Genomic DNA, 55,946 nt, shown 5'->3' with positions numbered 1-55,946 from the left:
TTCGGGATTGCTCTCTGCAGCCGCAGTCCGTGTGCGCAGCTCTCCGACCAGCGCATCGAGGCTTTGCGCGAACTGCGCCAGCTCGAAATTCTGCGGGTCGTCGTGCTTGTTGCGGATGCCCTCGTCCAGCACCGAGTGGAAGGCGGGGATCATCCAGAAGCCGGCGCGGCGGCTTGCCACCGTGTAGACGAGCGCAAGCGATTCATATTGTGCCGGGGTGAAGCCGGGCGTGGGCGCAAGAAAATCGTTGCGGCTGCCATAGCCCTTGAGTGCGCGGCGCGGCTGGATCAGCTCGACATGCAGGAACAGCCCCTTCAATGAGGGCCCGAAATTCTTCGCGGCTTCGAACTTGGTCGCGCGCCATGGCACGTTGAAGTCATGCGCGAGATAGATCCTGCCACCGCGATTGATGAACACATGCGCGCGCTCGATGTCGTTGGAACAGGCATAGCGGGCGAGATTGTTGATCTTGGGATTGTCGTCGATCGAGACCGGCCAGGGTTGGGTGCGATAGTTCGGCGTCGAGGTGTCGTGGAAAACGATATAGGTCGCGGAACGCGCCAGCGGATCGTTGTCATGCGCGTGCGACACCGGCTGTGCGAGCGTATCGATCACGGTCTGGCTGGCGCCGCGGTCGCGCAACAGACCCGCCAGCGCATCGCGTGACGGCAGGTCGGTGTCGCCGCCGACGCGCTTCTCCAGCGCCGCAGGCAGGGTCTCCATCGCTGCGCCGAGCCGGCCGACCGGTTCGAGCGGGTTCAGCAGGCAGCGGGCCTGTTCGGCGGGCGTCCCAGCAAACGACTGGGTTTGGTGATCGAATTTGCAGAAGCCCGCGATCTGCCGCTCGGTCAGCACGACCGGCGGGCGTTTGGCGAAACTGCATTTTCCGCCCGACGGAAATTCGATCTCGAATGCCCGGGATGGCGAGGTCAGCGCCATCGCACAGGTCACGAGAGCCAATGAAAGTCTGTTCAAAGCCATGAAGCCGCTGTCGCGTGTCGTTCGCTTCACGCTAACGCAGGCCCGGTCGCGAACACAATCGGGCAAAGGGTATCAGCCTTGCGGCGGTGTGCCGCCCGTGTCCGATCGGTCACGGCGGCTCATGCCTTGCGCTTCGTCTCGATCGCATCCCAGACCATCGCCGCTATGTCCGGTCCGCCGATATTGCGGATCGCGCGGATGCCGGTTGGCGAGGTGACGTTGATCTCGGTCAGGAAGCCGTCGATCACGTCGATGCCGACGAAGATCAGCCCGCGCTCCTTCAGGGCGGGTCCGAGCCGGCGGCAGATCTCGTGCTCGCGCTCGGTGAGTTCGGTATCCTTCGGCGATCCGCCGCGCACCATGTTGGAGCGAAGGTCGTCCGGCGCCGGCACCCGGTTCACGGCGCCGGCATATTTGCCGTCGACCAGGATGATGCGCTTGTCGCCTTTCTTCACCTCGGGAAGAAACCGCTGCACCATCCATTGCTCGCGGAAGGTGGTCGCGAACAGGTCGTAGAGCGAGCCGAAATTGAGATCGTCGCGTGTGAGCCGGAACACGGCGGCGCCGCCGTTGCCGTAAAGCGGCTTCATGACGATGTCGCCATGCTGTTCGCGGAACGCCTTGATCTCGGCCAGGTCGCGGGTGATCAGGGTCGGCGGCATCAGGTCCGCAAACTCCATGACGAAGATTTTTTCCGGCGCGTTGCGCACATGCGCCGGATCGTTGACCACAAGCGTCTTCGGATGCACCCGCTCGAGCATATGCGTGGTGGTGATATAGGCCATGTCAAAGGGCGGGTCCTGCCGCAGCAGGATCACGTCGAAGTCGGTCAGTTCGGTGCGCTTGCCGTCGCCCAGGGTGACGTGGTTGCCGATCTCGTCGCGCACCTCCAGCGGCTGCACCGTCGCGAACACCCGGTCGCCGCTCTGGGCGAGCTTGTCGGGCGTATAATAGGATAGCGTGTGGCCGCGCGCCTTCGCCTCCAGCAGCAGCGCGAAGGTGGAATCCCCGCGGATATTGATCCGCTCGATGGGGTCCATCTGGACGGCGATATTCAGTGGCATGCTCTTGACCCAGCTTTCTTATTTCAGGTGCAAACGCGTGGTTAATAACTCGCTGCGATGATCCGGCGACGAGTTTTTCCGAACCACCCGGATGTTCCCCGTGGCATTCCCGAGATTGACGATCGCGGTCAAGCTTTACGCCATTTTCGCGTTGGTCGCGACCGTGGCCGTCGCGCTCGCGGTTATTGCGCGGCAGATCGGAAGCGGTGCGCCGGTCGCCGACACGCATAGCCTCGCCTGGCCGCTCGGCGCCATGGCCGTGCTGCTCCTGCTGCTCGCGGCGTCCGGTGCGGCGGTGGTGGGGCGCACCTGCGCCCGGCTGTTCGCGATCACGCGCGTGACCGGGCAACTTGCGGACGGGCAAATCGACGTGGCAATCCCGCATCGCGGACGGCGCGACGAAATCGGCGCACTGGCCGCGTCGATCGCGGTGTTCCAGTCCGCCATGCGGACCAACAAGGACCTGAACCAGACCGTGCGTGAGGATGCCGATGCGCGCAGGCAGCGGCAGGATCAGATCGCGGCCGAGATCGCGGCGTTCTCCGCGGATGTCGAGGTGACGCTGCGCGAGCTGATGAAGATGTCCGGGCGCGCCAAGAAGGCTGCGACCGAGCTGGCGCAGGCGGTCGATATCACCGTCGACCGGACCGGCCGCGCCACCCAATCGTCCGAGGAATCCAACACCAATGTGCGCGACATCGCGTCCGCCGCCGACGAGCTTGCGATGTCGGTGCTCGAGATCGAGCGGCAGGTGTCACAATCGAACGATATCGCGATGAAGGCCGTGGCCGAAGCCGGCGCGACCAATGACACGGTCAAGGAACTGAGCGAGGCCGCCGGCCGGATCGGCGACGTGATCCGGCTGATCAACGACATTGCCGAGCAGACCAATCTGCTGGCGCTCAATGCCACCATTGAGGCGGCGCGCGCCGGCGATGCAGGCCGTGGCTTCGCGGTGGTGGCGGGCGAGGTCAAGGCGCTGGCCGGCCAGACCGCGAGGGCCACGGACGAGATCGGAGCGCAGATCGCGGGAATGCAGCAGGCCACCAACCGGTCGATCGCGGCGATCAGCGCGATCAAGACCACGATCCGCGAGATCGGCGATATTTCAAGTGCAATTGCCGCGGCGGTGACCGAGCAGGGCGCGGCGACGCAGGAGATCGCGCGCAGTGTCGAGACGGCGTCGCGCCGGGCGGCCGAAACCACCGATCAGATCGGCAGGGTGACGGAAGCCACCGAAATCAGCCGCGTGCATTCCGAAGCCGCGCACGATGTCTCGGACCGGCTGGACCGGCTGGCCTCGCAGATGCGCAATCAGATCGAGCAATTCGTCGAGCGCATCAAGGCGGCTTGAACTGCCCCAGCGCTGCGGCACCGCCGGGCCGGTCACTCCGTCTCGAACGCGCCCGTGATATGCCGCGGCAGGGATCGCGGCGCGACCAGCACCGCATCGAACCGCATATCGCAAGTCGCATCGTCCGGATGATCGGCCAGCCAGGCGCTGGCGGCCGATGCGATGCGGCGCTTCTGGCGTTCGGTGACCGACCAGGCGGCATCGTCGAGCCGCGCGCGCGCCTTCACTTCGACGAAGATCAGAAGCGGGCCGCGCTTTGCCACGATATCGATCTCGCCTGCGGGAGAGCGAAAGCGCCGCGCGACGATGCGAAATCCTTTTGCGATCAGGAGCGCCGCCGCGCGGTTCTCGGCCGATAGTCCGAGCTTGAACGCAACCTGCCGCTCCGGCGCGGGCGGAGGTTTGTCCGCTTTTGTCTTACGGGGCGGCATCGCTCCGTTCCTTCGCAAGCTCGAGCGCGCGTTGATAGACGTCGCGGCGCGGCAATCCGGTCGCGGCGACAATCTCGCCGACCGCGTCCTTCACTGACACGCGCGACAGCGCCGCGCGAATGAGCGCGTCGACGTCGTTTGCATCCGGGGCCGCTGCTTCACCGGGCGGCGCGATCACGATGACGAATTCGCCGCGCGTTTCGGCATCGCCGGCATAGTGCTCTGCAAGCTCGGGCAGCGGCGCGCGCCGCACCTCTTCATGCAGCTTCGTGAGTTCCCGGCAGATCGCGGCTTCGCGCGCGCCGACCCCGGCGGCGAGATCGGACAAGGTCGCGGCAATCCGCGAGCCGCCTTCAAACAACACGATGCTTGCGGGAATACGCGACAATTCGGCGATCCGGTCCCGCCGCTGCATGGTCTTCGCGGGCAGGAATCCCTCGAACAGAAAACGGTCGGTCGGCAACCCGGAGGCCACCAGAGCGGTCAGCACCGATGAGGCGCCGGGCAGTGCGGTCACGGCAAGGCCGTGCTCGTGCGCTTCGCGAACGAGCTTGTAACCGGGGTCGGAAATCGCCGGCGTGCCCGCATCGGAGATCAACGCAATTGCGGCGCCCTCGGCGATGCGCTTCAGCAATGCCGGGCGCACCGCGGCCGCGTTGTGATCGTGATAGGCCGTGGTCGCGCTCGCGATGCCGTAATGCTCCAGCAGCTTGCGGCTGACACGGGTGTCCTCGCAGGCGATCAGGTCGGCTGCGGCCAGCGTCTGCAGCGCGCGCCAGGTGATGTCGCCAAGGTTCCCGATGGGTGTGGCGACCAGGTACAAACCGGGACTGAGCGCCGGCGCCGGGTAATGCGTGCCCCCGATATGAAATCCACGCCGGGGTTGCGTCATGGCAACACCATGTCAAACACTGCCTCGACCATGACGCCTGCCCGGTTAAACATCCTGTCACAATATGCCAGATTGCGCCGGTAGGCGCCTCGTCCAGCCGCGCGTCTCGCTCCTGAATCTGGCTGGGTCCGGGTCGATGCGAAACTCTGTCCGTTTATCACGTCGGCACTTTGCCCTTTCGGCGGCCTCGCTCGCGGCGGCCGGGCTGACCGGCTGCGCTGCGAATAACGGCGGCGTCGGTTCCCCGATTGGCGAGGCCCCGGTGGTCCCGGCCGAACCGCCGCAGGCGGGCTCCGAGATCGGCGGCGGGCAATACAAGGTGGCGCTGATTTTGCCGCTCTCGGCCGGCGGCAATGCCGGGATGGCGGCGCAATCGATGAAGAACGCCGCCGAGATGGCGCTCTCGGAATTTTCCAGTGCGGACATCCAGCTTCTGGTCAAGGACGATGCCGGCAATCCGCAACAGGCCCGCATGGTCGCCAGCCAAGCCATGGACGAGGGCGCCCGGGTCGTCCTCGGTCCGCTCTTCGCGAAAACGGTGCAGGCCACCGGCGCGGCCGCGCGGCCGCGCAATATTCCGGTCATCGGCTTTTCCACCGATGCCAGCGTTGCGGCGCGCGGGGTCTATCTCCTGAGCTTCCTGCCGGAAACCGATGTCGTGCGGGTGCTCGCCTATGCCTTCACGACCGGCAAGCGCTCCTATGCCGCGATCGTGCCCGAGAATGCCTATGGCTCGGTGGTGGAGGCGACCTTCCGCGAGGAGGTTGCCCGGCGTGGCGGCCGCGTTGTCGCGCTCGAACGCTACACCAAGGAACGGCTGCCGGCTGCGATCGGCGTGATCGCTCAGGCCGCGCGCGGCGCCGACGCAGTGTTCATTCCGGACGGCGGCGATGTGGCGCCGACCATTGCGCAGGGGCTGGTGAGTGCCGGCGTCAACACCAAGCGCGTGCAACTGCTCGGCACCGGGCTGTGGGACGATCCGCGCATCTTCAACGACGGATCGATGCTGGGCGGTCTTTACGCCGCTCCCGACCCGGCCGGTTTTGCCAATTTCGTGCAGCGCTATCAGGCGCGCTACGGCAGCGAGCCGGTCCGGACCGCAACGCTGGTTTACGACTCTGCCGCGCTGGTCGCGGCGCTTGCGCGCAACCAGCCCGGGCAGCCGATCACCGACCAGACGCTGACCAATCCGTCCGGCTTTGCCGGCATCGACGGGATTTTCCGGTTCAAGCCGGACGGCACCAACGAACGCGGACTTGCGGTGATGCGGGTTGCCGCGGGCGGAGGCCAGATCGTCAGCCCGACGCCGAAAGCGTTCGGCGGATCGGGGACGTAGATTTTCGGCCGAGACTAAGCCGCGAGATCCGCAACCACCGCATCCAGAATCGGGAACGCAGCCTGGGTGACGCGCAGCCGCCCGTTCGCGGTGGTCTCGACCGCGCCTTCCGCCAACAGGATCGCGATCCGCTTCTGGTCGAGCGGACGCCCGGACAAGGCCTCGTAGCGCTGCGGATCGATCCCTTCGGCGAGCCGCAATCCCATCAGAAGATATTCGTCGGCGCGTTCCTCGCGGGTCAGCACCTCGTCGACAACGAGCCCGTGTCCCATGCCCTCGACCCGCATCAGCCAGCTCTCGGGCCGCTTCTCGGTCGCGGTGGCGTAACGGCGGCCGTCCTGTTCGATGCGGCCATGCGCGCCGGGCCCGACGCCGGCATATTCGTCGCCGCGCCAATAAACCAGATTGTGCCGGCTTTCCGCACCAGGTCGCGCGTGATTGGAAATCTCGTAGGCCGACAGGCCGGCTGCGTCGCAGACCTCCTGTGTCAGGTCGTAAAGTTCGCGCGCAACGTCGTCGTCCGGCGTCACCAGCTTGCCGCTCTTGTGCAGGGCGAAGAACGGCGTGTCGGCCTCGATGGTGAGCTGATAGAGCGACAGATGCTCGGCGGACTCGGCGATGGCGCGCCGCAATTCCTGCGCCCATGCGTCGGGCGTCTGGCCCGGCCGCGCATAGATCAGATCGAAGGAATAGCGGTCGAACACCGAGCGGGCGAGGCCGACGGCCTTCAGCGCCTCCTCGGCGGTGTGCAGGCGGCCGAGATCCTTCAGGGAGGCGTCGTCGAGCGCCTGCACGCCGAGCGACACGCGATTGACGCCGGCGGCGCGAAAGCCGCGGAAGCGTTCGGCTTCGACGCTGGTCGGGTTGGCTTCGAGCGTGACCTCCACATCCGGTGCAATCGACCAATGCTTGCCGATGGCATCCAGGATCGCGCCAACCGTCTCCGGCTGCATCAGCGAGGGCGTGCCGCCTCCGAAGAAAATCGTCGAGACCGTGCGGCCACTGGTCCGCGCGGCAATCGACTCGATCTCGCGCAGATAGCCGGACACATAGCGCGACTGGTCGATGCCGCCGTGACGGACATGACTGTTGAAGTCGCAATAGGGGCATTTCGACAGGCAGAACGGCCAATGCACGTAAACGCCGAAGGCCTGCGCCGGAAGAGCCATTGCGGAGAGATTCGTTAACGTCATGTTAACGACCTTACCCGGTTACAAGCGCTGCCGAAAGCGAACAGACGAGCATCGATAAAATTGTAACGATCGGGAACCGTGCGAGCGCCGGCCGTAATCCGCAAAGCGATGCTTCCTGAAGGCATGAAAGGCATGGCGCGCGACGCGGCGGATAGACCGTGCAACAGCGACGACGGCAGCCTGCGTAAAATCCTGGGAATTAATCGGGATTTTAGGTTTCGTCAGTCAGATACCACCGGGGCCGCGAAGTTTCGCGTGGAGGGGCAAGGCCATGGTGGCCGCTCCGCCGAACGAAGCCTAAGCGGATGGCGGGGCACACATTTCCATGACAACGACTGTGAATGTCGAGCTGAGCACGACGCTTCAGCAAACGCTGACCAATGCAGGCGCCGGTACCTATGCCTACGCCCTGGCGTTCGGCGCTTCGACGCCGGGCGGCGACGTCGAGCGTGTCGGTTACATCAAGCTGGTCGACGACGGCGTCGTCACGTCGACAACGTCGCTAACGCTGGATTCGCCGAATTTCTACAGCGGCGCGATCTACATCGTGATCCAGCAACACGGCCTGGGTCATTTGCAGGACCAGTTGACGGAAATCGAGCACCTGAACCCGACCCTCGCGCAAGCAGCGAACTTCACCTACCAGCTCTTCGAGATGACGCTGTCCGGGAGCGATCAGGACCAGGGCGACATCTCCGCGCTCAACACGTTCGGCTTCACGTCCACACTCGAAGTTGTTTATCAGAACGGTTCGGCAACGCGCGGCTTCCAGTCAAGCGCCAGCGACATCTTCAGCGCCTTTCCCGCCGATGCGGTCGCAAACTATGGCGCCAATGGATTTCCCGATCCGGAGCGGCTGGCGACCGGCCCTGCGACCGCCAATGATCAGGCGCCCTGGCCTTCGTCGGACTGGCAAACCTATGTCGACGCGCTGAAGGCCGACCCGGCGACGCTGAGCGACATCGAGATCGTTTACGCGTTCCAGGGCAGTTCGTCGGACAGCACCGCGATGCTGAGCCAGTACAGCGTCCAGTATGTCGCCAAGGACAAATACGGCGAGGACTATTTCTGGCTGGTGCCGGACACCAGCAACGGTGCGACCAACACCGACTGGATCCAGATCACAGCGAGCGAACTCGTCCAAAACATCTATGTCCAGACCGGACAGCTGACATATTACGCGGGCGGCAGGAGCAACGGCGCTCAGCAATACAGCAGCTTCACTCCCACCAATCCCGACGGGGGCGTCGCAAAACACTTCGTTGCGGGATTCGATGCGGGCTTCTGGGGCGGCAGCGGCACGTCGCCGAATTCGTCCGTCACCGAGACGATCGACTTCAACAAGGGCTACAACTGGAACGTCAACTACGCCTATGACGCGATCCTGCTCAATGGCGTCGGGTCGGCGGGCTACACCAATTCGTTGTCGTCGGGGAGCGGCCAGTTCTACGACCCCTGGGCCCAGCAATTCGTCGCCAATTCCAATGCCTACGGTTATTCCTACAGTGACCTCGTGTCCGCAGGCGGCGTCAATCCTCAAGTCGCCATGTATGACACGGCGACCGGCGCCAATGTGCAGACCGTCAACATCACGGTCTACGATACCGGCGAAACGCCGGCGTCCGGCTTTACGGCCGGAAGCCAGGGCTACATCGCCCCGACCGCGGCGTCGGGTGATTATGAAGATTCGCTGACGACCACCACGAACCAGATCGGCTTCAATTTCAACTTCTCGGTTGGCAGCACGCTGTATGCGCCGGACGAGGCGACGTCGATCGTCTTCAAGATCTACGCGCCCGACAGCCCGCAGGCCGATGGCGACGGTTTCATCTCGCTCAACCTCACCACGGCGAGCAACAGTCAGGACTGGTACTATTACATCATCAACGAGAATGCCGGCACCTGGTCGGTAGCGCTCAGCAATGCGACCGATCTGAACGGGTTCTTCAATATCCAGAACATCCCGGTCACGGCGGACGGTTCGCCGAGCTGGTATCAGCTCGTCTTCGGCGACGGTGACAACCAGACAACCTACAACATCTACGCGACCAGCGATCAGAGCACCGGTGCCTTCACCGATCTGGTCATCGATCATGGCATCGAAGTCACGTTGAACCCGAACGGCAGCTACACGCTGGCCTTCGCGCCAGCGGGGCATATGTTCTACGACATCGACACATTCGCGCCGCCGCCGACCGGCGATCCCGACACGGTCGGCGTCAGCATCATCGGTTCGAAGCACAGTGACATGGTCAATGCGCTGAACTCGGTCGGCATGCAGGCCGAACCGACCGGCGGCGCGGACTACATCTTCGGCGCCAAGGGCAACGATTATCTGTCGGGGCTTGGTGGCAATGACACCCTCAATGGCGGCAAGGGGGTGGACCATCTCTGGGGCAATGACGGCGACGACATCCTTCAGGTTCAGGGCAACGAGGGTGTCTACGATTATTTCAACGGCGGCGCCGGGACCGACACGCTGCAGTTTCTCAAGGGCAACGTCACGCTGGCGGGCTTCAATGCGGCCTCTTCGTCGATCGAGATTCTCCACAGCAATGGCCGCGCCCTGCTTGGCACCAAAGAGATGGATGTGTTCGATCTGAGCGGGCTCAGCCAGGCGCCCGATTTGCGCTTCATCGACGGCAAGGGCGGCAACGACATCATGATCGGGTCGAATTTTGCCGACGATCTGCGCGGCGGCAAAGGCGACGACACGCTCGATGGACGCGGCGGCAACGATACGCTCAACGGTGGCAAGGGGCTGAACACCTATGTGTTCGCCGACGGCTACGACCACGATACGATCGTGAAGTTCCAGGCCGGCAGGGACACGATCGACCTCACGGGCGTCAGCAGCGTCGCCAATTTCACCGAGCTTCTGGCCTTGATGGATCAGGTTGATCGCAGGACCGTGCTGATCGATTTCGGCAACGGCGATACCCTGACGCTGCAGAAGACGACGATCGATATCCTGTCCGCGAACCAGAGCGACTTCCTGTTCGCTTAGAGGTGTTCCGTAACTTGACGGAGTGCTTGGACGCTATTGCGCGCTTCGGGCCCTCCTTATTTCAGGCACGCGTCCGCAAGCTTGATGAAGGCGCGGGCGCGATGCGACAGCCCCTGACCACGCGGCGGCAGGCCATGCTTTTCGTCGGACGTCATCTCGCCGAAAGTGCGGTCGTGACCGTCCGGCAAAAACATTGGGTCGTAGCCGAAGCCGGCGTCGCCGCGCGGCGGCCAGACCAGCGTGCCTTCGACAATCGCCTCGAAGTCTTCCGTATGTCCGTCCGGCCAGGCGACGCACAGCGCCGACACGAAATGCGCGGTGCGGCGGGCCGGCGTGGTCGCGCCGTGATCGCGCAGCATCTGGTCGATCGCCTGCATGGCGCGGGCAAAATTCTTGTCGGGCCCTGCCCAGCGGGCCGAGTGAATGCCGGGCGAGCCGCCGAGCGCATCGACCGCTAGGCCGGAATCGTCGGCAAAGGCGGGAAGGCCAGAGGCCTTCGCCGCCGCATGCGCCTTGATCGCGGCATTCTCCGCGAAGGTGGTTCCGGTTTCTTCCGGCTCGGACAGATTCAGTTCGCCAGCCGAGACCGCCTCGATGCCGTAGAGCGAGAGCAGTTCACGCATCTCGCGCAGCTTGCCAGCATTGTGGGTGGCAATGACCAGTTTGCCGGTGATGCGGCGATGCGTGCTCACGTCACCGCCATCTTCTGCAGATCGACCAGCTTGCCCACGCCCTTGCGCGCGAGCTTCAGCAATTCGAGGAATTGCTCCTCGCTGAACGGCGTCTTCTCGGCCGTGCCCTGGATCTCGATGATGCCGCCCGCTCCAGTCATGACGAAATTCGCATCGGTGTCGGCGTCGGAATCCTCGGCATAGTCGATGTCGAGTACGGGCGTGCCCTTGTGAATGCCGCACGAGATCGCGGCGACATGGTCGCGCAGCACCTCGGTCTTGATCATGTTGCGGGTCTTCATCCAGTGCAGGCAGTCATACAATGCGACCCAGCCGCCGGTGATCGAGGCGGTGCGGGTGCCGCCATCGGCCTGAATGACGTCGCAATCGATGGTGATCTGACGCTCGCCGAGTGCGACCAGATCGACCACGGTGCGCAGCGATCGTCCGATCAGGCGCTGGATCTCGACCGTTCGCCCGCCCTGCTTGCCGGCGGTTGCCTCGCGCCGCGTGCGCTCCGAGGTTGCGCGCGGCAGCATGCCGTATTCGGCGGTGACCCAGCCGCGACCCTGCCCCTTGAGCCAGGGCGGCAGCCGGTCCTCCAGCGTCGCCGTCACTAGCACATGGGTGTCGCCGAATTTCACGAAGCAGGAGCCTTCGGCATATTTGACCACGCCGCGCTCGAGCGAGACGGCGCGCATTTCATCCGGTGCCCGGCGGCTTGGCCGCATCGTTCAGTCCTTCTTGATTTGCAGATTGGCTCAAGCGCTTTTAGGAGGCACCGTCGCAGCCGACAAGCTGGATTCGGCAAAAAGGGTCGGCCGGGAAGGAAAACGTCTTGCTCGACAATCTGATGCGGCCGCTCCGGGCGTTTCAACCGGCCTATGTCCCGCTGATCATGGTCTATTTCGCCTACGGGGCGCTCGGCCTGATCGACGTCACCCGCGACTTCTGGATCAAGGAAAAGCTCCAGCTGTCGCCCTCCGAACTCGCCAGCATCGGGGTATGGCTGACGCTGCCCTGGACCATCAAGATGGTGTTCGGGGAACTGGTCGATTGCGTGCCGATCTTCGGATCGCGGCGGCGTGTCTACATCCTGATCGGCGCGCTGTTCACCGCATCGGGCCTCGTCACGCTTGCGGGCGCCGCCGGCGGCTGGCTCGTCTTCCTGCGGCCCGACCATCTCTACGTCCTTGGCGCGCTGCTGATCGTTCTCGGCACGGTCATTCAGGACGTGGTCGCGGACGCGATGTCGACCGAGGTGGTGAGCCGGGTCGATGCTGCCGGCGAGCCCAGGCCCGACAACGAGGTCCGGTCCGAACTCGGGATGGTGCAGGTGCTGGGCCGGCTTGCGCTGTCGGGCGGCATCGTCGCGGTGGCGGGATTGTCCGGCGTCCTGGCCGGGATGTTCGATCGCGAGACGGTGTTTCTGATGGGCCTCGTCATCCCGGCGATCTCGGTGACCGGTACCTTTTTGGTCAAGCGCGAGCCCACCGAAATCCGTCCGATCGACTGGCGGATTCTCGGCGGCGGCATCGTGTTCGGCGCCATGGTGCTGGCGCTTGCGCTCGGCGGCATTCCATACGCTCAGGAGGTGATCTTTCTCCTGTCGATGGCGGTGATCTGCACCATGCTGGTGTTTGTGACCCGCGAACTCGACCACAAGTCGCGGATGGCGATCCTTTATACCAGCATCATCATATTCGCTTTCCGCGCGACTCCCGGTGTCGGCGACGGCTATTTCTGGTGGACGCTCGATGTGCTGAAATTCGACGAGAATTTTTACGGCGCGCTGCGGCAGACCGGAGCTGTGCTCGCCATTCTCGGGATGTGGCTGTTCTCCCGGCAACTCACCGAATATTCGGTGACGAAAACTCTGTTCTGGCTGGCCATCATCGGTTCCGCGCTGTCGCTCCCGAGTCTCGGTCTCTATTACGGCGTCCACGAATGGACCGAGCAGACCTTCGGCTTCGGCGCGCGCACGATCGCGCTAATCGATACCGTGGCGTCGTCGCCATTCGCGCAATTGTCGATGATCCCGCTGCTGACGCTGATCGCCTTCTACGCACCCGCCGGGCACCGCGCGACCTGGTTCGCGCTGATGGCGTCGCTGATGAATCTGGCGCTGGCGGCCGGCGCGCTGCAGACCAAATACCTGAACGAGATCTTCGCCGTGCAGCGGGGAGACTATACCGAACTGGGCGGGCTTCTGATCGCCGCCCTCACGATCAGCTTTTTCCTGCCGATCGGGGTCATCCTGCTGCTGGGCCGGAGGGTGTGAGCTGCGCTGTCATCGCCGGGCATAGCCGTCGAAGACGGCGTCGTTGACGCCTTTTGACCCGGCGATCCATCATACGAAGACGATGGATGCGCGGGTCAAAGCCCGCGCATGACCAAGCCGATATGGCTTGAAATCCTTCGCGGAAAGCGACAAGTCTGGTTCGAAGGAGTTCCCGCCTTGGCGTCACACGACATCCCGGTCGGCGCGAACCAGATATCGCTCGCGGATTTGAGCGAACGGTCGCGCGACATATTCCGCCAGATCGTCGAGAGCTATCTCGCCACCGGCGAGCCGGTCGGTTCGCGCAATATTTCGCGTTTGCTGCAGGTCTCGCTGTCGCCGGCGTCCGTGCGCAACGTGATGAGCGATCTCGAACAGCTCGGCCTGATCTACGCACCGCATACGTCGGCCGGCCGGTTGCCCACGGAACTCGGATTGCGCTTCTTCGTCGACGCGCTGATGCAGATCGGCGACCTCAACGAAGGCGACAAGCGCGCGATCGAGGCGCAGGTCGCCGGTCGCGGCCAGTCCTATGAGAATGTGCTGATGCAGGCGTCGGGCCTTCTGTCCGGCCTGACGCGCGCCGCCGGCGTGGTGTTGACCGCCAAGATCAACACGCATCTGAAACATGTCGAGTTCGTGCGGCTGGAGCCGGAGCGTGCTCTGGTGGTGATGGTTGCGGAGGACGGGCAGGTCGAGAACCGCATCCTGCACGTTCCGCCGGGGCTGCCGACCTCATCGCTGATCGAGGCGTCGAACTTTCTCAATTCGCGCATCCGCGGCAAGACGCTGGCCGAAGTGCGTCTCGAACTTGAGCAGGCGCTCGAAGCCGGCCGCGCCGAACTCGATCAGCTCACCCAGAAGATCGTCGCCGCGGGGTTCGCAAGCTGGTCCGGCGGCGACAATGACGACCGCAAGCTGATCGTTCGCGGTCAGTCGCATCTGCTCGACGACCTGAAGGCGCTGGACGACCTGGAGCGGGTGCGGCTGCTGTTCGACGATCTCGAAACGCGGCGGGGCGTGATCGATCTGCTCGGCCGGGCCGAGCGCGCGGATGGCGTCCGCATCTTCATCGGGTCGGAGAACAAGCTGTTCTCGCTGTCCGGTTCCTCGACGATTGTCTCGCCGTACCGGGATTCGGCTGGCCGGATCGTGGGGGTGCTCGGCGTGATCGGGCCGACCCGGCTGAATTACGCGCGGGTGATCCCGATGGTGGACTACACCGCCAAGGTGGTGTCGCGGATTCTCTCCGGAACTTGATTTTTCCGTCGCGAATTCTGATATGGCGGCTGAAAGCCGCACATTTGACCGGACGCACGCGATGAACGATACGCCACGGACCGACGCGCAAGGCCCCGAGGCCTCCGCCGCAGAACCCAAAGCCGCCGAGACCAATTCTCCCGGGCCAAAGGCTTCCAAGCCCTATGTCGATCCCTCGCTTCTGGTCGACGAAGCCGCGGAGATGAAGGACCGGCTGCTGCGGACGCTGGCCGAGATGGAGAATCTGCGAAAGCGCACCGAGCGCGAGGTGGCCGATTCGCGCCAGTATGGCATTGCCTCCTTCGCCCGCGACATTCTGGGCGTGGCCGACAATTTCCGCCGTGCGCTCGATGCGGTTGGCCCCGAGGTCCGCGCCGGCGCCGATGCCGCGGTCACGTCTTTCATCGAGGGCGTTGAGCTGACCGAAAGGGAACTGCTGAAGGCGCTCGAGAAGAACGGCATCCGCAAGATCGAGCCGCAGGGCGAGAAGTTCGACCCGAACCTGCATCAGGCCATGTACGAAGTGCCCGATCCGTCGGTGCCGTCGGGCAGCATCGTGCAGGTGGTTCAGCCCGGCTACATGATCGGCGAACGCATCCTGCGGCCGGCAATGGTCGCGGTGGCAAAGGGCGGGCCGAAAATGGCGGCGCCTGCAGCAAACGATGGCGGCGCTGGCAGCAAGTAGCGCAGTCCCGGCTTGTTGACCGCGGGCTGGTTCCAACACATGATCGCGGCGGCAGCCCGAAAGCGCATTGAGCCTCAGCGAATGGCGTTGGAAGACTTTAGCTTTTCGGTGGTTCTGGAGCCGCAAGAGGACGGCGGTTTCACCGTGCTCGTGCCTGCTCTTCCAGAGGTCGTTACCGAGGGAGATACCGAGGAAGAAGCGCTGGCCAATGCTCAGGAGGCCATTCGCGCAATTCTCGCCTACCGTCGCGATAACGGGATGTCGATCCCCGCAGACGCGCTGCCCGAAATCCGGCGTGTGACCGTGGCGGCCTAGCGTGGCCGGCGGGCGCCTCCCCGTTGTCAGCGGGAGGCGCGTGGTACAGGTCCTCCAGCGGGCCGGATTTGTGATTGACCGGATCGTCGGCAGTCATCACGTCATGGTCTATCCCGGAGATCCGACGCGAACTGTGGTCGTCCCCGTGCATGCTGGACGGGATCTGAGACCCGGCACGTTCAGGTCCATCCTGCGTCAGGCGGGTTTTTCGCCGGAAGAATTTTCGAAGCTGTTATGAGATTAGCGCCGACGATAGTTACGCCGGTCGTGGATCAAACGTGTCGCGCGGTCACTCCCGCGCGTTGATGCCGTCGCGGATCTGACGAAAGCGGGCGAAATTGTCCAGCCACGTTGCCTTGGGCGAGATGCCGACCATCCGCACAAAGCCGCTGCCGCCGAACCGCATCCATTGTACGATCACGACATCGGAATTGTCGGCGGCGGACTGGCCTTCCAGCCTGATCTCGTAGCCGGGCTGCTGGCCGATGCGCATCGGCTCCTGTGACACAACCCGCAGATTGTTGAAGCCCTGGATGGTGCGCAGCACATTGGTGGCGAAGCTCGCCCGCTCATTGGCTTGCGACGGGGCGCCGGCGCCGGCTGAAATCATGACGATCGGCTCGGTGTTTGCGGGTTCGCTGGTGTCGCCCCGTTCGGTGAGCATCACTGCGCGGCCGGGCGCAATCAGTTTCACGCCTTCGAAGTTCGCTCGCTCGGTCAGCCGGAATGGCAGATGGTCGAGAATCTCCTGCGGCGGGATCTGGCCGCGCAGAACCACCGTGCCGAGCGCCTTGCGGATGATGTCGTCGGTGTAGACCTCGCTCGCGTCTTCCGGCACCTGCGCCGTAACGATGAAGGCGAAGCCCGGATCGGCACCCTGCCCGGTGATGCTGCGGCGCGTGATCATGAGCCATTTGCGGAATTTGACGCCTTCCGCCTCCTGATCGCCGATCACCAGATGGGCCGCGCCGCCATCGGTCAGCATCAGTTCGCGCTTGGCGTTGCTCACGCCCGGGATATTGATCGCGCCCGCGCTCATCGCCTTCAGGAATTGCTCGTAGGCCGGCGCCGGCACCTGACTGAGCAGGATGGCGGCTTTCCGGTCCCGATCCTCGAAGCCTGGAAAGGCGGCACTTGGGGTCATGTCGGCAGGCGGTACGAGGCCGATATGCGAGCCGACCGGGAAGACCGCGTCCGCGGCCCTGGCGGGAGCGGACATAACCAAGGCGAACAGCAGCAGCAGGACCGGTCGGACTATCATTGGCGGGGTCGGGCTCGTGGATTTTCGGTTTTGCGTTTCGCCACGGAGCCGGGCATAGCCGGTGAAGGGGCGGGCCGGGGGCGACCCTCTCAATGTACCAGCAAATCGGGTCATTGAAAGGCAGGTCGATCCGGCCAGGGGGAAGACGGGGATGATCGCCACGCTGGTTGCGATTCTCGATCTGTTCGGGGTTGCCGTCTTCGCGGTGACCGGTGCGCTGGTCGCCTCCCGCAAGCAGATGGACGTGGTCGGTTTTGCACTGCTCGCCACCGTGACCGGCATCGGCGGCGGGACGCTGCGGGATCTCCTGCTCGGCTTTTCGCCGGTGTTCTGGGTCCACCAGCCGATCTATGTCGTGATCTGCGTCGCGGTCGCAGCGATCGTGTTTCTGACCGCCCATATTCCGGAATCGCGCTACCGGCTGCTGCTCTGGCTCGATGCGCTGGGCCTGTCGGTCTTCTGCGTGGTTGGGGCCGAGAAGGCGATGGAGGCCGGGACCGGCGGCTTTATCGCGATCGTCATGGGTGTGATCACCGCGACCTTCGGCGGGGTCGTCCGCGACGTGCTCGGCGGCGAGATCCCGGTCGTCCTGCGCAAGGAAATCTATGCCTCGGCGGCGCTTGCCGGGTCGGCCGCCCTGGTCGGCGGGATTGCGGCCGGGCTTCCGCCGGCCGCGGCGACGCTCACCGGTTTTGCGATCTGCCTCATCATTCGCGGTCTCGCGCTGCAGCGCGGCTGGTCGCTCCCGGTCTATCGGGCCAGGCCGGGCCGCAGCCCGGACGAAATCGATCGCCGTTAGGGAAAACGAAACCGCAAGGCGTGACCTTGCCGGTCCGGAAAGGCCGGAAAGTCGCTGTCTCCCAGAGTCCCTGAACCGCAAAGTCCTTGCGGCCCAAGACGCCCCTCCTATATGAGCCAAGACGCCGCAGGGCTGCGGCGAAGATCATTTTAGAGGGGGTCGGATTACGGACGCACGGCGGGGGCACCCGTCGAATCCACGGTCCTTCCGGGTGCCGGCATCGGGCCCGGCCGATCTGCCTGAAAGAGAGGAATAAAAGAATGTCAAAGGTCATCGGGATCGACCTCGGCACCACCAATTCGTGCGTGGCCGTCATGGAAGGGAAGACGCCCCGGGTTATCGAGAACGCCGAGGGCATGCGCACGACGCCCTCGATCGTCGCCTTCACCGACGACGGCGAGCGGCTGGTCGGCCAGCCGGCCAAGCGCCAGGCCGTGACCAATCCGGAAAAGACCATCTTCGCGGTCAAGCGGCTGATCGGTCGCCGCTACGACGACCCGACGGTGGAAAAGGACAAGAAGCTTGTCCCCTACAAGATCACCAAGGCCTCGAACGGCGATGCCTGGGTTGAAGTCGACGGCAAGACCTATTCGCCGTCGCAGATTTCGGCCTTCATCCTGCAGAAGATGAAAGAGACCGCCGAGGCCCATCTCGGCCACAAGGTCGATCAGGCCGTCATCACCGTCCCCGCCTATTTCAACGACGCCCAGCGTCAGGCGACCAAGGACGCCGGCAAGATTGCCGGGCTTGAAGTCCTCCGCATCATCAACGAGCCGACCGCTGCCGCGCTGGCCTATGGCCTCGACAAGCAGAAGACCGGCATCATCGCGGTCTACGATCTCGGCGGCGGCACCTTCGACGTGTCGATCCTCGAAATCGGCGACGGCGTGTTTGAGGTGAAGTCGACCAACGGCGACACCTTCCTCGGTGGCGAAGACTTCGACATGCGCCTGGTGAGCTACCTGGCCGACGAGTTCCAGAAGGAGCAGGGCATCGACCTGCGCAAGGACAAGCTCGCGCTGCAGCGGCTCAAGGAAGCCGCCGAGAAGGCGAAGATCGAACTGTCGTCGACGACGCAGACCGAGATCAACCTGCCCTTCATCACCGCGGACGCGACCGGGCCCAAGCATCTGACCATGAAGCTGACCCGCGCCAAGTTCGAGGCGCTGGTCGACGACCTGATCCAGCGGACCATCGAGCCGTGCCGCAAGGCGCTGAAGGATGCCGGGCTGAGCGCATCCGAAGTCGGCGAAGTGATCCTGGTCGGCGGCATGACCCGCATGCCGAAGGTTCAGGAAGTGGTGAAGCAGCTGTTCGGCAAGGAGCCGCACAAGGGCGTCAATCCGGACGAAGTCGTGGCGATCGGTGCCGCGATCCAGGCCGGCGTGCTGCAGGGCGACGTCAAGGACGTGCTGCTGCTCGACGTGACCCCGCTCTCGCTCGGCATCGAGACCGAAGGCGGCATATTCACGCGCCTGATCGATCGCAACACCACCATCCCGACCAAGAAGAGCCAGGTCTTCTCGACCGCTGCCGACAACCAGAATGCAGTCACCATCCGCGTCTTCCAGGGTGAGCGCGAAATGGCGGCCGACAACAAGATGCTCGGCAATTTCGACTTGATGGGCATTCCGCCGGCGCCGCGTGGCGTGCCGCAGATCGAAGTCACGTTCGACATCGACGCCAACGGCATCGTCAACGTCCAGGCCAAGGACAAGGGCACCGGCAAGGAGCAACAGATCCGCATCCAGGCCTCGGGCGGTCTGTCCGAGGCCGACATCGAGAAGATGGTCAAGGACGCCGAGGTTCACGCCGAGGAAGACAAGAAGCGCAAGGCCGCGGTCGAAGCCAAGAACCATGCCGAATCGCTTGTTCACTCGACCGAGAAGGCATTGTCCGAGCACGGCTCCAAGGTCAGCGAAGACGATCGCCGGGCGATCGAGAATGCGCTCGCCGATCTGAAAGAGGCGCTGAAGGGCACCGATGCCGAGGCGATCTCCGCCAAGGCCAACACGCTGGCGCAGGCTTCGATGAAGCTCGGTGAAGCGATGTACAAGGCGCAGCAGGACGGCGGTTCGGACGGCCCTGACGCGTCCGGCGGCGCTACCGGCGGCAAGAAAGACGACGTCGTCGATGCGGAGTTCACCGAAGTCGACGACGACAAGAAGAAGTCGGCGTAATTCGGCCTGGACATTTCATGTCCGTCGGTCGCGACGTACACACTGTCACCCGCGGGCTTGCCCCGCGGGTCCATCTTCCAGAAATCGATGGATGGCCGGGGCACAGGCGTGCGAAAGCGGCGCCGATTTTCAAACGGCCAAGCCCGGCCATGACCGATTGGGTTGGCGGATCGCTCTACCATGGCTAAGACTTGCTACTACGAAACGCTCAGTGTCACGCGCACCGCGACCGATAGCGAGATCAAGTCGTCGTATCGCAAGCTTGCGATGAAATGGCATCCGGATCGCAATCCGGGCGACCAGACGGCGGAAGCCAAATTCAAGGAAATCAGCGAGGCCTATGACGTCCTGAAGGACGGCGACAAGCGCGCGGCCTATGATCGCTTCGGCCATGCCGCGTTCGAGCAGGGCAACGGCGCCAGCGCGCACGGTTTCGGATCCGATTTCGGGTCGGCATTTTCCGACATTTTCGAAGGCATTTTCGGCATGGCCGGCGGTCGCAACCGCTCGGCCAGCGGCCGCGAGCGCGGCGCCGATCTCCGCTACAATATGGAGATCACGCTGGAGGATGCCTATTACGGCAAGACCGCTGAAATCCGCATCCCGACATCCGTGACCTGCGAAGCCTGTTCCGGCTCCGGCGCCAAGGCCGGCACCCGGGCAAAGGCCTGTGCGACCTGCGGCGGGCATGGACGCGTGCGTCACGCGCAGGGTTTCTTCACGCTGGAGCGGACCTGCCCAGCCTGCCACGGCCGCGGCCAGGTCATCGAGGATCCCTGTCCGTCCTGCTCCGGCTCCGGTCGGGTGACGCGCGAGCGCATGCTGTCGGTCAACATTCCGCAGGGCGTGGAGGACGGGACCCGTATTCGGCTGGCCGGCGAGGGCGAAGCGGGATTGCGCGGCGGGACCGCAGGCGATCTCTATATTTTCCTGTCTTTGGCCTCGCACGCGATCTTCCAGCGCGACGGCGCCGATCTGCATTGCCGGGTTCCGGTTTCGATGGTGACGGCAGCGCTCGGCGGCGAGTTCGAGGTGCCCTCGATCGACGGCACCCGGAGCAAGGTCAAGGTTCCCTCAGGCACCCAGTCGGGACGGCGTTTCCGCCTCCAAGGTAAGGGAATGCCGGTGCTGCGCTCCAAGCAGACCGGCGACATGTATGTGCAGGTTGTGGTCGAAACGCCGCAAAATCTGACCAAGCGGCAGCGGGAACTACTGCAGGAATTCCACAAGCTGTCCTCGACCGAGACCCAGCCGGAATCCACCGGCTTTTTCAGCCGCGTGAAAGAACTGTTCGATATCGGCTCCCGGCCTCAATGAGCCGGGATCGGCAGTAGAACGCTTGGCGACGGGCCGCAAAAGGGCTATGCCTTAAGCAAGTCATAATAGTTTCACATCCGTAGCGGCAATGCGTCCCCACACCTCTCTCGCCGACAAAAAAGGCCTGCGCCTCGACGACGAGGTCCGCTTCATTCGCTCGTGGCTGGAAAAGCCGCTGGCGATCGGCGCGGTGACGCCATCCGGCAAGGTGCTGGCGCGGACCATGGCGCGCTATGTAAACACCGCCATTCCAGGGCCGGTGGTCGAACTGGGGCCAGGCACCGGTCCGGTGACCGAAGCGCTGATCGCGCATGGCGTTCCGCAGAAACGCCTGGTGCTGGTCGAATTCAATCCCGGCTTCTGCCGCATCCTGCGTTCGCGCTTCCCGGAAGCGACGGTGGTGCAGGGCGACGCCTACAGCCTGAAGCGCACGCTCGCCGACGTGCTGGAAGAGCCGGCGGCGGCGATCGTCTCCGGGCTGCCGCTTCTCAACAAGCCGATGCGCACCCGCATTCGCCTGATCAACGAGGCTTTCGGCCTGATGCAGGACAATGCGCCGTTCGTCCAATTCACCTATTCGATGACGGCGCCGCCGATCCCGAAAGGGCTGTCGCGTGTCGCGGCTGAAAAATCCGAGCGCATCTGGATGAACCTGCCGCCCGCCCGGGTGTGGTCCTATCGCCGCGCGCTGGTGTCCTGAGAGCGATCTGAGGGTGCGAGTTTACAAGATTCCCGTAAACTCGATAAGCTCAGTCAAATTCACACTTATTGGCAGTCTTTGAACCTGGCCGGGTTCTACTGCTGCGCGCCTGGTTTGCATGCCCGCTCCGAAAATCCTGGTCTTTGCCGGTTCGATCCGGACCGGTTCGATGAATGCGCAGCTCGCGGCGCTGGCGGCGAAGGAATTCGCGCTGGCCGGCGCCGACGTCACGCGCATTTCGCTGCTCGATTATGCGATGCCGATTTATGACGGCGATCTCGAAGCCCGCTCCGGTCCGCCGGAAGCCACGATCATGCTGAAGCGCATGATGCAGCAGCATCAGGGCATCTTCATCGCCAGCCCGGAATACAACGCGTCGGTCACGCCGCTCCTCAAGAACACGCTGGACTGGGTGTCGCGCGTGCGTGAGGACAAGGAAGCGCCGCTCGCGGTGTATCGGGATCGCGCCTTTGCGCTGGGTGGCGCCTCCAATGGCGGCTATGGCGCGATGCGCTCGCTGATGGCGTTGCGTCAGGTGCTGGAACAGGGCTGCGGTGCGCTCGTCATTCCGGACCAGATCGCGGTAGCGCGGGCAGCGGATGCCTTTGACGAGATGGACAATTTCCGTGATGAGGGCAATACCAGACGGCTCAAGGCTGTGGTGCAAAGCCTGATCGAATTCGCGAGGCATTACGCATGACCGCCGCAAGTTCCGATGTCGCGCCGCGTGAGCGGGTGATCGTTGCGCTCGACTTGCCGTCGGTGGCGATTGCCGAAAAGCTGGTCTGGCAGCTCGGCGACAGCGTCGACTTCTACAAGATCGGCTATCAGCTCGGCTATGCGGGCGGGCTTTCGTTCGGCAGGGATCTGATCAAGTCCGGCAAGAAGGTGTTCTTCGATCTGAAGCTGCACGACATCGGCAATACCGTAAACAAGGGCGTCGAGAGCATCGTCAATTCCGGCGCGACCTTCCTCACCGTGCACGCCTATCCGCAGACCATGAAGGCCGCGCTCGATGCCGCGCGTGGCTCGAAGCTGAAGATTCTCGCGGTCACCATTCTCACCTCCTACAATGACCGGGACGTCGCCGAAGCCGGCTATACCGGTAGCGCGCGCGACCAGGTGAAGGCGAAGAGCGAACAGGCCTGCGCGCTCGGCATCGACGGCATCGTCTGTTCGGCGGAAGAGTCCGAGATGCTGCGGCCGATTGTCGGCCCGACGCGGCTCCTCGTGACGCCCGGCATCCGGCCGGCGGGCGCCGACAGCGGCGACCAGAAGCGGATCATGACGCCGTCCGCCGCAATCCGGGCCGGCTCCGATTATCTCGTCGTCGGCCGGCCGATCACCGGCGTCGACGATCCCAAGGCCGCCGCCGATGCGATCGTGCAGGACGTGGCAGAGGCCATACAATCGTAAGGGAGGCGGCGATGGCGAAGGGCTACTGGATTGGGCGCGTCGATGTGCACAACGACGATGGCTACAAGCCCTATGCCGCGGCCAATCCGGAGATCTTCAGGAAATACGGCGCGCGCTTCGTGGTGCGCGGCGGTCCCTTCGAATGCCCGGAAGGCGAGGCGCGAAGCCGCAATGTGGTGATCGAATTTCCGGATTATGCGGCCGCACTCGCCTGCTACAACTCTCCGGAATATCAGGCCAATATCAAGGTGCGGCAGCCTCATTCGCTGGCCGATATCGTGATCATCGAAGGCTATGACGGGCCACAGCCGTGAGGCATCACAGCGTCATGGCCGGGCTTGACCCGGCCAGCCATCTTGCGAAGAAGATGGCCCCGCAGGTCGTAGGCGAGCGAAGCGACGGCGTCCTTCGGACGGCTATCCCGCGGGTGACTGAAAGTCCGGAGCGTAATCCATGTCCGACATGCGGCTGATCGTGGCGGGAGCAGGTGGCCGCATGGGGCGGACGCTGATCCGCGCCATCGCCGAGACCAAGGGCGTTACCGTGTCCGGCGCACTCGAGGATTCCGGCTCGCCGCTGATCGGGCGGAACGCGTCGGAGCTTGCCGGTGTCGGCGGTCAGGACATCCTGATCACCGACGATGCCGAAACGCTGCTCGGCGACGCCGACGGCATCATCGATTTCACCATTCCGAGGGCGACGGTGGCGCTGGCGAAACTGGCGGCCAAGGCCGGCGTTGCGCATGTGATCGGCACCACCGGTTTTACGGCGGAAGACGATGCCGCGATCGCCGAGGCCGCTAAGAGTGCCGTGATCGTCAAGTCCGGCAATATGAGTTTGGGCGTCAATCTGCTGGCCGCGCTGGTGAAGCGGGTGGCGAAGACGCTCGATGAGGAATTCGACATCGAAATTGTCGAGATGCATCACAACCGGAAGATCGATGCGCCATCCGGTACTGCGCTCCTGCTCGGGCGTGCGGCGGCTGAAGGACGCGGCGTCGATCTCGACCAGCGGTCGGTGCGATCGCGCGACGGCCATACCGGCGCGCGCCAGGCCGGCGATATCGGCTTCGCAACATTGCGCGGCGGCACGGTCGTCGGCGAGCACAACGTGGTTTTCGCCGGCCCTGCGGAGCGGATCGAACTCGGCCACAAGGCCGAGGACCGCATGATCTTCGCCCGCGGTGCGGTGAAGGCCGCGCTGTGGGCGCGGGGCCAGAAGCCCGGGCTTTATTCGATGACCGACGTGCTGGGATTGAAGGATTTTTGATTGTGGTCCCGTCATCCTGAGGTGGCCGCGGAGCGGCCCTCGAAGGAGGACGGCCTATACAAGTTCACCGGCCGTCGCCCTTCGAGGCTCGCTTCGCTCGCGCCTCAGGGTGACGGATTGAATGCTGAAGTGAGGAAATCAAGACAATGTCCGACCGTCTTCTTGTGCTGGTGCGTCACGGCCAGAGCGAATGGAACCTCAAGAACCTGTTCACCGGCTGGCGCGATGTCGACCTGACCGAGAAGGGCGTTGCCGAGGCGAAAGAGGCCGGACGCAAGCTGAAGGCACAGGGCATCGCGTTTGACATCGCCTTCACCTCTGCGCTGAAGCGTGCGCAGCGTACTCTCGACCTGATGCTGACGGAAATGGATCAGAGCGGCATCCCGATCGTGCGCGACCAGGCGCTGAACGAGCGCGACTATGGCGACCTGTCCGGACTGAACAAGGACGACGCCCGCAAGAAATGGGGCGAGGAGCAGGTGCATATCTGGCGGCGCTCCTACGATATCGCGCCTCCCGGCGGTGAATCGCTGCGCGACACGCTGGCTCGCACGCTGCCCTATTATGTGCAGGAGATCCTGCCGGCGGTGCTGCAGGGCAAGCGGACGGTGGTGGCGGCGCACGGCAATTCGCTGCGCGCTCTGGTGATGGTGCTGGAAAAGCTGTCGCCCGAGGGCATTCTGAAGCGGGAGATCGCGACCGGCGTGCCGATCATCTATCGCCTCAATGCCGACGCCACGGTCGCTTCCACGCTCGACCTGGCGGCGTGATATCGCCGACATATCGAAGCATCATGGTTGAGCGCTAACCACGTTTCGGGATTTTTGTTGATCCGCGACCCGGTCATGCTGTTTGCCGGAGCGCATGCGTATGGTGCTGGCGTTTGCGTCTTTTGTTTTGGGTGTTGTCGGTTCGCAGGCGGCTTCCGCTGTCGAGCGACCGCCGCAATACATCGCGATCGCCTTCGACAATTGCACCGAGCTCGACCGCTGGCAGGACTGGACCGATTTTGCCGCGGAGGTCAATCGCGGCGGCGAGCGCGTCCGATTCACCTTCTTCGTCAGCGGCATCAATTTTCTCAGTAACGCAAAGAAGCATCTCTATCAGGGACCGAACCAGTCCCGCGGTGCGTCACGGATCAATTTCGGCGGCAGCGCCGACGACGTGCGCAAGCGCGTCGCCTTCATGAATGCGCTGCATCGCGACGGGCACGAGATCGCGTCGCATGCGGTCGGGCATTTCGATGGACGGAGCTGGGGCGCGGCGGCCTGGACGTCCGAGTTCAGCAGTTTCGATGGGTTGCTGGAGAATGTGGCGCGCAACAACGAGCTCGCGCCGGAGGAGGGGTTTGCCTTCTCTGCGAAGGACATCGTCGGCTTCCGCGCGCCCTATCTCGCGCATAGCCCCGGCCTCTACACCACGCTCGCTGCGCGCGGCTTCCGCTACGACACCAGCGGGACCATGCCGGCCAATGCCTGGCCGGAAAAGCGCGACGGCATCTGGCGCTTCAATCTCGCCGGGATCCGGCTCGCCGGCTCCGGCCGCGCGACGCTGTCGATGGATTACAATTTCCTGGTCGCGCAATCGGGCGCGGCGCCGATCGCAAGCCGGCGCGAGCAATTCCGCCGCCAGATGCTGGAGTCCTATCTGAATTACTTCCGCGCCAACTACACCGGCAATCGCGCGCCGATCCATATCGGGCACCATTTCACCGATTACCAAAACGGTGCTTACCGCGACGCGCTCAAGGAATTTGCGCGCAGCGTCTGCGGCCTGCCGGAAGTGCGCTGCGTGACCTACAAGACGCTTGCCGATGTGATGGATGGATTGCAGCCCGAGATGCTGACGGCCTATCGCAATGGCGACTTCCCGCGTGCCAGCGAGCCGACATTTGCGGGAGTGACCGCGGAAACGTCAGGGTCGGCGCGGTAAGTCTCAGGCCACCCGTCCCGCTTCCCAGCCGAGCATGGCGCGCTTGCGCGTCAGCCCCCAGTGGTAGCCGGTGAGTTCGCCGCTCTTGCCGATGACGCGATGGCACGGCACCACGAAACAGACCGGATTCTTTCCCACCGCAGCGCCGACCGCGCGCGCCGCTTTCGGCTTGTCGATGGTCCGCGCAATATCGGAATAGGTGGTGAAGCAGCCCATCGGGATTTTCAGCAGCGTATCCCAGACGCGCACTTCAAAATCGGTGCCGATCAGCACCACGCGCAGCGGCTGGTCCGGCCGCCACAGCTTCGGATCGAAGATGCGGGCCGCGACCGGCGCGGTGGTGTTGGCGTCCTCGACATAGGTCGCCTTCGGCCAGCGGCCTTTCATGTCGGCGAGCGAGTCGCGTTCCTTGCCGGCATCGGCCAGCGCGAGACCGGCGAGACCGCGCGGCGCCACGATCACAAGCGCCGTGCCGAACGGTGAGGGGTGGAAGCCGTAGCGCAAGGTGAGGCCTTCGCCGCCCGCTTTCCATTCGCCGGGCGACATTGCTTCGTGGGTGACGAACAGATCGTGCAGCCGTCCGGGGCCGGACAGGCCGACTTCGTAGGTTGCGTCGAGCACGCTGGCGGAATCGCGAAGCAGCTTGCGCGCGTGATCGAGGGTCAGCGCCTGCAGGAACGCCTTCGGTGTCAGCCCGGCCCAGCGCCGGAACAGGTGATGCAGCTCGGTCCGTGTGACCTGGGCGGCTTCGGCGATTGTCTCGATATCGGGCTGCTGACGCCAGTTGCCCCGGATATGGGCGATGGCGCGCCGGACCACGTCATAGTCGCCGGCTGCGGCTGTCAGTTCTTTCGTATCGGGGATGCGATCGGGGGACAGCATGGCGGCTCTCGTCATTGTGTCCCTCCCGATAAGCCCGCCGGCCCGCCAGTCCCACCCGATTTCTGATCAGGCAATCACGGTCCGGTCCGGCCCGCGCTTTGCCGCAGCGATGGCGGCCTGTAACGCCTTGCCGAAGCCTTCCTTTTCCTCCGGAGAGAGGAAACTGGCAATCGCGCGCCGTTCGCCGCGCGAGACCAGATGCAGCCGCTGCACGCCGAATTCCTCGTGGATGTCCCAGTCGAGCTTGACCCAAAGCGGATTGCAGCGCCACTCGATCGCCGCGCCACGCGGGCTGACCTTGCGGAACATCAGCTCGGTGGGCGTCACCACGATCTGCTCATAGGCGCGGCCGTCGCGATAATTGACCCGGAACGCCCAGTAGATCAGCAGCACGTCCAGCCCGAAAAAGCCGGTGATCGGCCAGGCGCCCGCGATCGCAAAAACAATGCCGGCGACGAAGCTGATACCGGCGACGACGAGCATCAGAATGCCGAAGCCGCGCTTCCCCAGCGAGCGGTTCGGCGTCATCACCGCCGAAAACAGGGGGGTATCGGGTTTCGGGTCGTTGTTCGGGGTCATCCCGGACAATATAGGGAAGAAATGGCAAAAAAGACGACTCGCACGGCCGCGAAGGCGAAAAAGCGCAAGGCCGCCGTGAAGGCCCCCGCGAGGGCTGCGCTCAAGGCCGCCAAAGCCGGCAAGGCGGCAAAGCCGAAGTCCGCCAGGGCGCAGGTCGAGGCCGATGTGCTGGCTGTACATGGCGAGATCCGGCCCTGGACACGGGCCGAAGTGACGGAAGCCTTCCGGCGCTTTCAGTCGGTCGACCCGGCGCCCAAGGGCGAGTTGCAACACGTCAACCCGTTCACACTCCTGGTCGCCGTGGTGCTGTCGGCGCAGGCGACCGATGCCGGGGTCAACAAGGCGACGCCGGCCTTGTTCGCGGCGGCCGATACGCCGGAGAAGATGATCGCGCTTGGCGAAGCGCAGGTGCGCGACTTGATCAAGACCATCGGACTATTTCGAAACAAGGCGAAGAACGTCATCGCGCTGTCGGAGAAACTGATCGCGGAGCATGGCTGCGTCGTGCCGGGAGACCGCGAAGCGCTCGAAAAGCTGCCGGGTGTCGGGCGCAAGACCGCGAATGTCGTGCTCAACATGGCGTTCGGTCAGCCGACCATGGCGGTCGATACCCATGTGTTCCGGGTCTCGAACCGCACCGGTCTCGCACCGGGGAAGAATGTGCTCGAGGTCGAACTGAAGCTTGTCGAGGTGATCCCGGCGGAATTCATGATGCATGCGCATCACTGGCTGATCCTGCACGGCCGCTATGTCTGCCTCGCGCGCAAGCCATTGTGCGAAAAGTGCATCATCGCGGATCTGTGCCGCTGGCCGGGGAAGACGACGCTGTCCCTCTCGCCGTGAGCGGGGAGAGGGACAGAGAGGCTACTCCGCCGCCTGTTTCCAGGTGTCGATCTGGGGCTTCGGCTTGGCCTTCAGTTTCAGTTCTGTCATCTCGGCCCGCTCGCGCACCGAATTGCGGAAGAGCTGGTCGCGGCCGGAGAGATATTGCGGCGGGCAATGGATGTCCTCCGCGCCATACCAGCCGGCCGAACGCATGGTAAAATACGGGTCCAGCAGATGCGGGCGGGCCAACGCGACCAGATCGGCACGCGCAGCCGCGACAATGGTGTTGACCTGATCGGCAGTGGTGACGGCGCCGACCGCCATGGTGGCGATATTCGCCTCGTTGCGGATCTGATCGGAGAACGGCGTCTGATACATGCGGCCGTAGACCGGCGCGGATTCCGGATCGGTCTGGCCGGTCGACACGTCGATCATGTCGCAGCCGGCGTCCTTGAACATCCCGGAAATCTTGACTGCGTCGTCGCCGGTGATGCCGCCGTCGATCCAGTCGGTCGCCGAGATGCGCACCGACATCGGCTTCTCCTTCGGCCACACCGCGCGCATGGCGGAGAACACCTCCAGCGGGAAGCGCATGCGGTTCTCGAGCGAACCGCCATACTCATCGGTGCGCTTGTTGGTGATCGGCGAGATGAAGCTCGCCAGCAGATAGCCGTGCGCGGCATGCAGTTCGACCATGTCGAAGCCGGCGCGCTGCGCCCGCTCCGTCGCCGCAACGAAATCCGCCACCGTGCGGTCCATGTCGGCGCGGGTCATTTCGCGCGGCACCTGGCTGTTCGGGAAATACGGGATGGGAGAGGCCGAGACGATCGGCCACGCGCCTTGGGGCAGCGGCTCGCTGTCGCCTTCCCATGACAGCTTGGTTGCGCCCTTGCGACCGGCATGGCCAATCTGCATGCAGATTTTCGCCGCCGAATTGGCGTGCACGAAATCGACAATGCGCTTCCACGCCGCTTCCTGTTCGTCGTTCCAAAGCCCGGTACAGCCCGGGGAGATGCGCGCCTCCGCCGAGACGTCGGTCATCTCGGTATAGACGAGGCCGGCGCCGCCGATCGCGCGGCTGCCGAGATGCACGAGATGCCAGTCGTTCGGCAGCCCGTCCTTCGCCGAATACTGGCACATCGGCGAAACGACGACGCGGTTCGGCAGCACCATGTCGCGCAGCCGGAAAGGCTGAAACATCGGCGCGACCGGCGTCTTGGTATCGACCTTCGGGAAGCCCGCCGCCTTGGTCTCGTCGGCCATCATGTGGGCGACCTCATCGACGAAATCCGGCGCGCGCAGCGCCAGATTGTCGTAGGTGATCGCCTTGGAACGGGTCATCAGGCCGAACACGAAGCGCGTCGGATTCATGTCCCAGAACCGCTTCATGTGCTCGAACCAGACCAGCGACACGTTGGCGGAATGCTGGGTCTTCTCCACTTCCTCGCGCCGGCTGGTCTCGTAATGCGAGAGCGCGGCTTTGACGTTCTGGCCGCCGGTCTTGCGGAACGAATCGTACAGCCCGATCGCGTCTTCCATGGCGAGCTTGGTGCCCGAGCCGATGGAGAAATGCGCCGTCGCCTTTGCATCGCCCACGATCACGCAATTCTCGTAGACCCAGCGCTCGCAGGTGATGGCCGGGAAATTGCGCCACATCGAACGGTTGATGATCAGCTTGTGGCCCTGCAATTCCTCAGCGAACAGCTCTTCCATCAGTTTCGCGCTGCCCGCCTCGTCCAGCGGATCGAGACCGAATTTCGCGAAGGTGTCCGGATCGGTTTCGAAGATCCAGGTCGAGCGGCCCGGCTCGTACTGATAGGCGTGGACGATGACGATGCCGTACTTCGTCTGCTTGAAGTAGAAGGTGAAAGCGTCGAGTGGCCGGGTCGAGCCCATCCAGGTGAAGCGGTTCGGCCGCAGGTCGACGCTCGGCTTGAAGTGATCGACGAAGGTCTCGCGGATGCGCGAATTGATGCCGTCCGATCCGATGACGAGATCGGCGTCGCGAAGCGCGCCTTCGATGTCGGTGACGTCGCACTGGAACTTGAGTTCGACGCCGAGCGACTGCGCGCGCTGATGAAGCAATTGCAGCAGCGTCGCACGTGAGCAGCCGCAGAAGCCGTTGCCGCCGATGCGCTGCACCGTGCCCTTGAAATGGATTTCGATGTCATCCCAATAGGCGAAGTTTTCGGTGATCGCCCGATAGCTCTCCAGATCGTATTTCTGGAAGGTCTCGAGCGTCTGGTCGGAGAACACCACGCCGAAGCCGAAGGTATCGTCCGGGCGGTTGCGCTCGTAGACGGTGATCTGCGCCTGCGGCCACGCCTTCTTGTACAGGATCGAGAAGTAAAGCCCGGCGGGGCCGCCGCCGATCACACTGACCTTCATGGGTAGCCTCCGCGCCTTGCGGCTGTTGTCGCGATTATTTTAAGCTTAAAACAACTGGGTGCAAGCGGGATTTGATGTGGGTCAATTGGCGGAACCGACAATAGACAATTCCACAACGGACATCAGATTTCCGCGCACGGATGGCCCGGGCTGACACGGTGCTTGAGCCCCAGAAATTTTAAGCTTAAAGTATCGGCGATATCCGGTGGACATCGGACCCCTGTTGGGACCCCTCATGGCCAAGCTTTCGGGACGGCATGCTCTCGTGACTGGCGGCGGCCGCGGCATCGGACGTGCCGTGGCGGCGGCGTTGACGGCCGCTGGTGCCACGGTCACGGTTCTCGGCCGCCAGCAGGCTGCCCTTGACGATGCGGTGGCGGCAGGTCATGCGGCGGGCGTGATTGTCGCCGACGTCACCGACCCGGCGGCAATCGTAGCCGGGGTGACGGCGGCAGAAGCCGCTCGCGGACCGTTTGACATTCTGGTGGCCAATGCCGGCGCGGCCGAAACCGCACCTTTCGGCAAGACTCAGCCCGAGCAGTTTCGCCGGCTGTTCGAACTCAATGTTCTGGGCATCGTCAATTGTGCGCAAGTCCTGCTCCCCGGCATGGTCGCGCGCAAGTTCGGCCGCGTCGTCGCTGTGGCCTCGACCGCGGGGCTGAAGGGTTACGGCTATGTCAGCGCCTATGTTGCCTCCAAGCATGCGGTGGTCGGTCTCGTGCGGTCGCTTGCAGTCGAAACCGCCAAGAGCGGCGTAACAGTCAATGCGGTCTGTCCGAGCTTCACCGACACCGACCTGGTTCGCGAAAGCGTTGCCGCCATCACCAAGAAAACCGGCCGGTCCGAACAGGACGTGATCGCGCAATATGTGAAGGACGTGCCGATGGCGCGGCTGATCAAGCCGGAAGAGGTCGCAGCGGCGGTGGTGTATCTGTGTTCCGTCGATGCCGGTGCAGTAACCGGAACTGCTATGACGATTGCCGGCGGAGAAATCTGAATGACCGACGCCGCGACCATCCCTCTCGATGCCGAGACCAAAGTCGCCGAACGGCCGGCCGATCACGAGGCCGAACTGCGGCTGTGGCTGCGGATGCTGACCTGCACGACATTGATCGAGAACGAAATCCGCCAGCGCCTGCGTACCGAATTCGACATCACCCTGCCGCGCTTCGACCTGATGGCGCAGCTCGATCGCGCCCCGAACGGCATGACTCTGGGTGAATTGTCGCAGCGCATGATGGTGTCGAACGGCAACGTCACCGGACTCGTGGAGCGTCTCGTCTCGCTCAATCTCGTTGAGCGCAAGCCGGCGCCGAACGACCGCCGGGCCATGATCGTGACGCTGACGCCGGACGGACGCCGCACCTTCCGCTCGCTGGCGCGCACGCATGAGAACTGGGTCGCTGAAATTTTCGCCGGGCTCGAGCCGGGAGAGGTCGATACGCTGATGACGCTGCTGGCCAAGACCAAGGGTTCCGCGCGCAAGGCCATCGATGCAGGAGCCGGTAAATGAGCCTGAACACCCATCATCCCGTGCCGCTGCCGCTCGCGTCCTACAAGGCGCAGCATGTGAAGTTCGAGGTCAGCGGCAAGCTCGCGACGCTGACGCTGAACCGGCCGGAGCGAAAAAATCCGCTGACGTTCGAAAGCTATGCCGAGATCGCCGGCATTTTCCGCGCAGCGGCCAGTGACGACCAGGTGAAAGCCTTTGTCCTCACCGGCGAGGGCGGAAACTTCTGCTCGGGCGGCGACGTGTTCGAGATCATCGGCCCGCTGGTCGAGATGAATACGGTCGACCTGCTCAAATTCACACGCATGACCGGCGAGGCGGTGAAGGCGATGCGCGCCTGCCCGCAGACCATCATCGCCGCGGTCGATGGCGTTTGTGCGGGCGCGGGCGCCATCCTGGCGATGTCCTCGGACCTGCGCGTCGGTACGGCGAAGGCGAAGGTTGCGTTCCTGTTCAATCGCGTCGGCCTCGCCGGCTGCGACATGGGCGCCTGCGCGATCCTGCCGCGGATCATCGGCCAGGGCCGCGCCGCCGAGCTTCTCTATACCGGCCGGGTGATGGGCGGCGAGGAAGCCGAGCGCTGGGGCTTCTTCAATCGCCTGTCGTCGTCGGAAAATGTGCTGGCGGATGCGACCGCGCTTGCGAACGAACTCTGCGCCGGTCCGACTTTCGCCAACGGCATGACCAAGCGCATGCTGGAGATGGAATGGGCGATGTCGGTCGAGCAGTCGATCGAGGCGGAGGCAGTGGCGCAGGCGCTTTGCATGGAGACGCAGGATTTCAAGCGCGCATTTCATGCCTTCGCGAACAAGCAGAAGCCAGTGTTCGAGGGGGACTAGATGTCGCTTACGGAAACCCTCAGCTGGCCGTTCTTCAACGATGGTCATCGCGATTTTGCTGCGCGGTTGAACCGCTGGGCTGCGGAGAATCTGCACAAGCTGCCGCATGACGATGTCGACGAAGCCTGCCGCGCGCGCGTCAAGGCGCTGGGCGAAGCGGGCTTCCTCGCGCCGACGGTGCCCGCTGCGTTCGGCGGCACGTTTCCGCAATTCGATGTGCGCACGCTCTGTCTCGCGCGCGAGATCCTCGGCTACCATGACGGACTCGCCGATTTCGCCTTCGCGATGCAGGGGCTCGGCACCGGCTCGATCACGCTCTACGGCTCGCCGGAAATTAAGCAGCGTTATTTGCCGAAAGTCGGCCAGGGCAAGGCGATCGCCGGCTTCGCGCTGTCGGAGCCGGAAGCCGGGTCCGACGTCGCGGCGATGGCGATGACAGCCGTGCCCGACGGCAACACGCACGTGCGGCTCGACGGCCGCAAGACCTGGATCTCGAACGGCGGTATCGCCGACCATTACGTTGTGTTTGCGCGCACCGGCGAGGCGCCCGGTGCCCGCGGGCTCTCGGCATTCATGGTCGATGCCGATGCGCCGGGTCTTTCGATCGAGGAACGCATCGAGGTGATCGCGCCGCATCCGCTGGCGACGCTCAAATTCGACAATGTGCGGATACCGGTGGCTAACCGGCTGGGCGGGCCGGGCGAAGGCTTCAAGGTGGCGATGGCGACCCTCGATATCTTCCGCTCGACCGTCGGTGCCGCAGCACTCGGCTTCGCGCGGCGTGCGCTGCACGACATGACCGAACGGGCCGCGACCCGCAAATTGTTCGGCGCGCCGCTCGGCGACCTGCAACTGACGCAAGGGTCGCTCGCGGATTCCATCGTCGACGTCGATAGCTCGGCGCTGCTGGTCTATCGCTCGGCCTGGACCAAGGATAATGGCGCGGCGCGCGTCACCAGCGAAGCCGCGATGGCCAAGATGCATGCAACCGAAGCCGCGCAGCGCGTGATCGATCGCGCGGTGCAGTTGTTCGGCGGGCAGGGCGTCACCAAGGGCGTCAAGGTCGAGGAGTTGTACCGGGAAATCCGCGCACTGCGCATCTATGAAGGCGCGACCGAAGTGCAGAAGGTCGTGATCGCGCGCGAAGCGTTGAAGAATTACGCCGCTGAAAAAGCGACGACGAAGTAACGGGCGAGGAAAGAGCAAAGAGTATCAGGAGCTCGACCATGATGCCTTCCAGCATGATCCCATCGAAATACAAGGACACGTTCGCGCGCGACAATCTTCCGCCGCAGGATCAGTGGCCGGAATTCCTGTTCAGGCTGCCGGAACTGCAATATCCGGATCGCATCAATTGCGCGACCGAGTTCGTCGACAAGTGGGTCGCGTCGGGACAGGGCGATCGGGTCGCGATCATCACGCCGACCGAGACGCTGACCTACGCGCAACTCGCCGAACGCATCAACCGGATTGCCAATGTGCTGACGCGCGATCTCGGCATGGAAAGCGGCAACCGGGTTCTGCTGCACGCGCCGAATGGCGCGACGATGGTCGCGGCGTATCTCGCCGTGATGAAGGCGGGCGGCGTCACCGTCGCCACCATGCCGCTGCTGCGTGCGAAGGAATTGTCCTATACCTGCAAGAAGGCGCAGATCAGGCTGGCGCTTGGCGACGCGCGGCTGGCGGCGGAACTCGACAAGACCAAGGCCCCGGCTTCAAATCTCGAACGCGTGGTCTATTGGGGCGGTGGCGGACCGGATTCGCTCGAGACCCTGATGAACAAGCCCGGCTATGAGAAATTCGATGCCTTCGACACCGCGGTCGACGATGTCTGCCTGATCGCATTCACCTCGGGCACGACCGGCGAGCCGAAGGGCACCATGCATTTTCACCGCGACATGCTGGCGCCCTGCGATTCATACGGCAAGCATGTGCTGCAAGCCTCGCCGGACGACCGGTTCATCGGCTCGGCGCCGCTTGCCTTCACCTTCGGGCTTGGCGGTCACGTGCTGTTTCCGTTCCGCATTGGCGCGGCCACGATCCAGCTCGAAAAGGCGCCGCCCGAAGAGCTTCTGCCCGCGATTGGGAAATACAAGGCGACGGTTTGCTTCACCGCGCCGACCGCCTACCGCGCCATGATCCCCCATCTCGGCAAGCATGACATCTCGTCTTTGCGGATTTGCGTTTCGGCGGGCGAGACCATGCCGAAATCGACGTTCGAGGCGTGGCACAAGGCCACCGGCATCAAGGCGCTCGACGGCATCGGCGGCACCGAGATGATGCACATCTATATCGGTTCGCCCGAGAGCGAGGTGCGTTCCGGCTCGACCGGAAAGCCGGTGCCCGGCTATGTCGCGAAAGTCGTCGACGAAAACGGCAATGAGGTGCCGCGCGGCACCATCGGCCGCCTCGCAGTCAAGGGGCCGACTGGCTGCCGCTATCTCGCCGATGCGCGCCAGACCAAGTATGTGCAGAATGGCTGGAATTTCCCCGGCGACACCTACGTGCAGGATGCCGACGACTATTTCTGGTATCAGGCGCGATCCGACGACATGATCATTTCGTCCGGCTACAACATCGCAGGGCCCGAAGTAGAAGAGGTGCTGCTTTCGCATCCGGCGGTGGCCGAATGCGGCGTGGTCGGCGCGCCGGACCCGGAGCGCGGGCATATCGTCAAGGCGTATATCGTGCTGCGCGACGGTCATGCGGGCGACGCCACGCTGACCAAGACGCTGCAGGATTTCGTCAAGAACACCGTTGCGCCGTACAAATATCCGCGCGCGATCGAGTATGTCTCAGCGCTTCCGCGCACACAGACGGGCAAGCTGCAGCGTTTCGAATTGCGCAAGATCGCGGAATCGGGCGCGGAGAAGATGGCGTCGTGATGAATACTAGGTTTCGATCCGTCATCCTGAGGTGCGAGCATCGCGAGCCTCGAAGGATGAGCGGCCCGGAGTAACGCAATCTGATCGAACGCTGCGCAAGATTTTTCCAGGAGAATTCCCGTGTCGGACACCGCCATCAAATCGCCCGCTGCCAACACCATTCTCAATCCTGCCGGCTGGCCGCAGCCGAAGGGCTACGCCAATGGCATCAAGGCGCGTGGTGAGATGGTGTTCGTCGGCGGCATGATCGGCTGGGACATCCACGGCAAGCTGCCGCAGGGTTTCGTCGCACAGACCAGGCAGCTTCTGGAAAACATCGTCGCCGTGCTCAAGGAAGGCGGCGCAGGACCGGAGCATGTCGTGCGCATGACCTGGTATGTCACCGACATCGACGCCTATCGCGCCTCGCTGCCGGAACTCGGCAGGGTCTATCGCGAGGTGATGGGCAAGAATTTCGGCGCCATGGCGCTGGTGCAGGTCACGTCGCTGGTGGAGAAGGACGCCCTGCTCGAAATCGAGACCACGGCCGTTATTCCGGACTAGGCGCCCGGCGGCGCGCCGGGACTCCCCTCCGATAGCCGCTGCGGGTAGGGTGCGCCCGACGAACGGGCGAACCGGAGCCGCCGCCTTTGCTTTCACTGTTCAATCGCGTGAGTCTCAGCGCCGCGATCGTTGCGGTGTCGGTGCTCGCGCATCTCGGATTCGTCGGCGCCATTGTCTTCGCCGAGCGTCGGCATCTGCCGACCTCCGGATTGCAGGCCATGGACGTCGATCTGGTGCCGCCGGAGGAACTCGAACCGAAAAAGGAAGAGCCGCCCAAACCGCCCGAGGCTCCCAAGCCGCCGGAGCGACTTAAACCTCCCGAGCCTCCAAAGCAGGCCGAACTGAAGCCGCCGGAGCCCGTCAAGCAGTCGCTGCCGCCGCCAGCGCAAAGCCTGCCGCCGAAGCCGCGGGCCGGCGCGGCGGGACCGAAATCCGATGCGGGTCCCGAACCGGACCAGGCGGCGCCGCCGCCCGAGTCGAAACAGGCTGCCAAGCCGCCCGCCAAGCCCGACATCCCGCAGGGTGGACCGGCGGGCGAGGGCAAGTCGAAGTTGACGCCGGAGGAAATCGCGGCGCTGCGCGCGCAGATCCAGAAATGCTGGAAACTGCCGGTCGGCATTCCCGGGATCATGGGGCTCGAAGTAATCCTGCGGGTCTCGTTCGGCCCCAAAGGGCAACTCGCAGGTCAGCCGGTGCTGCTGCAGGCGCCGGCCTCCGAGCGCGGCCCGATGCTGGTCGGGATCGCAATGAACGCGCTCCAGGGCTGCTATCCATACACGCTGCCGCCGGCGAAATACGCCGACTGGAAGACGCTGGATCTGAAATTCACCGCCACCGGCATGGTGGGACTTGGTGTGGTGCCGAAGCTGCCGAAACGGAGTTAGGCGCGTATCGGCATCGTCGTTAGCGATCCCATTGCATGGACGCGATACGCGGGTCGCCCGCGAAAGTGGCGCGGTCGAAATCCAGAGATTGTCGCGGCATCTCGCATTGGGCGCGTGCGCCATTGTCGCCCAGCAGAATGCGCCATGTCAGGCGAGCGACCGGTTCGGGTGCTGCGAAGGCGGTGCAGGTCAGCAGCGCGATATTGGCGCGATGACCCGGGTCGCGCACGGATTCGTAGCGGATGACGTCAACATTGGCCGCGCGCGCAAGATCGGCGAGTTCCTGACATGCCGCATAGTCGATCGGATCGGTCCACGCCGCGTGCCGGTTGTGGAAAGGAGTTCGGGTGAGGTCGATGGCCAAAGCGGCTGCGTAGTCGCAGGCAAAGGCCGTGTATTCGCCGGCATTTCCCGGCCATGGCGTGTCCGGCGATTCGCTGAAGAACAGCAGGCGATAGAAACAAACTTCCGCAATCGCGGTGTCAGGTGTTTCGGAGGCGTAAAACACCCCGGGCGTCAGTCCCGCGCGCCTGAACCGCGACCCCTGCGGATAGGGCGCATAACGGAACGGCGTGAACAGAAGAAAGTCGAGGTGGCGGCATTCGAGCGGGATCGGGGGCTTGCTGTCTTCGATCAGCCGCTCCAGCAGGGCCTGCTCGGCGGCATTGTCGGTGAGCTTCATCGTCGAGACCCGATGCTGCGCCTCGACGACGCGCCAGCACCGCCCCGACGCAGAGTGTGCGCTAGACGAGAGCTCGGCGACTGTCGAGATAGCTGATGACATTGATCAGGCCGCTGACGCTCTGGATCATCTCCACGGGCACGCCGTTCAACGCGGTGTTTCGGCTCGTCAGCCAGGCGGCGGCGGCGTCGTCGTCGCCGCTGACCAGCGCATCGAGCGAGCGATAAAGCCGGACGAACAGCAGGGCGAGTTCGAAGGATTTATGCCGCGGGTCCAAGACGTAGTGTCCCTTGCGCATGCGAGAGACGGTGGGCTCTGACAGGCCGACGATCCGGCTTAGTGCGCTGCTCCTCACGCCAAGCCGCTCTGCCGCACGCGCGGCGGCTTTGGTGACGACGCTGGCTTCTGAGCTTGGTTCACCCTTAACAGCCCGCTTCACACGCATCATGCTACTCCTGAAAGAAAATCTATATAAATTTCCTCAGAAATCAAGCCTTCGTATAAGATAATATCTTTACGATCTTAACGTCCGACGCTAATCTCTAAGGGTCTAGGGACGGAAAGGCTGAAAACAGCCGTGAATACGCAAGCCAAGCTCATTGCCCGATCCGGCGAGCCGTTCGTGGCCGGCCGCTCCGGCTCGCTGTCGGCGCAGATCGTCTCGGATGTGCGCGAGGCGCTGACCGAGAAGCGGCTGAAGCCGGGCGACCCGATCGGCACCGAGAAGGACCTCGCCGCCCGCTACGGCGTCAGCCGGATCGTGGCGCGTGACGCGCTGCGCACGCTGCAGGCGCTCGGCATTGCCGAAATCCGCATGGGCAAGGGCGGCGGCGCCCGGGTGGCGCGCGGCAATCCGCGGCTGTTTGCCGAGGCGCTCGCGGTACAACTCGACCTGACCGGCGTCACCGCCGCCGAGGTGATGGATGCCCAGCGCGCGATCGAGACCCTGGCCGCCGAACTTGCCGCCGAGCACGCCACCGCGGCCGATCACGCGCGGCTGCGACGATTGCTGTCCGAAGCCGAAAGCCTGATCGATGATGGCGACGCCTACACGCGGTCCTGTCGCGATTTCCATCTCGCCATCGCAGAAGCCTCGCATAACCGCGTGCTGGTGGTGCAGTTCATCTCGCTCAATCACATCTCGTGGCCGTCGCATAACCGCACGCTGACTCCGGAGGTTTCGCGCCGGGTCCTCGCCGTGCATCGCGAACTCGCCGCCCTGATCGAGATGCGCGACGCCGCCGGCGCGCGCAGGCTGATGGACGACCACGTCAAGATGATCCGCGCGCGCCGCGTGTCCGAACGCGATCACGCGCATGCCGACGAGGGCTGCTGCTGACTTAAAGTACGTGACTGAAACGACCACAAACGCAAACGGGAGAAGAACAAATGGCCACCAACCACAAATTCATCATCGAGCCGCATTTTCGCCTGCAGGAATGGATCGCGGAGGAGAAGGGCTACTTCAAGGATGAAGGGCTGGATTACATCTTCCGCGAAATGGTGCAGTCGACCGACGGCAAGATCCACGACAAGGGCAACAAGGTCGGCGCCTATCAGTCGTTCGAGGAAGGCCGAAAATCGGACGTGAGCTGCGCCTGCCACTGGACGGTGAATGTCGCAGCCGCGTCCGGGCATGGCCGGCTCAACCGCGATGTCTATTCGGTGGCGCCGTCGGGCATTTTCGTTGCGCCGGATTCGCCGATCAAGACACCGGCCGACCTTGCCGGCGTGCCGATCTCGGTCGGCTTCCAGTCCGGTTCGCATTATGCGTCGATCCAGGCGCTGGAAAGCTACATGCCGAAGGATCAGATCAAGCTGTCGTTTAACGACGGCATGCTGTTCAAGCGCATGGAGATGCTGCTGGACGGCCAGGTGCCGGCGGCGACCTTGTTCTCCGGGCCGTATTATCTCGCCGAGCAGCTCGGCTTCCGCAAGATCATGGACAACACCTTCATGATCGCCAACATGATCCACGGCGATCCCGATCCGGAAGACCTGCGCAAGTATTTCACCGCCCTGAAGCGCGCGCAACGCGATCTCGACCTGCGGCCGGAGCTCTACACGCACTACTACACCAACGAGTTTCCGAAGCGTTGGCACGATGTGATGGATACGCGCCGCTGGGGCCCGGGCGAGCGCATCGTGTTCGAGCCGTATACGGAAGAGACGTTTGCGGTCTCGCGCGAATGGATCGCCGATCACGACATCTTCGAGGGCGGCGACCTCGGCAAGAAGCGCTACGAGGAAGCGACGATCAGCGTGATGTGAAAGATCCGCAGGCTGTCATCGCCCGCGAAAGCGGGCGATCCAGTCCTCGGGCGGATATGAAAAACGCTGGATGCCGCTTTCGCGGGGCATGACAGTGTGATGGCTATTCCACCTTCAGCCCGATCAGGCGTTCCAGTGTCGCCTCGTCTTTGGCGAGTTCAGCCGACGGTGCGCGATGCGCGACATTGCCGCGCTCGATGACGATGGCGTTCTGTGTCAGCGACAGTGCAATCTCGGCATGCTGTTCGACCAGGATAAAGGCGGTGCCCTGTTCGGCCAGCATCTTGCGGATGGCGGCGGTCAATTCCTCGACGATGATCGGCGCGAGCCCCTCGAACGGTTCGTCGAGCAGCAGGAGTGACGGATTGGTCAAGAGTGCGCGCGCCAGCGCCAGCATCTGCTGTTCGCCGCCGGAGAGCTGATTGCCCTTGTTGCCGCGCCGCTCGTTGAGGCGCGGCAGCAATTCGTAAATCCGCTCGACCGTCCAATGCCCCGGCCGCGCAGTGACGGTCAGATTTTCCGCAACCGTCAGCGACGGAAAGATTTCGCGCTCCTGCGCCACCCAGCCGATGCCGCCGCGGGCGCGTTTGTAAGGCGGGAGCCGGGTGATGTCTTCGCCGCGCCAGTGGATCGAGCCGCGCGTCATGCGGGTGAAGCCCATGATGGTGAGCAGCAGCGTCGACTTGCCGACGCCGTTGCGGCCCAGCACCGCAAGGCTGCCCTTGTCGGCGAGATCGAACGAGATGTCGTTCAGCACCACGGCATCGCCGTAGCCGGCCCGCACGTCTTTGAGCGACAGCAGCCTCTCAGCCATGATGCGCTCCGCCGAGATAGACTTCGCGCACGCGCGGATCGGAGGAAATCTCCTTCGGCGTGCCTTCGAGCAGGATGGCGCCGCCGACCATCACGATGATCCGGCTGGCGAAGCGGAACACGACGTTCATGTCGTGCTCGATGAACAGAACCGTGATGTCCTGCGACAGATCGGCGATCACCGAGAACAGTTCTGAGCTTTCCTCCGGCGGCACCCCGGCGGCGGGTTCGTCGAGCAGGAGCACCTTGGGCCGGGTGGCGAGCGCCAGCGCAATTTCAAGGAGACGCTGCTGGCCATAGGCCAGTTCGCGTGTGGTGCGGTAGGCGTGGTCGCCGAGCCGCAGCGATTTCAGGATGGCATAGGCCTCATCCGCATTGTCGCGATAGGCCGGCAGCGCTTTCCACCAGGTGCCGGCATCGCCGGTGCGCTCGCAGATCGCGAGCGTCACCGCTTCGAGCGCCGACAGGTTCGGAAACAGCGTGTTGATCTGGAAGGTCCGGACCAGCCCGCGCTTCACCCGCGCATCCGGATGCAAAGCGGTGATGTCCTCGCCGTCGAGCAGGATCTGACCGGAGTTCGGCTTGATCATACCGGTCATCAGGTTGATCAGCGTGGTCTTGCCGGCGCCGTTCGGGCCGATCAGCGCATAGCGCTCGCCCTTCGGAACGGCGATCGATATGTCGCGCGCGACCTGAAGCTGGCCGAAGCTTTTGTTGAGGTTGCGGGTTGCAAGCGCGGGTGTGGTCATGTGCTGCGCCGCCCCGTCATCGCGCGATAGAGCTGCGACAGCCCGCCGAGGATACCGTTCGGCAGCAGCATGACGACCGCCACCAGCAGCAATCCGATCCAGAAATACCAGTATTGCGGATTGATGCCAGAGAACTGGTCGCGCGCCACCATGAAGATCACTGCGCCGATCAGCCCGCCATAGAGCATGCCGGCGCCGCCGAGCACGAGCATCACCAGCACGTCGGCGGAGCGCTGGAAATCGATCGAGCCGAGCGACACCGTGGACGTCGTCTGCGCCAGCAACGCTCCGGCGATCCCTGCGATCGCCGCGGACATGGTGTAGATCTTGCGGATATGCGCATCGCTCGGCGCGCCGATCGCGGGCATGCGCACGGAGTTTTCGCGAATGCCGCGCAGCGCCAGCCCGAACGGCGAGTTGGTGAGCCGCCGCGCCACCAGGAAGATCAGGAACAGCATGATGAGCGAATAGGCATAAGCGGTGCGGCCCCACAGGTCGAACTCGAACATGCCGAGCAGCTTGCCGATGCGGATGCCCTGCAGACCATCGGCGCCGCCGGTGAGCCAGTGCGCGCTGTTGGCGAGTTCATGCACCAGAAAACCCAGGCCCAGCGTGATCATGATCAGCGCCAGATGCTTGAAGCGCGCGATGATGAAGCTGGTGGCGAAGCCGAACAGCCCGGTGACCACGGCCGCGGCCAACAGCCCGAAGGTCGGATCGCCATATCCGTATTTTGAAATGATCCCCGCCGTGTAGGCGCCGATCCCGAAAAACGCGGCATGTCCGAGCGACACGATGCCGGCATAGCCCAGGATCAGATCGAGCGAGAGCGCGAACAATGCGGTGATCGCGATCTGGCTCGCAAGCGACAGATAATTCGGGAACAGGAAGAACGGGAGGATCGTCGCGAGCCAGAACAGATATTCCAGCGGATGCCAGCGGACCTGGGCGCGCAGATAGTCGTGCGGAGTGAGGGAGGGGGCGCTCATGGTGTCACCGCTTGCCAAACAGGCCCTGCGGCCGCCACATCAAAAGAACCACCATCACGAAATAGATCATGAAGGCGCCGACCTGCGGCACATAATACTTGCTGGCGATATCGCTGATTCCGATCAACACGGCGGCGACGAAGGACCCCCAGATCGAGCCCAGACCGCCAACCGACACCACGATCAGAACGTAGACGAGATAGGTCAGCGCAAAGGACGGGTCGAGGCCGACGATCTCGATCGCCAGCGATCCGCCGAGACCCGCGAGTCCGGACCCCAGCGCGAATGCGACCGCGAAGGTGCCGTCGACATTGATACCCAGACCGCGCGCCATGCGCTGATTGTCGACCGCGGCGCGGACCTGCTGGCCGAAGCGCGTGTATTCCAATGTCAGCACCAGCACCAGCGTGACAGCGAGGCCGACGGTGACGAGGAAAAGACGATAGACACCGAAATTAATGCCGAAATAGACGATGGAGCCGCGCAGCCATGTGGGCGTCACCGCCGGTTGCAACACGGTGCCGAAGATGTAGGCCGCGCTCGCGATCGCCATGAAGGCAAGGCCGATGGTGAGGAGAACCTGGTCGAGTTCGCTCGCGTTATAAAGCCGGCGGTATAGCGTGCGCTCGAGAGCCACGCTCACGATTGCGGCGGCCAGAAACGCCATCGGCAGCGTTGCAAGGAACGGCCAGCCGAAGCTGTGAACCAGTGTAACCGTGACGTAGGCGCCGAGCATCGCGAACGCGCAATGCGCCAGATTGACGAAATTCATCATGCCGAGCGTGACCGACAGCCCCACCGACAGCAGGAACAGCAGCATGCCATAGGCAAAGCCGTCGAACAGAACGCCGATAATAGGCCCCAAAGTCGTACCCTCAGCCTGACGCCTTACCCCGGTCCCTCAGCCTCGCCTTCAGGCAGCGGGGCGTCCCGCGTCATTGAAGGAGGGGCTGGCCACCGAATTCGGGATGCGGCGGGTGGATGCTCTTCTTACTGAAACTATATCACACAAGGCAACGCCCGGAGCGGGAGGCCCCGGGCGTTCAATGTTCCAACAGGGAAGCTTATTTCTTGGTCTTCATCCGCTCTTTGACCGGATCCTTCACTTCCTCGATCTTGTCGATCTCGACGTTCTGAATCTTGCCGTCCACCTTGTCGACACGCCGGATATACACGGTCTGGATGATGTCGCGGGTTTCCGGATCGATCGAGATCGGGCCGCGTGGGCTCTCCCACTTCATGCCCTTGGCTGCGTCGACCATCGCCTGTGCGTCGGTCTTGCCGCCGGTCTTCTTCAGCACGTCATAGATGAGCTGCATGCCGTCCCAACCGCCGATCGAGAAGAAGTCCGGGTTGCGGCCGTAGGCTGCATTATAGGCCTTCACGAAAGCGTCGTTCTTGGCCGATTTGTGCGCGTAATCGTAGTGGCTTGCGGTGATGATGCCGAGAGCGGCATCGCCCATGACCTTGACTGCGTTTTCGTCGGCGATCTCGAGCTGCCCCATCACCTTGGTCTTGCGGGCATCGATGCCGCGCTCGGCCAATGCCTTCCCGAGAGCGCCCGGCTGCGCGCCGCCCGGAACGAAGATGTAAACGCCCTCAGGGTTGAGGTCCTTGGCGCGCTGCACGAAGGCCGAGAAATCCGGATTGGCAACCGGCATCTTGACCTCGCCGACGATCTCGCCGCCGGCTTCCTTGAAGCCAAGTGCGAAGGCGCCACCGGCGTCGAGGCCCGGGCCGTAGTCCGAGACCATGGTGTAGGCCTTCTTCACGCCTCCCTTCTTCACTGCCCAGTCGCCGAGCGCCTGGTTGAGCTGCGGGGTGGTGAGCGAGGTGCGCACCATATAAGGCGACTTGGTGGTGATGATCGAGGTCGCGGCGTTCATCACGACCATGAACTTCTTGGCCTGATCCGAGACGTCGCCCGCGGCCATTGCATTCGGGGTCAGCACGAAGCCGGCGAGGATATCGACGCCGTCACGCACCACGAGTTCCTGCGCAAGGCGTTTTGCGACATCCGGCGCGATGCCGCCGGTATCCTTGCGGATGAACTCGATCTTGCGGCCGGCAACGGTGTCGCCATTCTCTTTGACGAACAGCTTGATGGCGTTGTCCATCTGCGCCGCGGCATCCGCGAATTGTCCGGAATAAGGCAGAATGATTCCGATCTTGATCGGGCCCTGCTGCGCATTTGCGGCGCCCGCGAACATCGCGGTCGCGGCCAATGCGGCAAGTCCAAACGTCCTTCTATTCATCGCTTATCCTCCTGAAAACTCTTGATCTTACACGCCTCATGTCGCGTTGGCCGGGACACTATCGGCAGCGGCTCTAACGGTCAACGAATCGTCGCCCAATGCGGCAAAATGGGATGCCCACCGCCCTGGACTTGGTAAACGGTGGGAGTTTCAACGCGGCCGAAGCATTGCCCAGGTCTTGTTCAATAATATTCGACATGAACGCGGATGGCGCCGCTCGCCTCGTCGTAAAACCCGTATTTCCTGGCCTTCTCGACCATCCCTGAAATCGGGTCGGGCGTGGCCGGGGCAAGTTGCGCGAGGGCGCGGAGATCCGCCTCGCGCAGCCAGACATGTTCGGATGTGCACGTCACGGAAAATGGCAGCCCGCGCGCGATGTCGTCGGCGCTCCATCCGGCCGGTGCTCGAAGCTTGAGGCGTCCGAAGTCTTCCCTTTCGAGAAGTTCATGTTGCCCGGGTGACAGCTGGATGATCATGCGGCGCGTCAGTTCATCGACACGAGTTCGGCGCTGCGCGATCTTGCGGCCGGCGCTTCGGCCTGCAGGTCTGCCACCTGCGTTGCGAACAGCGAAGCCGAGCGCGACGCTTCGTCCGGCGTCATGTCGCCGAAATAGAGCTGGCAGGCGACATAGTTCAGTCCGCCATGCGCCATCTGCGCGCTCAGAGCGTCGCGCATTGTCCGCGGAGATCCGGCGAAACCGTTGCCGAGTTTCAGCAGTTCGTCGAACGTACCGGGATAGACGTGGCTGATCGGAAACGGCGTTCCGGCTTCCTTCCAGAGCATCTCCATGGCCTCGCGCCAGGGCTTGTAGGCGCGGCGTCCGATTGCGAGTGCCTCGCTATCGGTGTCGGCAACCACGACGTGGCGCGTGATGCCGATGTTGGGCAGGGCGCCGGGTTCGCGGCCGAGCCGCTGCCATTCCTCCCGGTAGCGCTCCGACACGAGCCGCGCATTGTCGATCGAACCCAGCGTCATGACGTTGGCACCGTTCTGTGCCGCCCACGGCGCGCTGTCCGGCTTGGTGGTCGCGTACCAGAGCGGCGGGTGCGGCCGCTGCAGTGGGTGCATCCGCACAGGAAAACGCTCGATACTGATATGCTTGCCCTGGAAGCTGACCTCGTCCTGGAAAAACGCCTGCCGGATGATCTCGAAATTTTCCAGATAGCGGGCCTGCGCCGTCGCCGGATCGTCGCCATACATCGCGATCTCGTAGGGCATCGAGCCGCGGCCGAGACCGAGTTCCAGCCGCCCGCCGCTCAACTGGTCGAGCATGCAGATTTCTTCGTAGACCCGCACCGGATGATAGATCGGCAGCACATAGAGCAGCGGGCCCAGCCGGATGCGCGTGGAGCGCTGTGCTGCAGATGCCAGGAAGATACCGGGCGAGGGCGCATAGCCGAGCGGCGTCCCGTGATGCTCGGCGAGGTGATAGCAGAAGAAGCCGAGCCGGTCGCAGAGCTCGATGAAACGCAGACGCTCTTCGTATTGCCGGTGCAGGGGCGTCCCGGCGCGGTCCATGTGGTCGAAGATCGCATACTTCATTGCCGGACACTCCCGCTGCGGACCAAACGCCTACCGTCCGGTGCATATCGTTGTCAAGACAACGATGCGCGCGCAACGATGTTCCCCCGGTGACGGCGGCGGCCGATTGCCTGCCCACTCACGCCATGCGAAGAGGAGCGGCGAATTCGGGAGGCCTTGATGGCGCGCAAGACGGCGGCCGTGCACCGGCGTAACGCACCCAGCCCTGCACCTGTACCCAAGCCTGCGCCAACCCCTTTGACGGGCCTGGTGGCGTTCAAGCTCATTCATCTTGCGGACACCATCAGCCGGGCCGCGACGCTGGTCTATGAGAGGCAGTTCGGGCTGAACAACTCGGAACTTCGCGCGATGATCGCGCTGCGCGACATGCAGCCCCTGACGATCGCCGATCTCAGCCGCGCCGGACACATCGACAAGGCCTGGGTCAGCCGGTCGGTGGCGAGCCTGTCGGACCGCGGGCTGGTCAGCCGCGAGGCGCATCCGACCGACCAGCGCATGGCGCTGATCCGTCTGACACCGGCGGGCCTCGATCTGACACGTGCGTTCGAGCCGGTCGCGCATGCGCGCCAGAAGCGGCTGCTGGCGGGGCTGTCGCAGCGCGAGGCATTTCGCGTGATCGACATGCTGCAAAAGAATGCAGATCAATTGCTGAAAGAGCCCTAGAATGGCCTGGTCGGCGCTCCCGTCAGCTTGGGCTTGCGACGCGACCACCCACGGACTCTCTTCAGGATTGCGAGTTTGCAGGAATGTCGGACCTTCGATTCCAGATCAACGGCCGGTGGCGCACGGAGAATGCAGTGTCTCCGACCACGACGCTGCTCGATTATCTGCGGCTCGACGCCCGGCTGACCGGCACCAAGGAAGGCTGCGCCGAGGGCGATTGCGGGGCCTGCACCGTCGTCGTCGGTCTGCCGCAGGACGATGGACGCCTGGCGTGGCGCGCAGTCAATTCGTGTCTCGTGCTGGTGCCCCAGGTCGACGGGCTGCCGGTCATCACCGTGGAAGGTCTCGCGCAGCCTGACGGCACGCTGCATTCGGTGCAGCAAAGTCTGATCGAGGCCGACGCCACGCAATGCGGCTTCTGCACACCCGGCTTTGCGATGGCGATGTTCGCCTTCGCGCATGAATCCAAAAGCGATGGCGAGCCGCGCGACGACGACACCATTCACGAAGCGCTGGCCGGCAATCTCTGCCGCTGCACCGGCTATCGCCCGATCGTGGAGGCCTGCAAGACCATGCGTGCCGATCCGCCGGGCTGCGGCTTTGCCGAACATGCGGGCGAGGCGGCGGCGGAATATCGGCGCGGCGCGCAGCTTTATCTGGCGCCGCGCAACATCGGCGATCTCGTAGCGGCAAAAGCGAAACATCCCGACGCTGTCGTGCTGGGCGGCGGCACCGATCTCGGCATCCGCGTGTCAAAGCACCGCGAGGCCTTTCCGGAGGTGATCTCGACCCAGTGGGTGAGCGAACTGCGCGCGATCTCAGAGGGCGACGGCAAGCTCACCATCGGCGGCGGCGTCACCTATACCCGGGCGCTGCCATTCCTTGAGACGCACTTTCCGTCCTTCGCCGCGATGGTGCGCCGTATCGGCTCGCGACAAATCCGCAATATCGGCACGCTGGCAGCCAACATCGCCAATGCCTCGCCGATCGGCGACACCATTCCCTGCCTGATGGCGCTCGACGCGACGATCATGCTGCGTTCGATACGTGGGGTGCGCGGTGTGAAGGCCGACAGCTTCATCACAGCCTACCGCAAGACCGCGATGGAGACCGACGAAATCATCGAAGCGATCGAGATCCCGCTGCTCAAGAACGGTACGGGTTTCACCACCTACAAATTGTCGAAGCGCTTCGACCAGGACATCTCCACCGTGATCGGCGCCTTCCGCCTGCGCGTCGAGAACGGCAAAGTAACGGAACTACGCGCCGCCTATGGCGGCATGGCTGCGACCACCGCGCGCGCGAAGCATGTCGAAACCGCGCTGACCGGCAAGCCGTGGACCGCGGAAACCCTGCGCGACATCGACGCGTTGATTGCGCAGGACTTCCAGCCGATGACCGATCATCGCGGCACCGACGCCTATCGCCTGCGTGCGGCCGCCAACCTGATCCGGCGGCTGCAGATCGAGACCACGGGCGGTGAGCAAACCGGAGTGTGGCAGCTATGAACGCACCTCTGTCCCGCATCCGCGGCGGCGTGCACGCGTCGGTGAAGCACGACAGCGCCGCCGGCCACACCAACGGTCAGGCGCTCTATCTCGACGACATCCCCGCCGTGCCCGGCACGCTGGAAACCGCTCTCGTGCTGTCGCCGCACCCCCATGCCCGCATCAAGTCCATCGATGTATCGGCGGCGCTTGCGGCCGAGGGTGTCGCAGCGGTCGTCACCGCGGCCGACGTCCCCGGCAAGAACGACATCGCCCCGATCCGCACCGACGAGCCGCTGCTGGCCGCAGGCCTTGTCGAGCATGAGGGTCAAATCGTGGCGGCGGTCGCAGCAGTGACGCTCGATCAGGCTCGTGCCGCGGCGAAGCTTGTGAAGGTCGAATACGACGTGCTGCCGGCCGTGCTTACGGTCGAGGAGGCGGTGGCGAAAGAGCTGTACGTCGCGCCGGTCCAGACCATGGCGCGCGGCGATATCGACGCGGCGCTCCAATCCGCGCCGCATCGCCTGAAGGGCGAGTTTCACTGCGGCGGTCAGGATCACTTCTATCTCGAGGGCCAGATCGCGATCGCAACGCCCGGCGAGACCAACCGCGACATTCATGTCTTCTCCTCGACGCAGCATCCAACCGAAGTGCAGCACGGCGTCGCGCATGTGCTTGGTATTCCCTTCAATGCGGTGACGGTCGAGGTGCGCCGCATGGGCGGCGGCTTCGGCGGCAAGGAGAGCCAGCCGACCATCATCGCCGGCATCGCCGCACTGCTGGCGACAAAGACGCGTAAGCCGGTGAAGCTGCGGCTGCCGCGCGATGACGACATGCGCGCCACCGGCAAGCGGCACCCGTTCTATTATCGCTACGATGTCGGCTTTGACGATGACGGAGCTATTCTCGGTCTCGATCTACTGCTCGCGGCCAATGGCGGCCATGTCGCCGACCACACCCCCGCGGTGCTGACGCGCGCGCTGTGCCATTCGGACAATTGCTACTGGCTGCCGGTGCTGCGCTTCCGCGGCCTGCCATGCAAGACCAATACGGTGTCGAACACGGCGTTCCGCGGCTATGGCGGACCGCAGGGCATGTTCGCGATCGAGACCATCATCGACACGATCGCGCGGCATCTCGCGCTGTCGCTGGAACAGGTGCGCCGCCGCAACCTCTACGGCCATGGGCGCGACAACGTCACGCCCTATGGCATGACGGTCGAGGACAACATCATCGAGACGGTGATCGACGAGTTCGATCGGACGGTCGATCTGAAAGCCTGGCGCGAGAGCGTGCTCGCTTTCAATAAAGCGAGCCCCATTGTGAAGAAGGGTCTCGCCACCATGCCGGTGAAGTTCGGCATCTCGTTCAACCGGCCGGCGCTCAACCAGGCCGGCGCACTCGTGCATGTCTACATGGACGGCAGCGTCACGCTGAACCATGGCGGCACCGAGATGGGGCAGGGGCTGTTCATCAAGGTCGCGCAGGTGGTGGCCGAGACCTTTCAGATCGATATCGACAATATCAAGATCACCGCGACCACCACCGGCAAGGTGCCGAACACGTCGCCGACAGCGGCGTCCTCCGGCTCCGATCTCAACGGCATGGCGGCGCAGCATGCGGCCGAGCAGATCAAGGATCGCATGGCCGATGTCGCGGCCGAGCAGTTCAACGTGCCGAAGGGCGAGATCGTGTTCTCGTCAAACCGCATCTATGCCGGCAACCGTTCGATCTCGTTTGCCGAGCTTGCGGCCCTGTCATGGGAGAAGCGGGTGTCGCTGTCGGCGACCGGCTTCTACCGCACGCCAAAAATCCATTGGGACTTTGCCAGCAACAGCGGGCGGCCTTTCTATTATTTCACCTATGGCGTGGCCGCGGCCGAAGTCGCGATCGACACATTAACCGGCGAGATGCGAGTGCTGCGCGCCGAGCTTCTGCAGGATTGCGGAGAATCTCTCAATCCGGCGATCGATCTCGGTCAGATCGAAGGTGCTTTCGTGCAGGGTATGGGTTGGCTCACAACCGAGGAACTGGTGTGGGATCACAAGGGCAATCTGCGCACGCACGGGCCGTCGACCTACAAGATCCCCGGCAGCCGCGATGTGCCGCCTGTCTTCAACGCGCGCATTTTGCAGAACGCGCCCAACAAGGAAGAGACGGTGTTCCGTTCCAAGGCGGTTGGCGAGCCGCCGCTGATGCTGGCGCTGTCGGTGTGGCTCGCGGTGCGAGACGCGATCTCGTCGTTGTCGGATTACAAACTTGCACCCAGGATCGATGCGCCGACCACGCCGGATCGCGTGCTGGCAGCGGTGGATGAGATCAGGGTGAGGGCTGGCTGATCGCCGGCGGAGGCGTCGTCTTCCTCCTCCCCGTGAAACGGGGAGAAGGTGCCTCGCGAGCTTGCGAGCGAGGCGGATGAGGGGCTTCTTTCAGTGTCGCGCATGCCCCTCACCCGTCTCGCAGCTTCGCTGCTCGCCACCCTCTCCCCGCGGCGGGGAGAGGGAAGGGATCATCCGCCTACAACGTCAGCTGACGCACCGCGTCCTCGGCTGCCTTCGTCTTCGCCTCGATCTCAATCTCCAGCCTTGCATCGAGGGTGCCGATCTCGGCGAGCCGGTCTTCTTGCGTTTTGAGCGTCGCGAGATAGCGCCGCCCGAGATCGGAGCCCTGTCCGACCGACCTCAGATTTTCGCGCAGGCGGGCCTGATCGCGCACGATCCGCTCGCGCTCGCTCTCGAGCTGGCTGCGTTGCGCCCTGGTCTTGTTCATCTCCTCCACCAGCGCCGTGAGTCTGGCGATCGTCGCCTTCAGCGCCGGGCTTTCGTTCTCGAGGCCGCGAATCCGGACCAGCATGTCGTCGACATCGAGCTCGGTCAGCACGATCCGCTCACTGTCGAGACGTTCGGTGGTGAAGCTCGCCTTGGTGGTCGTGCCGCGCGGCGCTGCGATCGTGTGCCGGTAACGGGTTGGCGTCTCCTCAATGTTCTTGGTGCCGGCGACCGGAGTCCAGCCCCCAATGCGCTCTTCTTCCACCACGATCTCGCGGTCCTCGTCCGGTGGTGTCGTGACCTCATAATCGATGGTGCGGGTCGAGCGGGTCTGCACCGTCAGCGTGCCGTTCAGCGCCTTGCCGAGCGCGGTCTGGCGGATGCCCCGGTCGTCGCGGCGGATTGCCGTCTTGGTGTCGACCGCGAAGGTCGCCAGCCGCGTCGCACCCTTCGGCGTCAGCGGCAGCAAGGCGTCGCCGACAAAGCCCGTGCCGCCGTCCGCGTTCGTCTCGAACGCGGTGACAAGCCCGGCCGGCAGCGCGCTGGCGCCGTCATTCTTCAGCCGCACCGCCGCCAGCGGACGGTTCGGTGTAACATCCGGCTGATACAGCCAGACGCGCGTCACCGGCACCTCCCGGTCGACGAAGGGCACCATCATCGTGTGTCCGGTCGCGAGCGAGAGCTTGGCCGGAAAGCGATAGAGGAGCTGTGTCGATGCCTCTTCCGCAGTCGCGGCGTTGGCGGGCGCGGCAGCCGCGATTTCGGCAGGCATTGGCGCAACCGGCGCCGGTGCAGCCATCGCGGGAGCGGAGCGGGTCGGTCTTTGCGGCGCCGCGAGCGCGCCGGCGATTCGGTCGGCGTCGAATCGGGCCTGCGGTGCCGGTGGTGCGGCCTTCTCCTGAACATCGTCGCGGCGTGGCACGACCCGCGTATTGGTCGAGACCGGCACTTCCGGCCGGTTTGCGAACAAAGCGGTATAGAGCGGCTGGCGCAGCGCCACCGGATTGCCGGAGACCAGCGTCAGATCGACATCCTTCCAGTCGCCCCCGGTCAGGTTCTCGATCACGGCCCAGCCCTGCAGCCGCGCCTTGGAACCGTCCTTGCCGCCGTCCTTCGGCAGCACGATCCGATACGCGGTCTTCCAGACCGGTGCGCCGACCACATAGCTGATCGCGACATCGCGCGTGCCGTCGCCGAGGAATCCGACCGACAATGTGCGGCGATCCTTGGCGCGGTTTTCGGTGAGGCCGGTGAGAAGCCGCTCGATCTGCTGTCGCGTCTGCGGGTCGGTGAAACGAAGTTCGGTGACCTCTTCGAGGATCGCTTGGGTGAGCCCCGCCGGCGTGACCAGAGTCAGGCGATGCCGTGCGGTGGTGCCGCCGTTATTCGGCAGCGTGACCTGCTCGCGCACCACGCGGAACACGCGACCCTTGGCATTGACCGGGCCCGAAATCTCGATCTCGCTGCCGACCAGGGCGTTGAGCAGATCGGGCGAGGAATTCAGTGCTTCGGGTCCGAACGGCAGGTCGCGGAACAGCTCCGGCAGCGGCGTCTTGCCGGGCAGGGAGACGGTGCCGACCGCACCGGCGCGATCGAACACGGTGAGGCTCTTCAGGATGTCATCGACCTGGTCCAGCCGCACCGGCAATTCGATGGTGGAATTCCCGCTGACTGGGCCGCCATGGGTAAACTGGGCGAGGCCGGAATTCGACAGGATGACCTGCTTGAGGGGGAGTTCGGCCGCCGCCGCCTGATCGGTGGTGACGAGCATCGTCGCGGCGAGCGTGACGCCCGCCGCCGCAAAAACTGTACGATTCATAGTTCGCTTCTCCCGTCCCCGAGCTGACCCGATCGCGCCTGAATCGGACACTAAACGACGCCACGGGACGCAAAGATGGCGGCCCCGGACTGCCAGGGCGCCATGCACCCGTCCAAAGGCAGGCGCGGCTCTACGGCGGCTGTCAGGCTGGCGGTCGGTCCAGTTGCGAACCGGCCGCAGCGGCCAAAATCATTGTAAAGCAACGTAAAGTTGGCACCTGCCGCCATTGACTTGCCAAAATCCGTCCCACTTATAGAGCGAACATTCATTCGCTTTATGTGCGATGCACAATTTTGGGGGGCGATTTGCGCCAGGCCAGTGCCCAGCTTCGGTCCGACCGCCGCTCGGAGATTCTCGACGCGGCGCAGCGATGCTTTGCGCGTATGGGGTTTCATCAGACGTCGATGCAGCAGATCTGCGCCGAAGCCGGTATGAGCCCGGGCAACGTCTATCGCTACTTCCCGTCGAAGGAAGCGATCATCCTCGGCATTACCGAGCGTGACCGCGCCGAGGTGGCCGCGCAGCTTGCGAGCGCGCAATTCTCGACCGACTTCTTCTCGACCTTTGCGGCACTCGCACGCCATCATTTCGTCGAGCGTTCGGCCGAGGAAGTCGGGCTGTGCGCGGAAATCATGTCGGAGAGCCGTCGCAATCCGACGATTTCGAAAATCATGAACGAGTTCGACGCCGATGTGAAACAGCGGCTCGTCACCATGCTGCATGCTGCGCAGGCGCGAGGCGATATTTCGCGCGATGCGGATATCGGTACGGCGGTTGAGATGCTGATGATCATCGCGGACGGTGTGTGGTGGCGCCGCGCGGTCGATCCGAAATTCGACGCCGAAGCGGTGCTGCCGATGTTCTTCGACGTCACGAAATATATGCTGCTTGACCGCGGGAGCGGGCGGAACGCGGAGCCCGGCTGGGCCCGCGCGAGCGGCGCTGGAGACGCACAATGAAGGCGAGCCAAATCGTTGCCATCGGTTTGGTGGTGGGAGCGGTCGCCTGGGTCGCGTCCGGCCATCTGATGCCGCATGAATCCGCGGAAAGCCGCGCCGCCATCCGTGCGGATGCCGGCGAGCCGAAGCTGTTTCGCGTCGCCGTCACCGAGACAAAGCTCTTGCCGCACTCGCGCAAGCTGACGCTGTCCGGCCGTACCGAGGCCGACAAGAAGGTGACCATCACCGCTCGCACTGGCGGCATCCTTACCGAGATGCGGGCGAAGCGTGGCCAGCTTATGAAGAAGGGCGAGATCATCGCCGTACTTTCCGACGACGCGCGCGAGGCGCAAGTCGCGCAGGCGACCGCGCTCTTCAATCAGCGCAAGTCCGAGCTCGAGGCGCGTCGGAAGCTGATTGAACAGGGGAACATGCCGCGCCTCGAAGCCATGAACCTCGAAGCGCAGTTCAAGGCGTCGGAGGCCGCGCTGGCGCAAGCTGTAGCCGAGCGTGACCGCGGCGTTTTGCGTGCACCGTGGGATGGCATTGTATTCGATACCGCGGAGGTCGGCGGTGCGGCGCTCTCGTTCACCGGCGCGCCGGTGGCCCAGATGGTGGCGATCGATCCGTTACTCGCGGTCGTCGAGGTGTCGGAGACCCGTCTGGCCGGGTTGAAGGTCGGGGAGCCGGCGGAAGTCCGTCTTGTCAACGGACAGAAGGTTATGGGGCGTCTTCGCTATGTCGCCAAAACGGCAAGCGCGACCACTCGCACCTATCGCGTCGAGGTCGAACTACCTAATCCGAACAACGCGATCCCCGACGGCATCACCGCTGAAGTTTCGATTCCGATGGCACCCGTTCCGGCGTCGCGCGTACCGCGATCGGCACTGACTTTCTCCTCATCAGGCGATCTCGGCGTTCGCGTCGTCGAGGGTGATAAGGTCGGGTTCGTTCGCGTCGCCCCGGTCGAAGACGACCAGAATCATATGTGGGTCGCCGGCATTCCGGACGGCGCGCGCGTGATCGTGCAGGGTCAGGATTTCGTGCGCGAAGGCCAGAATGTGGTCGCGGTGCCGGCCGAAGTGGCGGTCGGCGCGGCGCGGTAATTCTTTTACCTCTCCCCGCCGTGCGGGGAGAGGTCGGTCGCCGAAGGCGACCGGGTGAGGGGCCGGCACGGAGCGTGCAGCAAACTGGGGGGGGGGCCCCCCCCCCCGCCCCCCCCCGCGCCCCCCCCGCCCCCCCCCCCCCCCCCCGGGGGGGGGGGGGGGGGGGGGGGGGGGGGGGCCCCCC

Annotated in this window: 54 protein-coding genes (1 of these 54 running past the window's edge); 33 read left to right on the top strand and 21 right to left on the bottom strand. The window is 64.1% G+C overall.

Annotation, left to right across the window (positions count from 1 at the left end; all coding sequences use genetic code 11):
• Positions 1-981 carry the 5' portion of a peptidoglycan recognition protein family protein gene (locus tag AC5I5I_RS11710; RefSeq protein WP_495973126.1) on the bottom strand. It extends 18 nt beyond the left edge of the window, so only the first 981 of its 999 coding nucleotides appear in the window; the start codon lies at positions 979-981; the stop codon falls past the left edge of the window.
• A 119-nt stretch (positions 982-1,100) separates the two neighbouring features.
• Complete coding sequence (gene gshB / locus AC5I5I_RS11705; protein WP_495973124.1) at positions 1,101-2,045, bottom strand: glutathione synthase; 945 nt, start codon at positions 2,043-2,045, stop codon at positions 1,101-1,103.
• A 100-nt stretch (positions 2,046-2,145) separates the two neighbouring features.
• On the opposite strand from gshB, the gene AC5I5I_RS11700 reads away from it, so the two are divergent.
• A complete protein-coding gene (locus AC5I5I_RS11700; protein ID WP_495973122.1) occupies positions 2,146-3,399 on the top strand; it encodes a methyl-accepting chemotaxis protein in 1,254 nt (417 codons plus the stop codon).
• A 32-nt stretch (positions 3,400-3,431) separates the two neighbouring features.
• On the opposite strand, the gene AC5I5I_RS11695 is transcribed toward AC5I5I_RS11700, so the two are convergent.
• A complete protein-coding gene (locus AC5I5I_RS11695; RefSeq protein WP_495973120.1) occupies positions 3,432-3,830 on the bottom strand; it encodes a YraN family protein in 399 nt (132 codons plus the stop codon).
• Positions 3,817-4,722 carry a 16S rRNA (cytidine(1402)-2'-O)-methyltransferase gene (gene rsmI / locus AC5I5I_RS11690; RefSeq protein WP_495973118.1) on the bottom strand — a complete coding sequence of 302 codons (906 nt, stop codon included), beginning with the start codon at positions 4,720-4,722 and terminating at the stop codon, positions 3,817-3,819. Before rsmI ends, AC5I5I_RS11695 begins: the two co-directional genes overlap by 14 nt.
• A 262-nt stretch (positions 4,723-4,984) precedes the next feature.
• On the opposite strand from rsmI, the gene AC5I5I_RS11685 reads away from it, so the two are divergent.
• Positions 4,985-6,058 (top strand): penicillin-binding protein activator, encoded by a 1,074-nt coding sequence (locus tag AC5I5I_RS11685; RefSeq protein ID WP_495973116.1) that lies wholly within the window; start codon positions 4,985-4,987, stop codon positions 6,056-6,058.
• A gap of 14 nt (positions 6,059-6,072) precedes the next feature.
• On the opposite strand, the gene hemW is transcribed toward AC5I5I_RS11685, so the two are convergent.
• The gene (gene hemW / locus AC5I5I_RS11680; protein WP_495973114.1) at positions 6,073-7,251 is read right to left on the bottom strand and encodes a radical SAM family heme chaperone HemW; all 1,179 of its coding nucleotides are present in this window, start codon (positions 7,249-7,251) and stop codon (positions 6,073-6,075) included.
• 325 nt (positions 7,252-7,576) lie between these two features.
• Here hemW and AC5I5I_RS11675 point away from each other — a divergent pair, with 325 nt between their 5' ends.
• Entirely contained in the window at positions 7,577-10,258 is a 2,682-nt protein-coding gene (locus AC5I5I_RS11675; RefSeq protein ID WP_495973112.1) for a calcium-binding protein, read from the top strand.
• Positions 10,259-10,314: 56 nt separating this feature from the next.
• On the opposite strand, the gene rdgB is transcribed toward AC5I5I_RS11675, so the two are convergent.
• The gene (rdgB, locus tag AC5I5I_RS11670) at positions 10,315-10,950 is read right to left on the bottom strand and encodes an RdgB/HAM1 family non-canonical purine NTP pyrophosphatase (RefSeq protein WP_495973110.1); all 636 of its coding nucleotides are present in this window, start codon (positions 10,948-10,950) and stop codon (positions 10,315-10,317) included.
• A complete protein-coding gene (rph, locus tag AC5I5I_RS11665; protein ID WP_495973108.1) occupies positions 10,947-11,660 on the bottom strand; it encodes a ribonuclease PH in 714 nt (237 codons plus the stop codon). The genes rdgB and rph overlap by 4 nt, the downstream gene beginning before the upstream one ends.
• A gap of 107 nt (positions 11,661-11,767) precedes the next feature.
• Here rph and AC5I5I_RS11660 point away from each other — a divergent pair, with 107 nt between their 5' ends.
• From AC5I5I_RS11660 to AC5I5I_RS11640, 5 genes are all read left to right on the top strand, one after another.
• Positions 11,768-13,210 (top strand): MFS transporter, encoded by a 1,443-nt coding sequence (locus AC5I5I_RS11660; protein WP_495973106.1) that lies wholly within the window; start codon positions 11,768-11,770, stop codon positions 13,208-13,210.
• 177 nt (positions 13,211-13,387) lie between these two features.
• The gene (gene hrcA / locus AC5I5I_RS11655; RefSeq protein ID WP_495973104.1) at positions 13,388-14,470 is read left to right on the top strand and encodes a heat-inducible transcriptional repressor HrcA; all 1,083 of its coding nucleotides are present in this window, start codon (positions 13,388-13,390) and stop codon (positions 14,468-14,470) included.
• Between the two features lie 61 nt (positions 14,471-14,531).
• Positions 14,532-15,155, top strand: a complete 624-nt coding sequence (gene grpE, locus AC5I5I_RS11650) for a nucleotide exchange factor GrpE (protein ID WP_495973102.1) — start codon at positions 14,532-14,534, stop codon at positions 15,153-15,155.
• A gap of 39 nt (positions 15,156-15,194) precedes the next feature.
• Positions 15,195-15,470, top strand: a complete 276-nt coding sequence (locus AC5I5I_RS11645) for a type II toxin-antitoxin system HicB family antitoxin (protein ID WP_495973100.1) — start codon at positions 15,195-15,197, stop codon at positions 15,468-15,470.
• Position 15,471: 1 nt separating this feature from the next.
• Positions 15,472-15,708: a type II toxin-antitoxin system HicA family toxin gene (locus AC5I5I_RS11640; RefSeq protein ID WP_495973098.1), complete on the top strand. Its 237-nt coding sequence runs from the start codon at positions 15,472-15,474 to the stop codon at positions 15,706-15,708.
• Between the two features lie 51 nt (positions 15,709-15,759).
• On the opposite strand, the gene AC5I5I_RS11635 is transcribed toward AC5I5I_RS11640, so the two are convergent.
• Complete coding sequence (locus AC5I5I_RS11635; RefSeq protein ID WP_495973096.1) at positions 15,760-16,731, bottom strand: hypothetical protein; 972 nt, start codon at positions 16,729-16,731, stop codon at positions 15,760-15,762.
• A 151-nt stretch (positions 16,732-16,882) separates the two neighbouring features.
• Between AC5I5I_RS11635 and AC5I5I_RS11630 the strand changes: the two genes are divergently transcribed.
• The 10 genes from AC5I5I_RS11630 to AC5I5I_RS11585 all read left to right on the top strand — a co-directional run bounded on the left by AC5I5I_RS11630 (position 16,883) and on the right by AC5I5I_RS11585 (position 26,344).
• Complete coding sequence (locus tag AC5I5I_RS11630; RefSeq protein ID WP_495973094.1) at positions 16,883-17,530, top strand: trimeric intracellular cation channel family protein; 648 nt, start codon at positions 16,883-16,885, stop codon at positions 17,528-17,530.
• 260 nt (positions 17,531-17,790) lie between these two features.
• Positions 17,791-19,710 carry a molecular chaperone DnaK gene (dnaK, locus tag AC5I5I_RS11625; RefSeq protein ID WP_495973092.1) on the top strand — a complete coding sequence of 640 codons (1,920 nt, stop codon included), beginning with the start codon at positions 17,791-17,793 and terminating at the stop codon, positions 19,708-19,710.
• A gap of 180 nt (positions 19,711-19,890) precedes the next feature.
• The gene (dnaJ, locus tag AC5I5I_RS11620) at positions 19,891-21,027 is read left to right on the top strand and encodes a molecular chaperone DnaJ (protein WP_495973090.1); all 1,137 of its coding nucleotides are present in this window, start codon (positions 19,891-19,893) and stop codon (positions 21,025-21,027) included.
• Positions 21,028-21,115: 88 nt separating this feature from the next.
• Complete coding sequence (locus tag AC5I5I_RS11615; protein WP_495973088.1) at positions 21,116-21,727, top strand: class I SAM-dependent methyltransferase; 612 nt, start codon at positions 21,116-21,118, stop codon at positions 21,725-21,727.
• A 118-nt stretch (positions 21,728-21,845) separates the two neighbouring features.
• Positions 21,846-22,427 (top strand): NADPH-dependent FMN reductase, encoded by a 582-nt coding sequence (locus tag AC5I5I_RS11610; RefSeq protein WP_495973086.1) that lies wholly within the window; start codon positions 21,846-21,848, stop codon positions 22,425-22,427.
• Positions 22,424-23,143, top strand: coding sequence for an orotidine-5'-phosphate decarboxylase (pyrF, locus tag AC5I5I_RS11605; RefSeq protein ID WP_495973084.1), 720 nt, complete (start codon positions 22,424-22,426; stop codon positions 23,141-23,143). The genes AC5I5I_RS11610 and pyrF overlap by 4 nt, the downstream gene beginning before the upstream one ends.
• An 11-nt stretch (positions 23,144-23,154) precedes the next feature.
• Positions 23,155-23,457 (top strand): DUF1330 domain-containing protein, encoded by a 303-nt coding sequence (locus tag AC5I5I_RS11600; protein ID WP_495973082.1) that lies wholly within the window; start codon positions 23,155-23,157, stop codon positions 23,455-23,457.
• 139 nt (positions 23,458-23,596) lie between these two features.
• Entirely contained in the window at positions 23,597-24,412 is an 816-nt protein-coding gene (gene dapB / locus AC5I5I_RS11595; protein ID WP_495973080.1) for a 4-hydroxy-tetrahydrodipicolinate reductase, read from the top strand.
• 146 nt (positions 24,413-24,558) lie between these two features.
• On the top strand, positions 24,559-25,182 hold the full coding sequence (locus tag AC5I5I_RS11590; protein ID WP_495973078.1) for a 2,3-bisphosphoglycerate-dependent phosphoglycerate mutase: 624 nt from the start codon (positions 24,559-24,561) through the stop codon (positions 25,180-25,182).
• A gap of 94 nt (positions 25,183-25,276) precedes the next feature.
• Positions 25,277-26,344 carry a polysaccharide deacetylase family protein gene (locus AC5I5I_RS11585; protein WP_495973076.1) on the top strand — a complete coding sequence of 356 codons (1,068 nt, stop codon included), beginning with the start codon at positions 25,277-25,279 and terminating at the stop codon, positions 26,342-26,344.
• 3 nt (positions 26,345-26,347) lie between these two features.
• On the opposite strand, the gene AC5I5I_RS11580 is transcribed toward AC5I5I_RS11585, so the two are convergent.
• Positions 26,348-27,241: a methylated-DNA--[protein]-cysteine S-methyltransferase gene (locus tag AC5I5I_RS11580; protein WP_495973074.1), complete on the bottom strand. Its 894-nt coding sequence runs from the start codon at positions 27,239-27,241 to the stop codon at positions 26,348-26,350.
• Between the two features lie 51 nt (positions 27,242-27,292).
• A complete protein-coding gene (locus AC5I5I_RS11575) occupies positions 27,293-27,805 on the bottom strand; it encodes a DUF2244 domain-containing protein (protein ID WP_495973072.1) in 513 nt (170 codons plus the stop codon).
• Between the two features lie 21 nt (positions 27,806-27,826).
• Between AC5I5I_RS11575 and nth the strand changes: the two genes are divergently transcribed.
• Entirely contained in the window at positions 27,827-28,648 is an 822-nt protein-coding gene (gene nth / locus AC5I5I_RS11570; RefSeq protein WP_495973070.1) for an endonuclease III, read from the top strand.
• A gap of 21 nt (positions 28,649-28,669) precedes the next feature.
• Here nth and AC5I5I_RS11565 read toward each other — a convergent pair whose 3' ends face one another.
• Positions 28,670-31,018, bottom strand: coding sequence for a bifunctional salicylyl-CoA 5-hydroxylase/oxidoreductase (locus AC5I5I_RS11565; RefSeq protein WP_495973068.1), 2,349 nt, complete (start codon positions 31,016-31,018; stop codon positions 28,670-28,672).
• A gap of 235 nt (positions 31,019-31,253) precedes the next feature.
• On the opposite strand from AC5I5I_RS11565, the gene AC5I5I_RS11560 reads away from it, so the two are divergent.
• The 7 genes from AC5I5I_RS11560 (at position 31,254) to tolA (ending at position 37,679) form a co-directional block, all read left to right on the top strand.
• Positions 31,254-32,015, top strand: a complete 762-nt coding sequence (locus AC5I5I_RS11560; RefSeq protein WP_495973066.1) for an SDR family NAD(P)-dependent oxidoreductase — start codon at positions 31,254-31,256, stop codon at positions 32,013-32,015.
• The gene (locus AC5I5I_RS11555; protein ID WP_495973064.1) at positions 32,016-32,531 is read left to right on the top strand and encodes a MarR family winged helix-turn-helix transcriptional regulator; all 516 of its coding nucleotides are present in this window, start codon (positions 32,016-32,018) and stop codon (positions 32,529-32,531) included.
• Complete coding sequence (locus AC5I5I_RS11550; RefSeq protein WP_495973062.1) at positions 32,528-33,367, top strand: enoyl-CoA hydratase family protein; 840 nt, start codon at positions 32,528-32,530, stop codon at positions 33,365-33,367. The genes AC5I5I_RS11555 and AC5I5I_RS11550 overlap by 4 nt, the downstream gene beginning before the upstream one ends.
• Positions 33,368-34,555 carry an acyl-CoA dehydrogenase family protein gene (locus AC5I5I_RS11545; protein WP_495973060.1) on the top strand — a complete coding sequence of 396 codons (1,188 nt, stop codon included), beginning with the start codon at positions 33,368-33,370 and terminating at the stop codon, positions 34,553-34,555.
• A 38-nt stretch (positions 34,556-34,593) separates the two neighbouring features.
• On the top strand, positions 34,594-36,252 hold the full coding sequence (locus AC5I5I_RS11540) for an AMP-binding protein (RefSeq protein ID WP_495973058.1): 1,659 nt from the start codon (positions 34,594-34,596) through the stop codon (positions 36,250-36,252).
• A gap of 120 nt (positions 36,253-36,372) precedes the next feature.
• Positions 36,373-36,795: a RidA family protein gene (locus tag AC5I5I_RS11535; protein ID WP_495973056.1), complete on the top strand. Its 423-nt coding sequence runs from the start codon at positions 36,373-36,375 to the stop codon at positions 36,793-36,795.
• An 86-nt stretch (positions 36,796-36,881) separates the two neighbouring features.
• On the top strand, positions 36,882-37,679 hold the full coding sequence (gene tolA, locus AC5I5I_RS11530) for a cell envelope integrity protein TolA (RefSeq protein WP_495973054.1): 798 nt from the start codon (positions 36,882-36,884) through the stop codon (positions 37,677-37,679).
• 19 nt (positions 37,680-37,698) lie between these two features.
• On the opposite strand, the gene AC5I5I_RS11525 is transcribed toward tolA, so the two are convergent.
• Positions 37,699-38,463, bottom strand: coding sequence for an RES family NAD+ phosphorylase (locus AC5I5I_RS11525; protein ID WP_495973052.1), 765 nt, complete (start codon positions 38,461-38,463; stop codon positions 37,699-37,701).
• Positions 38,423-38,806 (bottom strand): antitoxin Xre/MbcA/ParS toxin-binding domain-containing protein, encoded by a 384-nt coding sequence (locus AC5I5I_RS11520; protein WP_495973050.1) that lies wholly within the window; start codon positions 38,804-38,806, stop codon positions 38,423-38,425. Before AC5I5I_RS11520 ends, AC5I5I_RS11525 begins: the two co-directional genes overlap by 41 nt.
• Positions 38,807-38,938: 132 nt before the next feature.
• Between AC5I5I_RS11520 and AC5I5I_RS11515 the strand changes: the two genes are divergently transcribed.
• Both AC5I5I_RS11515 and AC5I5I_RS11510 read left to right on the top strand, forming a co-directional pair.
• Positions 38,939-39,700 (top strand): FadR/GntR family transcriptional regulator, encoded by a 762-nt coding sequence (locus AC5I5I_RS11515; protein ID WP_495973048.1) that lies wholly within the window; start codon positions 38,939-38,941, stop codon positions 39,698-39,700.
• A 50-nt stretch (positions 39,701-39,750) separates the two neighbouring features.
• The gene (locus tag AC5I5I_RS11510) at positions 39,751-40,632 is read left to right on the top strand and encodes an ABC transporter substrate-binding protein (RefSeq protein ID WP_495973046.1); all 882 of its coding nucleotides are present in this window, start codon (positions 39,751-39,753) and stop codon (positions 40,630-40,632) included.
• A 103-nt stretch (positions 40,633-40,735) separates the two neighbouring features.
• Here AC5I5I_RS11510 and AC5I5I_RS11505 read toward each other — a convergent pair whose 3' ends face one another.
• The 7 genes from AC5I5I_RS11505 to AC5I5I_RS11475 form a co-directional block, all read right to left on the bottom strand.
• Positions 40,736-41,446: an ABC transporter ATP-binding protein gene (locus AC5I5I_RS11505; protein ID WP_495973044.1), complete on the bottom strand. Its 711-nt coding sequence runs from the start codon at positions 41,444-41,446 to the stop codon at positions 40,736-40,738.
• Entirely contained in the window at positions 41,439-42,194 is a 756-nt protein-coding gene (locus tag AC5I5I_RS11500) for an ABC transporter ATP-binding protein (RefSeq protein WP_495973042.1), read from the bottom strand. The genes AC5I5I_RS11505 and AC5I5I_RS11500 overlap by 8 nt, the downstream gene beginning before the upstream one ends.
• Positions 42,191-43,183: a branched-chain amino acid ABC transporter permease gene (locus AC5I5I_RS11495; RefSeq protein ID WP_495973040.1), complete on the bottom strand. Its 993-nt coding sequence runs from the start codon at positions 43,181-43,183 to the stop codon at positions 42,191-42,193. Before AC5I5I_RS11495 ends, AC5I5I_RS11500 begins: the two co-directional genes overlap by 4 nt.
• 4 nt (positions 43,184-43,187) lie before the next feature.
• Complete coding sequence (locus AC5I5I_RS11490) at positions 43,188-44,039, bottom strand: branched-chain amino acid ABC transporter permease (protein WP_495973874.1); 852 nt, start codon at positions 44,037-44,039, stop codon at positions 43,188-43,190.
• A 208-nt stretch (positions 44,040-44,247) separates the two neighbouring features.
• Positions 44,248-45,438, bottom strand: coding sequence for an ABC transporter substrate-binding protein (locus tag AC5I5I_RS11485; protein ID WP_495973038.1), 1,191 nt, complete (start codon positions 45,436-45,438; stop codon positions 44,248-44,250).
• 182 nt (positions 45,439-45,620) lie between these two features.
• On the bottom strand, positions 45,621-45,914 hold the full coding sequence (locus AC5I5I_RS11480; RefSeq protein WP_495973036.1) for a hypothetical protein: 294 nt from the start codon (positions 45,912-45,914) through the stop codon (positions 45,621-45,623).
• A gap of 8 nt (positions 45,915-45,922) precedes the next feature.
• On the bottom strand, positions 45,923-46,981 hold the full coding sequence (locus AC5I5I_RS11475) for an LLM class flavin-dependent oxidoreductase (protein ID WP_495973034.1): 1,059 nt from the start codon (positions 46,979-46,981) through the stop codon (positions 45,923-45,925).
• A gap of 159 nt (positions 46,982-47,140) precedes the next feature.
• On the opposite strand from AC5I5I_RS11475, the gene AC5I5I_RS11470 reads away from it, so the two are divergent.
• The 3 genes from AC5I5I_RS11470 (at position 47,141) to xdhB (ending at position 51,470) form a co-directional block, all read left to right on the top strand.
• Positions 47,141-47,644 (top strand): MarR family winged helix-turn-helix transcriptional regulator, encoded by a 504-nt coding sequence (locus tag AC5I5I_RS11470; protein ID WP_495973032.1) that lies wholly within the window; start codon positions 47,141-47,143, stop codon positions 47,642-47,644.
• Positions 47,645-47,727: 83 nt separating this feature from the next.
• Entirely contained in the window at positions 47,728-49,152 is a 1,425-nt protein-coding gene (xdhA, locus tag AC5I5I_RS11465) for a xanthine dehydrogenase small subunit (protein ID WP_495973030.1), read from the top strand.
• Positions 49,149-51,470 (top strand): xanthine dehydrogenase molybdopterin binding subunit, encoded by a 2,322-nt coding sequence (gene xdhB / locus AC5I5I_RS11460; RefSeq protein ID WP_495973028.1) that lies wholly within the window; start codon positions 49,149-49,151, stop codon positions 51,468-51,470. Before xdhA ends, xdhB begins: the two co-directional genes overlap by 4 nt.
• 178 nt (positions 51,471-51,648) lie before the next feature.
• On the opposite strand, the gene AC5I5I_RS11455 is transcribed toward xdhB, so the two are convergent.
• Positions 51,649-53,718 carry a DUF4139 domain-containing protein gene (locus AC5I5I_RS11455; protein WP_495973026.1) on the bottom strand — a complete coding sequence of 690 codons (2,070 nt, stop codon included), beginning with the start codon at positions 53,716-53,718 and terminating at the stop codon, positions 51,649-51,651.
• A 278-nt stretch (positions 53,719-53,996) separates the two neighbouring features.
• On the opposite strand from AC5I5I_RS11455, the gene AC5I5I_RS11450 reads away from it, so the two are divergent.
• Positions 53,997-54,677, top strand: coding sequence for a TetR/AcrR family transcriptional regulator (locus tag AC5I5I_RS11450; protein WP_495973024.1), 681 nt, complete (start codon positions 53,997-53,999; stop codon positions 54,675-54,677).
• On the top strand, positions 54,674-55,762 hold the full coding sequence (locus tag AC5I5I_RS11445) for an efflux RND transporter periplasmic adaptor subunit (protein WP_495973022.1): 1,089 nt from the start codon (positions 54,674-54,676) through the stop codon (positions 55,760-55,762). Before AC5I5I_RS11450 ends, AC5I5I_RS11445 begins: the two co-directional genes overlap by 4 nt.
• Positions 55,763-55,946: the final 184 nt, after the last annotated feature.

This window comes from Pseudorhodoplanes sp. (assembly GCF_059499825.1).
The sequence above is the reverse complement of the archived record's forward strand: the minus strand, read 5'-3'. Positions and strand labels throughout refer to the sequence as shown.

What these genes read in the sequence shown, in the direction of transcription:
- gshB (WP_495973124.1), bottom strand. Translation starts at nt 2,045, where the DNA reads ATGCCACTGAATATCGCCGTCCAGATGGACCCCATCGAGCGGATCAAT.
- AC5I5I_RS11695 (WP_495973120.1), bottom strand. Translation starts at nt 3,830, where the DNA reads ATGCCGCCCCGTAAGACAAAAGCGGACAAACCTCCGCCCGCGCCGGAG.
- rsmI (WP_495973118.1), bottom strand. Translation starts at nt 4,722, where the DNA reads ATGACGCAACCCCGGCGTGGATTTCATATCGGGGGCACGCATTACCCG.
- hemW (WP_495973114.1), bottom strand. Translation starts at nt 7,251, where the DNA reads ATGACGTTAACGAATCTCTCCGCAATGGCTCTTCCGGCGCAGGCCTTC.
- AC5I5I_RS11675 (WP_495973112.1), top strand. Translation starts at nt 7,577, where the DNA reads ATGACAACGACTGTGAATGTCGAGCTGAGCACGACGCTTCAGCAAACG.
- rph (WP_495973108.1), bottom strand. Translation starts at nt 11,660, where the DNA reads ATGCGGCCAAGCCGCCGGGCACCGGATGAAATGCGCGCCGTCTCGCTC.
- grpE (WP_495973102.1), top strand. Translation starts at nt 14,532, where the DNA reads ATGAACGATACGCCACGGACCGACGCGCAAGGCCCCGAGGCCTCCGCC.
- AC5I5I_RS11645 (WP_495973100.1), top strand. Translation starts at nt 15,195, where the DNA reads ATGATCGCGGCGGCAGCCCGAAAGCGCATTGAGCCTCAGCGAATGGCG.
- AC5I5I_RS11635 (WP_495973096.1), bottom strand. Translation starts at nt 16,731, where the DNA reads ATGATAGTCCGACCGGTCCTGCTGCTGCTGTTCGCCTTGGTTATGTCC.
- AC5I5I_RS11630 (WP_495973094.1), top strand. Translation starts at nt 16,883, where the DNA reads ATGATCGCCACGCTGGTTGCGATTCTCGATCTGTTCGGGGTTGCCGTC.
- dnaK (WP_495973092.1), top strand. Translation starts at nt 17,791, where the DNA reads ATGTCAAAGGTCATCGGGATCGACCTCGGCACCACCAATTCGTGCGTG.
- dnaJ (WP_495973090.1), top strand. Translation starts at nt 19,891, where the DNA reads ATGGCTAAGACTTGCTACTACGAAACGCTCAGTGTCACGCGCACCGCG.
- AC5I5I_RS11615 (WP_495973088.1), top strand. Translation starts at nt 21,116, where the DNA reads ATGCGTCCCCACACCTCTCTCGCCGACAAAAAAGGCCTGCGCCTCGAC.
- AC5I5I_RS11610 (WP_495973086.1), top strand. Translation starts at nt 21,846, where the DNA reads ATGCCCGCTCCGAAAATCCTGGTCTTTGCCGGTTCGATCCGGACCGGT.
- pyrF (WP_495973084.1), top strand. Translation starts at nt 22,424, where the DNA reads ATGACCGCCGCAAGTTCCGATGTCGCGCCGCGTGAGCGGGTGATCGTT.
- AC5I5I_RS11600 (WP_495973082.1), top strand. Translation starts at nt 23,155, where the DNA reads ATGGCGAAGGGCTACTGGATTGGGCGCGTCGATGTGCACAACGACGAT.
- dapB (WP_495973080.1), top strand. Translation starts at nt 23,597, where the DNA reads ATGTCCGACATGCGGCTGATCGTGGCGGGAGCAGGTGGCCGCATGGGG.
- AC5I5I_RS11590 (WP_495973078.1), top strand. Translation starts at nt 24,559, where the DNA reads ATGTCCGACCGTCTTCTTGTGCTGGTGCGTCACGGCCAGAGCGAATGG.
- AC5I5I_RS11585 (WP_495973076.1), top strand. Translation starts at nt 25,277, where the DNA reads ATGCGTATGGTGCTGGCGTTTGCGTCTTTTGTTTTGGGTGTTGTCGGT.
- AC5I5I_RS11580 (WP_495973074.1), bottom strand. Translation starts at nt 27,241, where the DNA reads ATGACGAGAGCCGCCATGCTGTCCCCCGATCGCATCCCCGATACGAAA.
- AC5I5I_RS11575 (WP_495973072.1), bottom strand. Translation starts at nt 27,805, where the DNA reads ATGACCCCGAACAACGACCCGAAACCCGATACCCCCCTGTTTTCGGCG.
- nth (WP_495973070.1), top strand. Translation starts at nt 27,827, where the DNA reads ATGGCAAAAAAGACGACTCGCACGGCCGCGAAGGCGAAAAAGCGCAAG.
- AC5I5I_RS11565 (WP_495973068.1), bottom strand. Translation starts at nt 31,018, where the DNA reads ATGAAGGTCAGTGTGATCGGCGGCGGCCCCGCCGGGCTTTACTTCTCG.
- AC5I5I_RS11560 (WP_495973066.1), top strand. Translation starts at nt 31,254, where the DNA reads ATGGCCAAGCTTTCGGGACGGCATGCTCTCGTGACTGGCGGCGGCCGC.
- AC5I5I_RS11555 (WP_495973064.1), top strand. Translation starts at nt 32,016, where the DNA reads ATGACCGACGCCGCGACCATCCCTCTCGATGCCGAGACCAAAGTCGCC.
- AC5I5I_RS11550 (WP_495973062.1), top strand. Translation starts at nt 32,528, where the DNA reads ATGAGCCTGAACACCCATCATCCCGTGCCGCTGCCGCTCGCGTCCTAC.
- AC5I5I_RS11545 (WP_495973060.1), top strand. Translation starts at nt 33,368, where the DNA reads ATGTCGCTTACGGAAACCCTCAGCTGGCCGTTCTTCAACGATGGTCAT.
- AC5I5I_RS11540 (WP_495973058.1), top strand. Translation starts at nt 34,594, where the DNA reads ATGATGCCTTCCAGCATGATCCCATCGAAATACAAGGACACGTTCGCG.
- AC5I5I_RS11525 (WP_495973052.1), bottom strand. Translation starts at nt 38,463, where the DNA reads ATGTCATCAGCTATCTCGACAGTCGCCGAGCTCTCGTCTAGCGCACAC.
- AC5I5I_RS11520 (WP_495973050.1), bottom strand. Translation starts at nt 38,806, where the DNA reads ATGCGTGTGAAGCGGGCTGTTAAGGGTGAACCAAGCTCAGAAGCCAGC.
- AC5I5I_RS11510 (WP_495973046.1), top strand. Translation starts at nt 39,751, where the DNA reads ATGGCCACCAACCACAAATTCATCATCGAGCCGCATTTTCGCCTGCAG.
- AC5I5I_RS11505 (WP_495973044.1), bottom strand. Translation starts at nt 41,446, where the DNA reads ATGGCTGAGAGGCTGCTGTCGCTCAAAGACGTGCGGGCCGGCTACGGC.
- AC5I5I_RS11500 (WP_495973042.1), bottom strand. Translation starts at nt 42,194, where the DNA reads ATGACCACACCCGCGCTTGCAACCCGCAACCTCAACAAAAGCTTCGGC.
- AC5I5I_RS11495 (WP_495973040.1), bottom strand. Translation starts at nt 43,183, where the DNA reads ATGAGCGCCCCCTCCCTCACTCCGCACGACTATCTGCGCGCCCAGGTC.
- AC5I5I_RS11485 (WP_495973038.1), bottom strand. Translation starts at nt 45,438, where the DNA reads ATGAATAGAAGGACGTTTGGACTTGCCGCATTGGCCGCGACCGCGATG.
- AC5I5I_RS11480 (WP_495973036.1), bottom strand. Translation starts at nt 45,914, where the DNA reads ATGATCATCCAGCTGTCACCCGGGCAACATGAACTTCTCGAAAGGGAA.
- AC5I5I_RS11475 (WP_495973034.1), bottom strand. Translation starts at nt 46,981, where the DNA reads ATGAAGTATGCGATCTTCGACCACATGGACCGCGCCGGGACGCCCCTG.
- AC5I5I_RS11470 (WP_495973032.1), top strand. Translation starts at nt 47,141, where the DNA reads ATGGCGCGCAAGACGGCGGCCGTGCACCGGCGTAACGCACCCAGCCCT.
- xdhA (WP_495973030.1), top strand. Translation starts at nt 47,728, where the DNA reads ATGTCGGACCTTCGATTCCAGATCAACGGCCGGTGGCGCACGGAGAAT.
- xdhB (WP_495973028.1), top strand. Translation starts at nt 49,149, where the DNA reads ATGAACGCACCTCTGTCCCGCATCCGCGGCGGCGTGCACGCGTCGGTG.
- AC5I5I_RS11455 (WP_495973026.1), bottom strand. Translation starts at nt 53,718, where the DNA reads ATGAATCGTACAGTTTTTGCGGCGGCGGGCGTCACGCTCGCCGCGACG.
- AC5I5I_RS11445 (WP_495973022.1), top strand. Translation starts at nt 54,674, where the DNA reads ATGAAGGCGAGCCAAATCGTTGCCATCGGTTTGGTGGTGGGAGCGGTC.